Annotated in this window: 56 protein-coding genes, 3 tRNA genes and 1 pseudogene (1 of these 60 only partly in view); 27 read left to right on the top strand and 33 right to left on the bottom strand. The window is 67.6% G+C overall.

The window, feature by feature from the left end; genetic code table 11:
* Positions 1–530, bottom strand: the start of a protein-coding gene (locus tag SK803_RS18180; RefSeq protein WP_319967196.1) for a gamma-glutamyltransferase family protein. The gene continues 1,252 nt to the left of window position 1, outside the view; the window shows 530 of its 1,782 coding nt (coding positions 1–530); it begins with the start codon at positions 528–530; its stop codon lies off the left edge, out of view.
* Positions 531–912: 382 nt separating this feature from the next.
* Here SK803_RS18180 and SK803_RS18175 point away from each other — a divergent pair, with 382 nt between their 5' ends.
* A complete protein-coding gene (locus tag SK803_RS18175; protein ID WP_319967195.1) occupies positions 913–1,671 on the top strand; it encodes an SDR family NAD(P)-dependent oxidoreductase in 759 nt (252 codons plus the stop codon).
* On the opposite strand, the gene SK803_RS18170 is transcribed toward SK803_RS18175, so the two are convergent.
* The gene (locus SK803_RS18170) at positions 1,668–3,311 is read right to left on the bottom strand and encodes a TM0106 family RecB-like putative nuclease (protein WP_319967194.1); all 1,644 of its coding nucleotides are present in this window, start codon (positions 3,309–3,311) and stop codon (positions 1,668–1,670) included. The genes SK803_RS18175 and SK803_RS18170 overlap by 4 nt on opposite strands.
* 82 nt (positions 3,312–3,393) lie before the next feature.
* On the opposite strand from SK803_RS18170, the gene SK803_RS18165 reads away from it, so the two are divergent.
* Positions 3,394–3,828 (top strand): DUF6474 family protein, encoded by a 435-nt coding sequence (locus tag SK803_RS18165; RefSeq protein ID WP_319967193.1) that lies wholly within the window; start codon positions 3,394–3,396, stop codon positions 3,826–3,828.
* Here SK803_RS18165 and SK803_RS18160 read toward each other — a convergent pair.
* On the bottom strand, positions 3,806–5,455 hold the full coding sequence (locus SK803_RS18160; RefSeq protein WP_319967192.1) for a BCCT family transporter: 1,650 nt from the start codon (positions 5,453–5,455) through the stop codon (positions 3,806–3,808). The two genes, SK803_RS18165 and SK803_RS18160, sit on opposite strands and share 23 nt — an antisense overlap.
* A gap of 58 nt (positions 5,456–5,513) precedes the next feature.
* Between SK803_RS18160 and SK803_RS18155 the strand changes: the two genes are divergently transcribed.
* The 4 genes from SK803_RS18155 to SK803_RS18140 are packed head-to-tail and all read left to right on the top strand — an operon-like array spanning position 5,514 to position 8,355.
* A complete protein-coding gene (locus tag SK803_RS18155; protein ID WP_319967191.1) occupies positions 5,514–6,029 on the top strand; it encodes a hypothetical protein in 516 nt (171 codons plus the stop codon).
* A 45-nt stretch (positions 6,030–6,074) separates the two neighbouring features.
* Positions 6,075–6,809, top strand: coding sequence for a YcnI family copper-binding membrane protein (locus SK803_RS18150; RefSeq protein ID WP_319967190.1), 735 nt, complete (start codon positions 6,075–6,077; stop codon positions 6,807–6,809).
* Positions 6,806–7,339, top strand: coding sequence for a copper resistance CopC family protein (locus tag SK803_RS18145; protein ID WP_319967189.1), 534 nt, complete (start codon positions 6,806–6,808; stop codon positions 7,337–7,339). Before SK803_RS18150 ends, SK803_RS18145 begins: the two co-directional genes overlap by 4 nt.
* On the top strand, positions 7,336–8,355 hold the full coding sequence (locus SK803_RS18140; RefSeq protein WP_319967188.1) for a copper resistance D family protein: 1,020 nt from the start codon (positions 7,336–7,338) through the stop codon (positions 8,353–8,355). Before SK803_RS18145 ends, SK803_RS18140 begins: the two co-directional genes overlap by 4 nt.
* Here SK803_RS18140 and SK803_RS18135 read toward each other — a convergent pair.
* Positions 8,348–9,175, bottom strand: a complete 828-nt coding sequence (locus SK803_RS18135; protein WP_319967187.1) for a LysR family transcriptional regulator — start codon at positions 9,173–9,175, stop codon at positions 8,348–8,350. The two genes, SK803_RS18140 and SK803_RS18135, sit on opposite strands and share 8 nt — an antisense overlap.
* 87 nt (positions 9,176–9,262) lie before the next feature.
* Between SK803_RS18135 and SK803_RS18130 the strand changes: the two genes are divergently transcribed.
* The gene (locus SK803_RS18130) at positions 9,263–9,982 is read left to right on the top strand and encodes an SDR family oxidoreductase (RefSeq protein WP_319967186.1); all 720 of its coding nucleotides are present in this window, start codon (positions 9,263–9,265) and stop codon (positions 9,980–9,982) included.
* Between the two features lie 91 nt (positions 9,983–10,073).
* Here the strand turns inward: SK803_RS18130 and SK803_RS18125 are convergent, their stop codons facing one another.
* Together SK803_RS18125 and SK803_RS18120 are read right to left on the bottom strand one after the other, a co-directional pair.
* Positions 10,074–10,355: a hypothetical protein gene (locus tag SK803_RS18125; RefSeq protein WP_093596166.1), complete on the bottom strand. Its 282-nt coding sequence runs from the start codon at positions 10,353–10,355 to the stop codon at positions 10,074–10,076.
* Positions 10,356–10,510: 155 nt separating this feature from the next.
* Entirely contained in the window at positions 10,511–11,893 is a 1,383-nt protein-coding gene (locus SK803_RS18120) for a helix-turn-helix transcriptional regulator (protein ID WP_319967185.1), read from the bottom strand.
* A 493-nt stretch (positions 11,894–12,386) separates the two neighbouring features.
* Between SK803_RS18120 and SK803_RS18110 the strand changes: the two genes are divergently transcribed.
* Entirely contained in the window at positions 12,387–12,746 is a 360-nt protein-coding gene (locus SK803_RS18110) for a hypothetical protein (protein WP_035909125.1), read from the top strand.
* 247 nt (positions 12,747–12,993) lie between these two features.
* On the opposite strand, the gene SK803_RS18105 is transcribed toward SK803_RS18110, so the two are convergent.
* Genes SK803_RS18105 through SK803_RS18090 form a run of 4 tightly spaced genes read right to left on the bottom strand, consistent with a single transcriptional unit; the run spans position 12,994 to position 16,507 of the window.
* Positions 12,994–13,239 carry a three-helix bundle dimerization domain-containing protein gene (locus SK803_RS18105; RefSeq protein WP_319967184.1) on the bottom strand — a complete coding sequence of 82 codons (246 nt, stop codon included), beginning with the start codon at positions 13,237–13,239 and terminating at the stop codon, positions 12,994–12,996.
* A 40-nt stretch (positions 13,240–13,279) separates the two neighbouring features.
* A complete protein-coding gene (locus SK803_RS18100; protein ID WP_319967183.1) occupies positions 13,280–14,059 on the bottom strand; it encodes an SDR family NAD(P)-dependent oxidoreductase in 780 nt (259 codons plus the stop codon).
* On the bottom strand, positions 14,059–15,219 hold the full coding sequence (locus SK803_RS18095) for an MFS transporter (RefSeq protein WP_319967370.1): 1,161 nt from the start codon (positions 15,217–15,219) through the stop codon (positions 14,059–14,061). The genes SK803_RS18100 and SK803_RS18095 overlap by 1 nt, the downstream gene beginning before the upstream one ends.
* 40 nt (positions 15,220–15,259) lie before the next feature.
* Entirely contained in the window at positions 15,260–16,507 is a 1,248-nt protein-coding gene (locus SK803_RS18090) for a GH1 family beta-glucosidase (protein ID WP_319967182.1), read from the bottom strand.
* Between the two features lie 112 nt (positions 16,508–16,619).
* Here SK803_RS18090 and SK803_RS18085 point away from each other — a divergent pair, with 112 nt between their 5' ends.
* Positions 16,620–17,234, top strand: a complete 615-nt coding sequence (locus SK803_RS18085; protein ID WP_319967181.1) for a TetR/AcrR family transcriptional regulator — start codon at positions 16,620–16,622, stop codon at positions 17,232–17,234.
* On the opposite strand, the gene SK803_RS18080 is transcribed toward SK803_RS18085, so the two are convergent.
* A complete protein-coding gene (locus tag SK803_RS18080) occupies positions 17,231–18,412 on the bottom strand; it encodes an amino acid deaminase/aldolase (RefSeq protein WP_319967180.1) in 1,182 nt (393 codons plus the stop codon). The genes SK803_RS18085 and SK803_RS18080 overlap by 4 nt on opposite strands.
* Before the next feature lie 86 nt (positions 18,413–18,498).
* Between SK803_RS18080 and SK803_RS18075 the strand changes: the two genes are divergently transcribed.
* Positions 18,499–19,779 carry a D-arabinono-1,4-lactone oxidase gene (locus SK803_RS18075; protein ID WP_319967179.1) on the top strand — a complete coding sequence of 427 codons (1,281 nt, stop codon included), beginning with the start codon at positions 18,499–18,501 and terminating at the stop codon, positions 19,777–19,779.
* Positions 19,780–19,834: 55 nt separating this feature from the next.
* On the opposite strand, the gene SK803_RS18070 is transcribed toward SK803_RS18075, so the two are convergent.
* The 4 genes from SK803_RS18070 to SK803_RS18055 form a co-directional block, all read right to left on the bottom strand.
* Positions 19,835–20,491, bottom strand: coding sequence for an NAD(P)H-binding protein (locus SK803_RS18070; protein ID WP_319967178.1), 657 nt, complete (start codon positions 20,489–20,491; stop codon positions 19,835–19,837).
* Positions 20,492–20,505: 14 nt separating this feature from the next.
* Positions 20,506–21,123: a hypothetical protein gene (locus tag SK803_RS18065; protein ID WP_319967177.1), complete on the bottom strand. Its 618-nt coding sequence runs from the start codon at positions 21,121–21,123 to the stop codon at positions 20,506–20,508.
* A gap of 315 nt (positions 21,124–21,438) precedes the next feature.
* Positions 21,439–22,251: an NADP-dependent oxidoreductase gene (locus tag SK803_RS18060; RefSeq protein WP_319967176.1), complete on the bottom strand. Its 813-nt coding sequence runs from the start codon at positions 22,249–22,251 to the stop codon at positions 21,439–21,441.
* Positions 22,252–22,342: 91 nt separating this feature from the next.
* A tRNA-Leu gene (locus SK803_RS18055) sits at positions 22,343–22,425 on the bottom strand.
* Positions 22,426–22,542: 117 nt separating this feature from the next.
* Here SK803_RS18055 and SK803_RS18050 point away from each other — a divergent pair.
* From SK803_RS18050 to pknB, 7 genes are read left to right on the top strand one after another with little or no spacing between them, the layout of a single operon-like run.
* On the top strand, positions 22,543–23,793 hold the full coding sequence (locus tag SK803_RS18050; RefSeq protein ID WP_319967175.1) for a DUF3662 and FHA domain-containing protein: 1,251 nt from the start codon (positions 22,543–22,545) through the stop codon (positions 23,791–23,793).
* Between the two features lie 51 nt (positions 23,794–23,844).
* The gene (locus tag SK803_RS18045) at positions 23,845–24,306 is read left to right on the top strand and encodes an FHA domain-containing protein FhaB/FipA (protein WP_030465595.1); all 462 of its coding nucleotides are present in this window, start codon (positions 23,845–23,847) and stop codon (positions 24,304–24,306) included.
* On the top strand, positions 24,303–25,724 hold the full coding sequence (locus tag SK803_RS18040) for a PP2C family protein-serine/threonine phosphatase (RefSeq protein WP_319967174.1): 1,422 nt from the start codon (positions 24,303–24,305) through the stop codon (positions 25,722–25,724). Before SK803_RS18045 ends, SK803_RS18040 begins: the two co-directional genes overlap by 4 nt.
* A 3-nt stretch (positions 25,725–25,727) precedes the next feature.
* Positions 25,728–27,200, top strand: coding sequence for an FtsW/RodA/SpoVE family cell cycle protein (locus tag SK803_RS18035; RefSeq protein ID WP_319967173.1), 1,473 nt, complete (start codon positions 25,728–25,730; stop codon positions 27,198–27,200).
* Complete coding sequence (locus SK803_RS18030) at positions 27,197–28,675, top strand: peptidoglycan D,D-transpeptidase FtsI family protein (RefSeq protein ID WP_319967172.1); 1,479 nt, start codon at positions 27,197–27,199, stop codon at positions 28,673–28,675. The genes SK803_RS18035 and SK803_RS18030 overlap by 4 nt, the downstream gene beginning before the upstream one ends.
* Positions 28,675–30,192: a serine/threonine-protein kinase gene (locus SK803_RS18025; RefSeq protein ID WP_319967171.1), complete on the top strand. Its 1,518-nt coding sequence runs from the start codon at positions 28,675–28,677 to the stop codon at positions 30,190–30,192. Before SK803_RS18030 ends, SK803_RS18025 begins: the two co-directional genes overlap by 1 nt.
* Positions 30,193–30,247: 55 nt before the next feature.
* A complete protein-coding gene (gene pknB, locus SK803_RS18020; protein ID WP_319967170.1) occupies positions 30,248–32,248 on the top strand; it encodes a Stk1 family PASTA domain-containing Ser/Thr kinase in 2,001 nt (666 codons plus the stop codon).
* Positions 32,249–32,309: 61 nt separating this feature from the next.
* Here pknB and SK803_RS18015 read toward each other — a convergent pair whose 3' ends face one another.
* A complete protein-coding gene (locus SK803_RS18015; RefSeq protein ID WP_319967169.1) occupies positions 32,310–32,951 on the bottom strand; it encodes an aminodeoxychorismate/anthranilate synthase component II in 642 nt (213 codons plus the stop codon).
* A gap of 77 nt (positions 32,952–33,028) precedes the next feature.
* On the opposite strand from SK803_RS18015, the gene SK803_RS18010 reads away from it, so the two are divergent.
* The gene (locus SK803_RS18010) at positions 33,029–34,372 is read left to right on the top strand and encodes an FAD-dependent oxidoreductase (RefSeq protein WP_319967168.1); all 1,344 of its coding nucleotides are present in this window, start codon (positions 33,029–33,031) and stop codon (positions 34,370–34,372) included.
* A gap of 94 nt (positions 34,373–34,466) precedes the next feature.
* On the opposite strand, the gene SK803_RS18005 is transcribed toward SK803_RS18010, so the two are convergent.
* The 3 genes from SK803_RS18005 to SK803_RS17995 all read right to left on the bottom strand — a co-directional run bounded on the left by SK803_RS18005 (position 34,467) and on the right by SK803_RS17995 (position 36,665).
* Positions 34,467–34,721: a hypothetical protein gene (locus SK803_RS18005; RefSeq protein WP_319967167.1), complete on the bottom strand. Its 255-nt coding sequence runs from the start codon at positions 34,719–34,721 to the stop codon at positions 34,467–34,469.
* A gap of 565 nt (positions 34,722–35,286) precedes the next feature.
* The gene (locus tag SK803_RS18000) at positions 35,287–35,442 is read right to left on the bottom strand and encodes a hypothetical protein (protein ID WP_169774241.1); all 156 of its coding nucleotides are present in this window, start codon (positions 35,440–35,442) and stop codon (positions 35,287–35,289) included.
* Complete coding sequence (locus SK803_RS17995) at positions 35,442–36,665, bottom strand: class E sortase (protein ID WP_319967166.1); 1,224 nt, start codon at positions 36,663–36,665, stop codon at positions 35,442–35,444. Before SK803_RS17995 ends, SK803_RS18000 begins: the two co-directional genes overlap by 1 nt.
* 211 nt (positions 36,666–36,876) lie before the next feature.
* Between SK803_RS17995 and crgA the strand changes: the two genes are divergently transcribed.
* Both crgA and SK803_RS17985 read left to right on the top strand, forming a co-directional pair.
* A complete protein-coding gene (gene crgA / locus SK803_RS17990) occupies positions 36,877–37,143 on the top strand; it encodes a cell division protein CrgA (RefSeq protein ID WP_030465604.1) in 267 nt (88 codons plus the stop codon).
* A gap of 246 nt (positions 37,144–37,389) precedes the next feature.
* Positions 37,390–37,785 (top strand): PH domain-containing protein, encoded by a 396-nt coding sequence (locus tag SK803_RS17985; RefSeq protein WP_319967165.1) that lies wholly within the window; start codon positions 37,390–37,392, stop codon positions 37,783–37,785.
* Between the two features lie 8 nt (positions 37,786–37,793).
* Here the strand turns inward: SK803_RS17985 and SK803_RS17980 are convergent, their stop codons facing one another.
* Positions 37,794–38,711, bottom strand: a complete 918-nt coding sequence (locus tag SK803_RS17980) for a rhomboid family intramembrane serine protease (RefSeq protein ID WP_319967164.1) — start codon at positions 38,709–38,711, stop codon at positions 37,794–37,796.
* On the bottom strand, positions 38,708–39,256 hold the full coding sequence (locus SK803_RS17975) for a peptidylprolyl isomerase (RefSeq protein WP_319967163.1): 549 nt from the start codon (positions 39,254–39,256) through the stop codon (positions 38,708–38,710). Before SK803_RS17975 ends, SK803_RS17980 begins: the two co-directional genes overlap by 4 nt.
* A gap of 95 nt (positions 39,257–39,351) precedes the next feature.
* Between SK803_RS17975 and SK803_RS17970 the strand changes: the two genes are divergently transcribed.
* Positions 39,352–39,918, top strand: coding sequence for a hypothetical protein (locus tag SK803_RS17970; RefSeq protein WP_319967162.1), 567 nt, complete (start codon positions 39,352–39,354; stop codon positions 39,916–39,918).
* Positions 39,919–39,974: 56 nt separating this feature from the next.
* Here SK803_RS17970 and SK803_RS17965 read toward each other — a convergent pair whose 3' ends face one another.
* Positions 39,975–40,508 carry a DUF2020 domain-containing protein gene (locus tag SK803_RS17965; protein ID WP_319967161.1) on the bottom strand — a complete coding sequence of 178 codons (534 nt, stop codon included), beginning with the start codon at positions 40,506–40,508 and terminating at the stop codon, positions 39,975–39,977.
* A gap of 109 nt (positions 40,509–40,617) precedes the next feature.
* Here SK803_RS17965 and SK803_RS17960 point away from each other — a divergent pair, with 109 nt between their 5' ends.
* Positions 40,618–41,013: a DoxX family protein gene (locus SK803_RS17960; RefSeq protein ID WP_319967160.1), complete on the top strand. Its 396-nt coding sequence runs from the start codon at positions 40,618–40,620 to the stop codon at positions 41,011–41,013.
* Between the two features lie 54 nt (positions 41,014–41,067).
* On the opposite strand, the gene SK803_RS17955 is transcribed toward SK803_RS17960, so the two are convergent.
* From SK803_RS17955 to dnaA, 11 genes and pseudogenes are all read right to left on the bottom strand, one after another.
* Positions 41,068–41,140: transfer RNA gene (locus SK803_RS17955), tRNA-Ala, on the bottom strand.
* Between the two features lie 34 nt (positions 41,141–41,174).
* Positions 41,175–41,294: pseudogene (locus tag SK803_RS17950) on the bottom strand (DLW-39 family protein); the annotation flags it as partial.
* 185 nt (positions 41,295–41,479) lie between these two features.
* Positions 41,480–41,553 (bottom strand) — tRNA-Ile (locus SK803_RS17945).
* Positions 41,554–41,623: 70 nt separating this feature from the next.
* The gene (locus SK803_RS17940; RefSeq protein ID WP_406601551.1) at positions 41,624–42,376 is read right to left on the bottom strand and encodes a DUF3566 domain-containing protein; all 753 of its coding nucleotides are present in this window, start codon (positions 42,374–42,376) and stop codon (positions 41,624–41,626) included.
* A 372-nt stretch (positions 42,377–42,748) separates the two neighbouring features.
* Entirely contained in the window at positions 42,749–45,292 is a 2,544-nt protein-coding gene (gene gyrA, locus SK803_RS17935) for a DNA gyrase subunit A (RefSeq protein WP_319967159.1), read from the bottom strand.
* A gap of 49 nt (positions 45,293–45,341) precedes the next feature.
* On the bottom strand, positions 45,342–47,312 hold the full coding sequence (gene gyrB, locus SK803_RS17930) for a DNA topoisomerase (ATP-hydrolyzing) subunit B (protein ID WP_319967158.1): 1,971 nt from the start codon (positions 47,310–47,312) through the stop codon (positions 45,342–45,344).
* A 228-nt stretch (positions 47,313–47,540) separates the two neighbouring features.
* Entirely contained in the window at positions 47,541–48,074 is a 534-nt protein-coding gene (locus SK803_RS17925) for a DciA family protein (protein ID WP_319967157.1), read from the bottom strand.
* Between the two features lie 106 nt (positions 48,075–48,180).
* Positions 48,181–49,287, bottom strand: a complete 1,107-nt coding sequence (gene recF / locus SK803_RS17920; RefSeq protein WP_319967156.1) for a DNA replication/repair protein RecF — start codon at positions 49,285–49,287, stop codon at positions 48,181–48,183.
* Between the two features lie 4 nt (positions 49,288–49,291).
* On the bottom strand, positions 49,292–50,206 hold the full coding sequence (gene gnd / locus SK803_RS17915; protein ID WP_319967155.1) for a phosphogluconate dehydrogenase (NAD(+)-dependent, decarboxylating): 915 nt from the start codon (positions 50,204–50,206) through the stop codon (positions 49,292–49,294).
* A gap of 42 nt (positions 50,207–50,248) precedes the next feature.
* Entirely contained in the window at positions 50,249–51,373 is a 1,125-nt protein-coding gene (gene dnaN, locus SK803_RS17910; protein WP_319967154.1) for a DNA polymerase III subunit beta, read from the bottom strand.
* Between the two features lie 724 nt (positions 51,374–52,097).
* Positions 52,098–53,669, bottom strand: coding sequence for a chromosomal replication initiator protein DnaA (gene dnaA, locus SK803_RS17905; protein ID WP_319967153.1), 1,572 nt, complete (start codon positions 53,667–53,669; stop codon positions 52,098–52,100).
* Between the two features lie 350 nt (positions 53,670–54,019).
* Here dnaA and rpmH point away from each other — a divergent pair, with 350 nt between their 5' ends.
* The 5 genes from rpmH to SK803_RS17880 are packed head-to-tail and all read left to right on the top strand — an operon-like array spanning position 54,020 to position 56,428.
* Positions 54,020–54,163, top strand: coding sequence for a 50S ribosomal protein L34 (gene rpmH / locus SK803_RS17900; protein ID WP_030465619.1), 144 nt, complete (start codon positions 54,020–54,022; stop codon positions 54,161–54,163).
* Between the two features lie 26 nt (positions 54,164–54,189).
* Complete coding sequence (gene rnpA, locus SK803_RS17895) at positions 54,190–54,531, top strand: ribonuclease P protein component (protein ID WP_319967152.1); 342 nt, start codon at positions 54,190–54,192, stop codon at positions 54,529–54,531.
* Complete coding sequence (gene yidD, locus SK803_RS17890) at positions 54,528–54,785, top strand: membrane protein insertion efficiency factor YidD (RefSeq protein ID WP_030465621.1); 258 nt, start codon at positions 54,528–54,530, stop codon at positions 54,783–54,785. The genes rnpA and yidD overlap by 4 nt, the downstream gene beginning before the upstream one ends.
* 4 nt (positions 54,786–54,789) lie before the next feature.
* The gene (gene yidC / locus SK803_RS17885; protein WP_319967151.1) at positions 54,790–55,839 is read left to right on the top strand and encodes a membrane protein insertase YidC; all 1,050 of its coding nucleotides are present in this window, start codon (positions 54,790–54,792) and stop codon (positions 55,837–55,839) included.
* Positions 55,840–55,870: 31 nt separating this feature from the next.
* Entirely contained in the window at positions 55,871–56,428 is a 558-nt protein-coding gene (locus SK803_RS17880) for a Jag family protein (RefSeq protein WP_086664882.1), read from the top strand.
* Positions 56,429–56,559: the final 131 nt, after the last annotated feature.

Here is a 56,559-nt window from a genome sequence, read left to right as displayed (position 1 = left end):
GGCAGCGACCCGCCGGGCATCCACTGCGCGGCGGAGGTCTGCCAGTGATCGCGGAACAGGTCGGAGACCATCTCGATGGTGTCGACGACGCGGGAGATCAGCGGGAAGCCGTCACGGGCGTAGCCGATCGCCTTGTCCAACACGTCGCGCAACGACTTGGTGCCGTGGTCACGCAGGAGAGTGAGCCAACCGTCCCACGCACCCGGCACCGTCGCGGCCAGCAGCCCGCTGCCGGGCACCAGCTCGAGGCCCAACGACGTGTAGTGCTCGATCGACGCACCGGCCGGCGCCACACCCTGACCGGAGAGCACGCGCGGCGCGGACCCAGCCGCCGCGAAGATGATCGGAACCTCGCCACCGGGGCCGTTGAGGTGCGGTTCCACGACCTGCAACACGAATCCGGCGGTCACTGCGGCGTCGAAGGCGTTACCGCCGTCCTCCAGCACGGACATGGCCGCAGAGGAGGCCAGCCAGTGGGTCGAAGCGACCATGCCGAAGGTGCCGACGAGTTCGGGGCGCGTGGTGAACACCCCATAAAGGTATGCGACGCTAACTAAATTGCGTGACTCCGAGTGACGCACGCCCCACACCCAAATGGAGCAGTGCACAGCTGGCAAGCGCGAACCGGGCAGCATCGCCCGGTTGGCCGCCCCTAGAAGGCCGTACGACTTTCGTTGTAGCTGACCGTGACAGATCTCCTACTAGAGGTCTACCGGCGCGGAGGATGTTTCGAACACGGTCGAACGGCACAGTTCTCAGCATGGGAATTCTGACGATCGCGACGATCTTCATCGGCCTCGCGCTGCTGGCGGCGGTGCCTCTGGTGGCGCTGCTGCACTGGACCGACCGTTGATGTTCAGGTAACGAGCGTTAACCTCCTCGCGAGCAGTTCTTCTCGAGGAGGATGAAGGCATGGAGATCTCGGGTACCGCGGCCATCGTCACGGGTGGCGCGTCCGGTCTCGGCGGCGCGACCGCACGTGCGCTGGCGGCGCGTGGAGCGCAGGTGTTCGCGCTCGACCTGCCCGGCGCCATCGAGAAGGCCGACGTGATCGAGAACGTCACGTACCTGTCGGCCGACGTGACCTCCGGCGAGCAGGTCGCCGCCGCCGTGGACACCGCCGCCGGCTCCGGCAACCCGCTGCGCATCACGGTCAACTGCGCGGGCATCGGCCCGTCGACCAGGACCGTCGGCAAGACCGGCCCGCACGACCTCGACCTCTACCGCAAGGTCATCGAGATCAACCTGATCGGCACGTTCAACGTGCTGCGCCTGGCCGCCGCCGCGATGGGCAAGACCGAGGAGCTCGAGCACGGCGCCCGCGGCGTCATCATCAACACCGCCTCGATCGCCGCGTTCGACGGCCAGATCGGCCAGGTCGCCTACTCGTCGTCCAAGGGCGGCGTCGTCGGCATGACCCTCCCGGCCGCACGCGACCTGAGCAACGTGGGCATCCGCGTGCTGACCATCGCACCCGGCATCGTCGACACCCCGATGCTCGCCACGGTCTCCGACGAGTTCCGCGCGGGCCTCGCCGCCGGCATCCCGTTCCCGAAGCGCCTGGCCCAGCCGTCCGAGTACGCGCAGCTCGCGCTCTCGATCATCGAGCACGACTACCTGAACGGCGAGGTCATCCGCATGGACGGCGCTCTCCGGATGGCTCCCCGCTAGAGATCTCCCGCGTACGGCAGACGGGACATGGCGTCCGAGGTCATCCACTCGCGCAGGCGGTGGGTGGCCCGGACGTCGTCCTCGTTGTACTCGAGCAGCCGCTGCCGCTGGGCGACGTCCAGCTCGTCACCGTTCAGCCCGACCGCGGACCGGTACCAGCGCATGGAGTTCTCGCCACCGGCCTCGGGATCGCGCCACGTGAAGCCCGCTACCGGCGCGATGATCTTCAGGCCCTTGCCGTGGGCGCACAGGAACTGCTCGCGGACGATGCCGAACAGGTCCACCCACGAGTCCGACCCGATGAACTCCTTGATCTGCGCCACCGTCGGGATGCCGGGCTTGCCGGCGAACCGTTCCGCCGACGCCAGCAGCCAGCGGTTCTCGGCCAGCTCGTTGTAGCAGTAGGCGCGGAACGACAGGCCGCGTGCCTTGGCGCGCAGCCGGATTCCGGTGAGCCAGGTCCAGAACTCGGCGAACGAGCGGGCCTCGTCGTCGCACGGCAGCGCGTCCCAGGTGACGAACGCGCGGTAGCCGTGTTCCTCGTCGATGTCCTTTCCGGACAGCAGGCAGCCCCACATGTACGCGCCGAGATCGCCGAAGCTCTCCATGTCGACGTCGACCTCGACGTCCGCGCGCGGCACGTTCATCTCGGGCACGCGGCGCACCAGGGACAGATCCCGCAGCCAGGCGCGGGCGAGCACCACGGCGTCGCCGAACGGCATGCCCACCAGCTGGATCGGGCCGTCACCGGCCGGGTCGAACTCCGCCAGCTTGTCCACAGTGGACAGGCCGATCTTGCGCAGCGCCGCCGCGTCCTCGCCGCGCACGACGAGGCTGACGTCCCGGCCCTGCTTGAGATCGTTGTCGCACGTAGGCCACCACGGGCAGGTCTTGCAGTCGACGATCCGCGACGGGCGGGCGAGCGCGTCCTTCTGGTTCGCGGCAGCCATGGCCACCGACAACCGGTCGCTGAACCGGGCGTCGTACTCCGCCAGCGCGTTGCGGCCGCCGGGCCACGTCGGCGCCTCCAGGTCGTGCCACAGCACGACATCCGCGTCCATGCCGATCACGCCGCCGGTGGCGCGCCCGTTCCGGGCATATCCGGCGGCCTGCAGCTGCCGTTGCGCGTGGGCAAGCCTGAGCTGGTCACGCGGCTGCGGACGGACCTTGCGATGAGGGTCCGTGCGGCTGCCGTCGGGCAACGGCATCGTCAACGGGCTCGTGCGCGCGCCCTGACCGGGATCGGTGATCTTGTGCCGGACCACGAGCACCGGCACGTAACCGGTGGAGTCCTTGACCAACAGGTCGATGCCGCCGCGCCGGCCGCCACGCGGATCACGCGGCAGTGCGGCGCCCCAGATGTACTGCGCGCCCATCTCCATCGCGGCGAGCGTCACTCGTTCCCGGTCCGCGCTGCGCACGTCCGGTCCGCTCGGCACTTCGAAGAGATTGGAGCCGACGATTCTTCCGAGCGCGTCCGCCACCGCACGACGGTGGTTCGTCGCGTCCGCTTTCCGTTGTTCCGAAGCCGGATCCGGCGCCGCCTTGGGAGCGTCGCGCATCTCCGGATCGTTTTCGAGGTGCACCCGCCGCCGACAACGAGTGACCACGCCGGCGTCTAGCTGCACCTGGGAAGTCACGGATGCAGCGTATGTCGCGCGTCGAGGAGATGTGTCGGCAACCTGGGCAGTAAGTTTCTCCTGACGGAGGAGGTGTACCCGAATGGCGCGCAAAGCGAAGGCCGGCTTCACGCCCAGCAGGGCGAAGAACCTGGTCGGTGTCGCGAAGGTGGTGGCGCCCGCGCTCATTCCGGTGCTGGCCCCGGTGATCGCTCGCGGAGCTGGGCTTTTGAGCGAGCAGTACGACCGGTACCGCGCGCGCCGGCTCGGCATCGACGTCGCGGACATCGGGAAGTACTCCGGCTACGGCGCCCGGCTGCACGCGCGGATTGTCGGCTTTTCGGAGTCCTTGGAGACATTGCGGGCTTCTGATTCCGATTGGGTTTCGAAGACCGAGGCACGGCTCGCCCAACTCCTCGCCGCGGTGCGCGCAGCCGAACGCATGCCGACGGCCCGGCGCAAAGCAGCGCACCGGGCCGTCGGAACCGATCTGGAGATGCTGGAGCAGGAACTGCTCAGGCGCCTGAACGTGCGCTGACGTTCGGGGCCTTCCCGGTCACCTCGGCCACGGCCCTCACCGCCGCGTCCTCGACCACCTGTCCTGGATCGAGGTGCGCGGTGACCTCCTCCATCACCTCGGCGACCCGTTCCTCACGCCTGATCATCGGGTCGGAACGCAGGTCCTTCGCGAGCGACACGCACAGCCCGACCATCACGACCATGAACGGCAGGGCCGCGATGATCGTCAGGTTCTGCAGCCCTGTCAGCGCGTTGGACCCGCCGACCAGCAACATCACCGCGGCGACGGCACCGGTCAGCACACCCCAGAAGATCACCACGGGTTTCGCCGGCCGGATCGTGCCCTGTTGCGAGAGCGTTCCCATCACGATCGAGGCGGCGTCCGCACCGGACACGAAGAAGATCGCCACCAGCAACATGACGATGACACCGGCGATGGCCGCGAGCGGGAACTGGTCGAGCAGCGAGAAGAGCTGCGACTCCGGTGTGGACTGACCGGCCAGGTCGACACCGTTGCGCTGTTCGAAGATCGCCGTCCCGCCCAGGATCGCGAACCACACGAGCGACACCGCGGACGGCACCAGGATCACGCCTGCCACGAACTGCTTGATCGTGCGGCCACGCGAGATCCGCGCGATGAACATGCCGACGAACGGCGTCCACGAGATCCACCACGCCCAGTAGAAGATCGTCCAGCCGGACATCCAGGTCTGGGTCGCGTCACCACCGGACGCCGCGGTGCGGCCGGCCATGTTCGCCAGCTCGCGGAAGTAGTCGCCCAGCGCGGTCGGCAGCAGGTTCAGGATGAAGATCGTCGGGCCGACCACGAACAGGAACAGCGCCAGCACCACGGCCAGCACCATGTTGATGTTCGACAGCCACTGGATGCCCTTCGCGACACCCGACACGGCGGAAGCGACGAACGCCACGGTGAGGATCGCGATGATCGCGACCAGCACGCCCTTGCCGACGTTGCCCGCCCAGCCGGCAGCTTCCAGCCCGCTCCCGATCTGCAGGGCGCCGAGACCGAGGGAGGCGGCCGAGCCGAACAGGGTGGCGAAGATCGCCATCACGTCGATCGCACGACCCCAGCCCGATGCCGCGCGACGTCCCAGCAGCGGCGCGAACGCGGAGCTGATCAGCGAGGACCGGCCGCGGCGGAAGCTGCTGTACGCGATGGCGATGCCGACGATGGCGTAGATCGCCCACGGGTGCAGCGTCCAGTGGAAGAGCGTGGTGGCCATCGCGGTCTCGAGGGGATCGCCCTCGGTGCCGGGTGGCGGCTTCACGTAGTGGGTGAGCGGCTCGTTGACGCCGTAGAACATCAACCCGATGCCCATGCCGGCGCTGAACATCATCGCGACCCACGAGACGGTCTTGAACTCGGGTTTTTCGTCGTCCCGGCCCAGCGGGATCTTGCCGTAGCGGCTGAACGCGAGCCAGAGGGCGAACACCACGAACCCGGAGGCCGTGAGCACGAACGCCCATCCCAGGTTCTGGATGATCCAGGAGAGCGCGCTCTTGGAGGCAGAGGCCAACGAGTCTGTTCCGACAATTCCCCAGGTCACGAACGCGATCGTGAGACCTGCGGCAACGCCGAACACAACCCGGTCGGTACGGCCCGGCCTGTCGCATTGAACGGTCATGCGGCCCTAGATACCCACTCATAGACCGGGACAAACTCCTCCGATTACCCTCACTTGCGTGAGCACCCGGTCGAGTGAGTTGCGCACCCTTCGTGGTGCCGCGCTCGCGCTGACCTCGTCCACGCTCACGATCGCCGCGCACGGACTCGGCGGCGGAGAGCTTTCGGAGTTCATCCACGCGTTGCCGTTGGTGGTGCTGATCGCGTTCGCCGCGTCGTCACTCGCCGACAAGCGCACCGGCAGGCTCTCGGTCATCGCCGGGCTCGGCACGGCCCAGCTCGCGCAGCACCTGCTGCTGACCTGGGTCAACCACGAGCACACGAACACGCTCACCGGGCAGATGTTCGTGGCGCACCTCGTCGCCGCGACCCTCACCGGGTTGCTGCTGTTCCACGCCGAGAACGCCCTGTTCAGGCTGTTCGCCGCCGTCACCCGCCTGATCCCCCGCAGGCTCACGCCGCAGCCGGTCTCGACGCCGGTGCGGACGTTCACCAGCACGCCGTACATGAGGAACGAGCACACGATCCTCTACACGCGCGCGCACGGCAGGCGCGGACCTCCTCGTAGTTCCTGATCACCCAAAACCCAAACCCCTTTGGCAATCAGGAGCTACAACTTCATGTCGACAAATCGATTTGGCGTGCGCGCGCTCGCCGTCTTCGCCGTTGCCGGATTCGCCGTGCTCGGCACCCCGACCATCGCATCGGCGCACGTCAGCGCCCAGCCGTCCGAGTTCACCCAGGGCGGCCGCGCCACCTTCGCGTTCCGCGTGCCGAACGAGCGCGACAACGCAGGCACCACCAAGATCGAGGTGACGCTGCCGCAGGACACCCCGCTCACGTCGGTGCGCACGAAGCCGCTGGCCGGGTGGAAGGCCGAGGTCGTCAAGGGCAAGCTCGACAAGCCCGTGACCGTGGCCGGCAAGGAGATCACCGAGGCTTATCGGACCATCACCTGGACCGCCGAGCCCGGTGTGAAGATCAACGTCAACGAGTACCAGGAGTTCTTCGTCGCGATCGGCACCCTGCCGGAGGGCAAGGACGAGCTGGAGCTCCCGACGAAGCAGACCTACGAGAACGGCGAGGTCGTGGACTGGGCGCAGGCGGCCGGTGCCGACGGCAAGGAGCCGGAGCACCCGGCCCCCGCGCTGAAGCTCGCCGCGAAGAAGGCCGCTGACGACGGCCACGGTGGCCACGGCACGACGCCCGCCGCCAACAGCACCGACACGCACGAGGCGTCGGCTGCCGGCTCCGACAAGACCGCCCGCTACCTCGGTGGCGCCGGTCTGGCCGTCGGCGCGCTCGGCCTGGGCTTCGGCGTCGGCGCGATCCTGCGTTCGCGGCGCAAGGCATGAAGCGCGCACTCATCGCGTTCCTGTTCGCTGGTGCGGCCGTGCTCGTCACGGCCGCCCCCGCGGCGGCGCACAACGCGCTGATCAGCAGCGACCCGAAGGACAAGACGTCGCTGGACGCGGGTCCGGCGAGCGTCACGCTGACGTTCGACCAGGACGTGCAGGGCGGCCAGGGCATCAACACGATCTCGGTCGTGGACGCCAACGGTGGCCACTACGAGGTCGCGGGCGACCCGACGATCAAGGACAACGCGGTCTCCGCGAAGGTCAACGCGCTCGGCAAGGCCGGGCAGTACAAGATCGGCTACCGCATCCTGTCGGCGGACGGCCACCCCGTGTCCGGTGAGCTGACGTTCACGCTGACCAAGGACGGCACGGGCACACCCACCACGCCGGCGAACGCGAACGCCTCGACCGGCGACAGCGGATCGAGCGACGGCCTGCCCATCTGGGTGTGGATCGTCGGCGCCGTGGTGCTGCTCGGCGGCGGCGTGTTCTTCGCGCTGCGCGGTGGCGGAGGCGCGAAGGCATGAGTGACGTCCGGACCACCGCCCCCACCCACTACCGCGTGCTCGCCGGGCTCGTCCTCGGCGCACTCGGAGGCATCGCGCTCGGCCTCGTGCTGGCACCACCTGTCGTGGTCGCCGGGGTCGTCGACGCCGGGGCGGCGGTCCGGTACGGCCTGCCGGTCACCAGGGTGCTGCTGGACGTCTCGGCGACGATCGTCGTCGGGTTGTCGATCCTGCCGAAACTGCTCGGCTTCGACCGTCCGACGCACACCGAACCCGTCATGCGGATCGCCCGGCCGGCCGCGGTCATCGCCGCCGCCGTCTGGGTGATCACCGCGTTGACGGCGATCGTGCTGCAGGCCGCCGAACTGCGGCCGGGCAGCAACGTCAGCATCGGCAACGCGATCGACTACATCGGAGCAGTCGGCGCCGGCAAGGGCCTGCTGTTCAGCGCGGCCTGCGCGTTCGTCTACCTGATCATCGGCGTGATGGCCGTGCGCAGCGGCGAGTCCGTACCCGCTGAGCTGCGGATTCTCATCTCGATGTTCGGTCTGCTGCCGATCCCGGTGACCGGGCACGCTTCCAACTGGAAGTACCACGACTACTCGATGGTCTCCATGGAGCTGCACGTGCTGGGCGCGGCCGCGTGGACCGGCGGGCTCGGTGCGTTGATGGCGCTGGTCGCCTACCGCAAGGGACTGCTCGCGATCGCGTTGCCGAAGTTCTCGAAGGTCGCGACCATCTCGCTGATCGTCGTGTCGGTGACCGGCCTGTTCAACGGCCTGCTGGAGCTGATCCTCAACCCGGTCGTCCCGTTCCCGCAGTCGATGTTCACGACCGGCTACGGGTTGCTGTTCATCGGCAAGGCGGTGTGCGCGGGGCTGATCGCGGTGCTCGGCGCGCACATCCGGTGGCGGCTGCTGCCGAAGATCTCCCAGCACAAGGTCACCGCGATCGTGCAGTGGGCGGTGTTCGAGGTGACCGTCATGGGCGTGGCGTTCGGCCTCGCGGTGGTGCTCAGCCGCGCCCCCGTCAGCTGAATCCCATCGCCACGCGCACCAGGTCGGCGACGGCACGCGACCTGCTGTGCGGCGGCCAGGCGATCACCGTCGTCACCTTCGGCGCGTCCACGACCGGTACCGCGGCCAGGCCTTCGAGCAGACCCGTGCGGACGACTTCCGGCATGACCGCGACGGCGCGGCCCAGCGCGATCATCTGGAACAGCTGCGTCAGGTTGTGCACCTCCACGCCGGGACCGGGAAGGTAGGTGCCGTCGGGCTCCGGCCAGCGCGCGAGCTCCGGCAGGTCGATGACGTCGGCCATCCGCAGCCGCGCCGCACCGGCGAGTGGATGCGAGGTCGGCAGGATCGCGAACTGGCTCTCGGTGCGCAGAGGCTCGACGTCGAGGCCAGCGGTCGAGTCATACGGTTCGTGCAGGATCGCCACGTCGGCCCGGCCGTCGAGCAGCGGTTGCCGGGTGTGGGCCTCGCACAACAGCAGGTCGACGGCTACCGCACCGGGTTCGGCGGCGTAGGCGTCGAGCAGTTTCGCCAGCAGTTCGCTGGAACCTCCGGCCTTGGCGGCCAGCACCAGCGAAGGCCTGTCGACGGTGCGGGTGCGTCTCTCGGCCGCAGCGACCGCACCGAGGATCGCCCTGCCCTCGGCCAGCAGCAGCGCACCCGCCTCGGTGAGCGACACCTTCCGGCTGGTGCGGGTCAGCAGCGCGACGCCGAGGCGGTGCTCGAGCTGGGCGATGGTCCGCGAGAGCGGCGGCTGGGCGATGCCGAGACGGTCGGCAGCGCGGCCGAAGTGCAGCTCCTCGGCGACCGCGACGAAGTACCGAAGCTCTCGGGTCTCCACACGTCCAAGGTATCGATACCGGCGGGGTATCGCTGCCACACCGAAGTGATGTTGGTCTTGAAGCCGCTGCAGACCAACATCAAATGCATGAGCGAACAGACGATCGCGCTGGTCACCGGCGCGAACAAGGGCATCGGTCACGAGATCGCGGCAGGGCTGGGCGCCTTGGGGATGAGCGTCGGAGTCGGCGCGCGGGACCGTCAGCGAGGCGAGGAAGCGACCGCGAAACTGCAGGCGAACGGCGTTGACGCGTTCTTCGTACCGTTGGACGTGACCGACGACGAGAGCGTCACCGAAGCAGGAGCACTGTTCGAGGAACGGTTCGGCCGGCTCGACGTGCTGGTCAACAACGCCGCGATCGCCGGAGGGTGGCCGGATCAGCCGTCGACCGCCACGCCGGAGAGCATCAGGGCGGTGGTGGAGACCAACGTGATCGGCGTCGTCCGGGTCACCAACGCGCTGTTGCCGCTGCTGAACCGCTCAGCCAGGCCGCGAATCGTGAACCTGTCGAGCCACGTCGCGTCGCTGACCCTGCAGAGCACACCGGGCGTCACCCTCGGCGGGGTCAGCGGGACCTACTCGCCGTCGAAGACGTACCTGAACGCGATCACCGTCCAGTACGCCAAGGAACTGGAGAACATCAAGGTCAACGGGGCGTGCCCCGGATATGTGGCGACCGATCTCAACGGCTTCCAGGGGACCGACACACCCGCGGAGGGAGCCAGGGTCGCGATCAAGCTGGCCACCCTGCCCGACGACGGTCCCACCGGCGGCCTGTTCGACGCCGCCGGGCCCGTGCCCTGGTGAGGGAGTGGCAATTGTTCAACGTGAAACATCCGCAGCTTCGAACAGACTCTGCGAGTGGTCCGATCAGCGCGACGAGCTGCGCGCGAACGGACTAGTCGGTGATCAGTCGGGCTGAAGATTCCTCACGCATGCGCGCCAGCCGGTTCATCGTCCGCTGACCGCGGCGGTCCAGCTCGCGGCTGTCGATCCAGCCGTTGGCGTAGTAGCGGTAGTCCTGCGCCAGCGCCACCAGCTCGGCGAGGTAGTCGGCTGACCTGCGCCGTCGTTCCTCGTCGAACCCCGCCAGCAGTGGCAGCTGGGTGTCCACCACCTCGTCGAGCAACTGCGCCGAACGCAGCGCTCTCCTGGAACGCCACCTCCGAGTAAGGCTCACGCGCCGCACCTCGTCCTTCGCCCCGACCTGCCGCACCCTAGGGCGTGGATTGCACGCCCGTCGATGCTGCATTCGTGTGCGAGGGTCCTGGCGTTACCGGTTCGTGTCCCACGCCATCCGATCGTGGTGCTATGGGGCCCAAACGAGACGGAGGATCAGGCGGCCGACTCGGTGCCGGTGAAGCGGGCGACGCGGTCCGCCAGCTCGCGGGCCTCGGGGTTGTTGCGGCGCTTCTCGGCCTCCTGGCGAAGCGGCTCCATGCGCTGCTTCGTGCGCACCGACTTGAGGCTTTCCGACAGGTCGACGGCCTGGCGACCGATCTTGGCGCCGTGGTCGATGTCGCCTTCGAGCAGGTGGTTGATCGCCATCGAGGTGAGGTTGAACGAACGGCTGCGCGCGTACTCGTCACCGAAGTTGTTGATCGCTTTGGACAGCGCCGGGATGGCGGTCCTCGTGTACTTGGCGTCCACCGTCTGTGCCAGCTCCGTGTGCACCGTGCCGATCATGGACGAGAGGTCGATCTCGTTGAAGAACTTGGCCCAGGCAGGGGCTTCGGTGACGTTCGCGCGGGAGAACTCGTCGCGCGCACGGCCGAGCAGCTTGAGCGCCTGCTCGTCGGAACCCATCTTCGCGTAGGCCCAGGCCTCGTTCGCGCACAGGATGCCCACCGCCAGTTCGGAACCGGAGTTCTGCGCGGCCAGCTGACCCAGCTGGAACACCTTCAGCGCGTCGTCCGGGGCGTTCTGGTGCAAGTAGACGCGACCCATGCGGTACAGGATGTTCGCCATCAGCGCCTCGTTCTCGCCCTGCTTGGCGAGGTCGAGGGCCTGACCGAAGTGGTTGCGGGCCGAGTCCATCAGACCCGTGTCGAACGACGTCCAGCCGGCGAGGTTGTGCAGGTCCGCCAGCGCGACGTAGAGGCGCTGTCGAACGATGTCCGTTGAGCTCGCACCGAGCATCTGCTGTCCCCAGGACAGCTGGGCGACCACCGCGTCGCGGCAGGAACCGCCGCCGTACTGGTAGTCCAGGGCACGCAGAGCCCGCGTCGCCGCTTCGACCTGGCGCACATCGGTCATGCCGATGCGTCCCGGAGCCGGAGTCTGTGTGGGGTGTGAAACCCACGACCCGGAGTCCGCTCCGAACACGGCCGCGCCCACTGTCACGGCGGCGGCGTGCGCGAGGAACTTCCGACGCTTCACCGACTCGTCCTCCTCAGGATGGGGTGAGTCCGCGGTTGCGGCCACCCGTACTGCCGTTGTCTCGTCATAGGCGAGACCCATGTATCCACGTGGGACACCCAAGCCGCAGGCGATCCGAGTCAGGACGTCATATGCCATCACCTGGCGTCCCTTGAGGATCTCCGAGACTTCGGACTGCGACTGCCCAGTGAGCGCCGCGATCTGGCGCTGGGACACACCGTGCCTTCGGAGCAGCCGGTAGACCGAGCTGATCTCTCGTCGGGCAAGTGCGTCCCGCATCTCCTGGTGGTCCCACACCTCGGCGGGGATCGGAGAGCCCTGGGAACTCATGGTGTTCATCGCGCACCCTCACAGTCCGTTGGGCGTCATCGGCAGACTAGGGGCAGGTCCCCGAGTCGAGAAGTCCTCTTCGGCGGAGCTGATCGGCTCTGCCGAACACCACTTACCGCTCACCGTAAGACTTCCACCGGTGGGCGCTGTGACGTCCCGTTCCGGCATGAATCATCGCAATCTAGATTCCGGTAAGCGAGTGAGCACGGAGAGGAACGACCGATAGTGGACAGCTCCTCCCCAGGCTCCACCTCCATTGTGGAGACGGGTGACACCGAATCCACATGGCGCGGCATGACCGGGCAACGTCGGACGTGGCAGATCAGCTGCGGCGACGTGGTCGACCGGGACCGCCAGCTCACCGTGAAGGTCGTTCAGGGCCAAGTGGTCCTGGTAGGCCCTCCCGGAGAGACGGCAGTCTTGTCCCACGACCAGCTCGTACAGCTCAGGGCCGCGCTACGCGAAGCCGCCGACCAGGCGGAAAGGTGACGGTGACGTTTCGATGGACGCGATCCTCGGACAGGTTCTTCGCAACGCTGTGTGGGAACGCCTCGACCTGCTCACAGAGCTGGCGAGCCGCGCTGACGCCCCGTCCCTCCTGTCGGTGGCTCGATCCGAGCTCCCTCGGCTGACCGAGGGATGGCGTGCTCTGCTGGCAGCGCACGAGCCGGACGAGAAGGGCAACTGCCCTGAGTGCTCCGGCCGTTGGCGCCAGCAGAAGTCACCTTGCTCGGTGTGGCGCGCCGCGTACGAACACCTGGTTGCGGGCGGACTCGCCCCGCGCCCGGCTCGCCATCTGCGCGAGGCCCCGGTGACCCCTCCTGTCACCCGGACCCGCCGCGCGGTGGCTCGAGCCCACTAACGGGCGTTTGCGACTGACCTGGCGTCCCCCCGACACGTCCAGGTCTGCAAACCGCCTACTGACCGGTGGCTCGCGATGTGCGAACCCCCGACCGCTACATCGCGGGCCCCGGTCAGCTTTTACAACTCCACAGATTCCCGCGGGCCGGTGACGTGCACCTTCCCTCCCCGACCGTTACCGGTCCGCGGTCACCAACCACGGCCCTTGTCTGCACCTCCCGCGCAGACAGGGGCCGTTTTCATCGGCTTCAGCCGCCTGCCGCGAGCTTCTGCTCCGCTGACCTCGCAACGAGAATCGGCAGGAAAGACTCGATGCTCGCGTGGTCGTGGATCTCCTCGTAGGCGTCGCGCACCGCGCGCTGAACAGCCTGTTCGTCGAACGCGTCGCCGACGCGGCGGTGCACCTCCGCCGTTGCTTGACGCAGCTGGTCCTCGGTTTGCGCGTGGAGACCGTGCGGGTCGCGGACGAGGTGGCCGTCGACATTGCGGGTCATGGGTGTCCTCCCTTGGCGTTTGGCCCAGGGATTCCCCGGTTCAGCGGTGCGTACCCGTCTTCCACGTGAGATACGAGGTCAGACCGGGGAAAAGCCGGCCCGAGATCTCGAACGCCTTGAGCTGCCAGGGGAACAGGTGCTCGGCGCGTTCCTTCTCGACGGCGTCGACGATCGCCTTGGCGCACTGCGCCGGCGTGACCGTGGGGATCAGCCTGGCGATCGCCGGGATCCGTTCCTCCGCACCGGGGTTGTTGGCGAAGTACTCGCTCGACACCTTGCCCGGCACCACTTCGCTGATCCCGACGCCGGTTCCGCGCAGGTCAAGGCGCAGGGAAGCGGTCAGGCCGCGAAGAGCCCACCGCGACGACTGGTAGCCCACGCAGCCGGGAATCGGCAGGCGCGACACCGGTGAGTTGACGTTGACGATCCAGCCGGAGCCGCGGGAACGCATGGCGCCCAAGTACTCCCTGGTCAGCAGCAACGCCGCCAGGTACGGCACGGAGGTCATCGTCTGCAGCTCGTCGGCCGTGGTGTCGTCCAGGAACAACCAGCGACCGACGCCGGCGTTGTTGACGAGCACGTCAGGTGCCGGAACCGCTTCGGCGAGCGCGTGAATCTGCGCCGCGTCGGCCAGATCGGCCACGTGAGCGGTCGCCGAGCCGCCGAACTCGATGATCCGTTTAACCTGTAGATCAAGCAGCTCGGCGCTCCGGGCCACAAGGTGGACGTGCGCGCCATGAGCGGCGAACCGGAACGCGGCCTCAGCGCCGATCCCCTGGGACGCGCCCGTGACCAGAACCTTCTTGCCCGACAGCTGCATCAGACCACCGATCGCACTCGACTCATCAAGACCGCCGCCAGCGTCGTCGCCAGCGCCGACACCGCGAACAGACCGCGGTAGCCACCCAGGTTGGCCAAGATCAGGGCGGTCAGCAAGGGGGCGATGACCTGGGGCAACGCGTTGGCGACGTTCAGCACGCCCAGATCCTTGGCCCGATCGGACGCCGCCGGCAGCACCTGCGTCAGCAGCGCGATCGCGACCGCCCAGTAGGTGCCGAAGCCGACGCCGAGCAGCGGTGAGGCGATCAGCACGGCGGTCCAGGTCGGCCAGACCACGAGGATCAACGCCGCGAGCGCCATCACGGCCGCGGCACCGTAGACATACGGCTTGCGACGCCCAGAACGATCACTCCGTGCGCCGAACAGCACCGCTCCTGCGGCGAGCGCCACCCCGTACAGCGCCATGAGCACCAGCAGACCGTCCTCCGGCGACTCGTGGTGGACCACGTCGCCGAGGAAGTACAGGAGGTAGAGCGTGCCGAACGCGTTGCCGAGGTTGATCATGAGGTGACCGCCCCAGGCCCACGCGAAGTCGGGGTGCTGCTTGGGCGAGATCCAGAACGTCGGCCGCACCGGCTTGGTGATGAGCTGTGTGTCCGGCGTGCGCAGGACGAAGAAGATGGCGCCGCCCAGGACGATGACCGCACACGCCAGATAGCCGGCCTGAAGCCCGCTGACCAGCAAGGTCACCACGACCGCGCCCAGCACGGTGCCGAGCATCTGGCTGATCCCGATCAACCCGCCGACCTGCGCGCGTTGCTCGACCGGCACCCGGTCCGGCACGGCGGAGGTCAGCGCGGCGAGCATCCCGCCGATCCCCGCCTGCACCAGACACCAGCCGATGGTCATCACGACCACCGACGGCGCGTTGGCCAGCACGGCGAGACCGACGGCGCCGACGATCGCGCCCGCGAGCGTCCACGGATGGCGACGGCCGAACCTCGACGTCGTGCGGTCGGACAGGAACCCGATCAACGGCACGACCAGCAGCGACACCAGGCCGCCGAAGCCGGTGACGATGCCGAACACCAGCTCCTTGTTCGCCTTGTTCAGCAGCTCGGCCTGTTGCGGCAGCAGCACCTGGATCGGCGCGTAGACCGCCAGCCACAACCCGAGGTTCGCGCAGAACAGCCAGGCCATCCAGCCGCGGCGAACCCTCACCACCGGCTCAGCGAGGGCTTCACTCACCACTGATCACCTTTCTGTACCAGTGGAACGAGTCGCGCGGCGTGCGTCGCTGCGTCTCGTAGTCGACGTGGACCAGGCCGAACCGCTGCGAATATCCGGCCTCCCACTCGAAGTTGTCCAGCAGGGACCACACGAAGTAGCCGTCGACGCCCGCTTCCAGCGCGGCCTTGAGGTGTCCGTCGAGGTAGGCGACGCGCTCGGCGTCGTTGATCTCGTCGGGGAAGCTGCAGCCGCTCTCGGTGACGTGCACCGGCGGCAGGTTCGGGTGCCGCTCGCGGAGTGTCGTGATGATCTCGGTCAGCCCGGACGGCACCACCGGCCAGCCGAAACCGGTGCGCGGGTACTCGTCGATCTCCACCAGTTCGAACGGCAGCGGGTTGCCGTCGGACGGGCTCCTCAGCCGGGTCGGGTTGTAGTAGTTCACGCCGTAGAAGTCGAGCGGCTGGTGGATCGTGGCCAGGTCACCATCGGCGATAGGCAGAAGCTCGGCGACTGCGTCGGGATATCGGCCCGACAGCACGGGGTCCGCGTAGATCCAGTTGTGGATTTCGCTGTACGCCTCGGCAGCTGCTACGTCATTCGGCGTAGCCGGCCAGGCGGGCGTGTGGTTGTTCGCCGTACCGACGGCTTGCGCGTTGAACGATCGGAGCACCTCGACCGCACGGCCGTGAGCGAGGTTCAGGTGGTGAGCGGTCGGCACCGCGTCGAACAGCAGCGTCTTGCCGGGGGCGTGCTCACCGATCGCATAGCCCTGCAACGTCACCATCGCGGGTTCGTTGATCGGGATCCACATCTTCACGCGGTCGGCGAGCCGGTCCGCGACCAGCGAGGTGTAGTCGGCGAACCGGTCGGCGATGTCCCGGTTGAGCCAACCGCCCTCGGCTTCCAGCTCCAGCGGCGTGTCCCAGTGGTACAACGTCACCACGGGGGCGATACCGACGTCGACGAGCGCGTCGACCAGACGGTCGTAGAAGTCGAGGCCCTCGGCGTTGACAGGTCCCTTGCCGGACGGCTGGATGCGCGGCCACGCGATCGAGAACCGATACGCGTTCACGCCGAGCTGCGCCATGAGCGCAACGTCCTCACGCCACCGGTTGTAGTGGTCGCACGCAACGGAAGCGTTCTGGTTCTCGTGTACCGGAGTGAACTCGTCCCACACGGAGGGACCCCGGCCACCGGCAGCGAACGCGCCCTCGATCTGGAACGCGGACGTCGACACTCCCCAGAGGAAGTCGCTCATCGATCCTCCAAATGTGAAACTTGTTCGGATCGTAGGCGTGTTGACAGGTCCAGGGAAGTGAAAAGGCCGTACAACAGGCAAGATGGAAGTACCCGAACTACTGGGAGTCGCCGTGACGAGCACCACCCCGCTTCGCCGTCAGCCCGTTCAGCAGCGCAGCGCCAAGAGGGTCGAGCGCATGCTCGAGGCCTGCGCGACCCTCATCGACGAGGTGGGCTACGACGGCGTGACCACGACGTTGATCGCGGAAAGAGCGGGTGTGGCGGTCGGTTCGCTGTACCAGTTCTTCCCCGACAAGAGAGCCGTCGTGCAGGCACTGACCCTGCGCAACGTCGACAAGTTCTCCCAGGGCATCACCGACCGGCTCGAGCAGGCGACCCTCGAGCACTGGTGGGACGCCGTGGACACGGTGTTCGACGTCTACGTGACGATGCACCGCGAGATCCCCGCGTTCGGGAGGCTGCACTTCGGTGACGTCGTGGACATGCGGCTGCTGGACGACCGCCGCGACAACAACGCCGTCATCTCCGACAAGATCTCCGAGCTGATCTCGGGCAGGTTCGGCATCCCGATGACCGAGGTCCAGCTGCCGATCGCGATCGCGGTCGAGGCCGCCGACGCCGTGATGAAGATGGCGTTCCGCAACAACCCGACGGGCGACATCGCGATCCTGACCGAAGCGCGGGCCCTGGTCAGGGGCTACCTGTCGTCACGTCTCCCGGTCTAACCGAAGTTCCGGCGCTCGCCGCGGTACGTGGGCACGGTCCGCTCGATGCGGTCACCGTGCACCAGGTGCACCTCGTCGAACCGCTCGAACAGCTCGCCGGCCTTGGCGTGCCGCATCCAGACGCGATCGCCGATCTTCAGCTGCTCCGCGGCCTTGCCGGTGACCGGTGTCTGCACCTCGCCCGCACCCTCGAGCCCGAGCGTCTTCAGCCCCTCCGGCAGGTACGGCGACGGCTGACGGTCAGGCGTGGGCGTGCCGGACGCGATGTACCCGCCGGCGAACAGCGTGGCGACGCGCCTGGTCGGCTTGCGCACCACCGACAACGCGAACAGCGCGGCAGGTTCCGGCTTGAAGCCCTGGTACCCGTCGAACAGCGTCGGCCCGAACAACCCGGACCCAGCCGCGAGCTCGGTGACCGACGGGTCGGAGGCGGTGAGCTCAAGACTTCCGGTGCCACCACCGTTGACGAACTCCAGATCGGCAACCTGCCGAACCGCGCTCACCACAGCGGTCCGCCGGTGAATCAACTCAGGCCCGGACTTGGACTGGATGAACCGGATCCCGAGCGCCCGCAACGGCTGACCAGGCGGGTTGTCCCCCAGCCCGGCGATCTGCCCCTCGTAGGCCATGACCCCGACGAGCTTGAACCCCCGCCGTTGCGCGATCTTGGCCGCCAGCACCTTCGCCTGCACCGGCGTGTGGATCGACGACCGCCGCGGTCCGATGTGGACACCGGGCAACGGCCGCCACGAGACGTCCAGCTCCAGGCAGACCCGAATGTCCGAGTGCGGCCCGATCGCCGCGTCGACGAAGTCGAGGTGCTCAGTGGAATCGACCATGATCGTCACGCGCTGACGTGCGGTCTCGTTCGCCGCGAGCTTCTGCAACGACGCCCGGTCGGCCGTCGGATACGCAACGAGCAGGTCCTCGCTGACGTTCTGCTCCGACAACCACAACGCCTCGGCCAGCGAGTAACACATGACCCCGGCATAGCCGGGCCGCTCAAGCGCCCGGCTCACCAGGTCGCGCACCCGGATCGACTTGCTCGCGACCCGGATCGGATGACCGGCAGCGCGACGGGCGAGGTCCGCCGCGTTGTGGTCGAAGGCATCCAGGTCGACGATCGCGAACGGAGGATCCAAATCCTTCGTCGCGGCGTCGAGTCGGTTTCTGCGCATGCCCTGACGGTACGTCCTGAACCCTTGAAACGTGAAGAGCTTTCACCTACGTTGCTGTCTCAGGTCACACTCTCGTGGAGGTTCGCGTGTGGACGAACTGGGCTAAAACGGCTTCGTGCACGCCAACGCGCGTAATCCACCCGTCCAGCACAGACGAGATCGCAGCCGCCGTCATCTCCGGCGGCCGAGTACGCGCGCGAGGCAGCGGCCACTCGTTCAACGACATCGCCGTAGCCCCGGAAGCAGCCCTCGACCTGGACCGCTGGACCGGCATCGTCCGAGCGGACACCGAAACCGGCCTGGTGACAGTCCGCTCCGGCACCCCTCTGCGCAACTTCAACGCAGACCTCCACCGCCTGGGCCTCGCCATGCCCAACCTGGGCGACATCGACGCCCAAACCGTCGCCGGCGCGGTCTCCACCTCAACCCACGGCACCGGCGCGAAACTGGGAGTACTGGCCACCGCCATCGAGTCCCTGGAACTGGTCCTGGCCGACGGCTCGGTGGTCACCTGCTCCAGAACCGAACGCCCAGACCTCTTCAACGCGGCCCGAGTAGGCCTGGGCGCCCTGGGCATCATCAGCACCCTGACGCTGCGCTGCGTCCCGTCCTTCGTCCTGCAGGCCTCAGAATCCCCAGGCCGCCTGGACGCGGTGCTGGAACAGTTCGACGACCTCTGCGCCGTCGAAGACCACGTGGAGTTCCACTGGTTCACCCACTCCGACCGCGTGATCCTCAAGCGCAACAACAGGATCCAGGACCCAGCGCGCCCACTCTCAAAGCTCCGCCAGACCTGGGAGTACGAGGTGATGGAGAACGCCGCCTTCGGCGCGGTCTGCAAGGTGGCCAGGACCTTCCCCCGCTACACCCGCAAACTCAACGAGGTCTGCGGCTCCCTGATCTCGGAGCGCACCTACTCCGACTACTCGCACAACGTCTTCGTGACCCCACGCCGAGTCCGGTTCGTGGAGACCGAGTTCTCGATCCCCCGCGAAACCTTGATGGACGTGATCGGCGAACTCCGCGCCGTGGCCGGCAAACTGGGCGACCGCGACCACCTGATCGTCCCCTGCGAAGTACGCATAGCCCAGGCAGACGACATCTGGCTGTCCACAGCCAACGGCCGCGACACCGCCTACATCTCGATGCACCAGGCACTAGGCATGCAGTACAAGGCTTTCTTCGACGCTTACGCCAGCATCGCCGCCTCCGTGGGCGGCCGCCCGCACTGGGGCAAGATGCACGACCTGACCGCCGACGACCTCCGCCCGCTGTACCCGCACTTCGACGACTTCCTACGGGTACGCAACGAGGTTGATCCCAACAGGACGTTCACCAACGCCTACCTGGACCGCGTGCTCGGCTGACCGCACGCGGGGACGCCGCGCACTCCAGGAGGGTACGAAAGCTCCCCGCGTGCACTTACAGGATCGCGCGAACGGCGTCGGCGACCGGCGTTTCGCCGTTCACCAACTCCAGCGTCTTCCCAACGGTCCCAGGCGCGTTGAGCAACTCCGCCAGCACTGCGGCGACATCCGCCCGAGTGACCGAAGCCCGAGGCAACCGAGGCGCCGCCAACGTGACCAACCCGGTGGGCGCGTCGTTCACCAACGGCCCCGGCCGCAGAATCGTCCAGTCAAGATCGCGCGACTTGAGGTCGTCCTCGGCGAGCTTCTTCGCCTTGAGGTAGACCGCGAACTCCGGATCCACCGAAGGCGAATCAGCAGCCTCGATCCCCACGGTCGACACCTGGACGAACCGCCGCACACCCGCCTCCACCGCGGCGGAAGCGAACAGAGCAGCAGCCCCGTAGTCCACGGTGTCCTTGCGGGCGGCCCCGGAGCCGGCTCCCGCACCAGCGGCGAACACCGCCGCATCAGCACCGTTCAGATAGGCGGCGACCGAGTCCACGTCGGCGGACTCCAGGTCGCACAACACCGGGACAGCCCCGGCGTCCTGCACGTCACCAAAATGATCAGGGTTGCGGACCAGCGCGGTGACCGCGTCTCCACGGGTGGCCAGCAGCTGCTCGAGAAGCAGCGCGATCTGCCCGTGTCCGCCGGCTATGACTACTCGCATTCCCCGACCGTAGATCAGGAAGCGGTGGCGAGCACCTGCTCGTAGACGAGCTCGTTGACCCAACGGGTGATGGCGGTGTCCTCCGCGGGCACGTTCTCCTGGCGGCCGGACACGTCGACCGAGAGGTCCTTCTCGTCGTCGGCCAGCAGCACCGAGACGCCGTAGCGGCGGACGCGCGGCAGGCAGTTCGCCAGGTAGTCGTGCGAGAACGCGACCGACTCCGGCAGGACCACCGCTGCGTTGCCGTAGCGGGCGAAGGGAACCGAAGAGGCCAGTGCGGTCCGCCAGTGACGGGCCACAGCCAGGACGCCGACGATGCGCACGGCGGCCGGCGGGACGCGGCCTTCCATCTCCGGCCACACCCACGTGGAGACGGTGGTCTTGTCGGCCTCGGGGCCCGCACCCACGCACACGCGCTCGGCGTGGGCGTCGGCCAGGAGTTCGGCCACGACGACGACCTTGCGGCCCATCAGAACCATTTCGGGGAGAACCACTCCGTGCCAGCCGAGGCGAATAGCCGCGGCGGCTGCCAACTCCTCGACGGACGCGGGCAGTTCCGGAACCGGGACTGCGGTCGTCGACAAACCGTTCGAGCTGTCGAGGGCCGCGATCCTTGCTGGGGTGCTGCTCACGCCAGTGCCTCCTCGTCACCCGCGGCGGGCGATCCGCCGCGTTTCGACTCGTGCTCTGCATAAGAATTAGCAGGAAGCGCACGGCCCGCCCCCAGGTCACAGGACCCCCTGCGATCGACGGCGTCGACCGGTCGGTGACCGGTCGAGGAGTGGTGTGGGGAGTTCGGTCCTACGGTGCTGCCGTCTGGGTGACGTTAATCCGGATGGACGCACCAAAAGACCTGCTCAGAGTGGGTGCGTCAGGCGTGAGGGCAAAATGGCGGTGAGCGGCACCGGTCACCGTCCGTCGACCGTTCACCGCGCCAGAACGACCACCTACATGATGATCACGGTCTTGCCAGGCCCGTGACCTGCGAAAACGTCGGTCGCTTCGCGCAACGGCACGCGCCGGGCGATCGGCACGTCCAGGTCTCCCGCCTGCACCATCGACGCGAGCCGCACCAACGTTTCCCGCGACCCCTTCATGCCGAAGTTCTGCGCGGAGTCGCTGGAGACGTAGTTGGTGTTGAAGGCCAACGGCGCGTAGCGCGCGTTCGCCTCGAACGACGAACGGTCGTTGCTCACGAGGTCGATGAGCGCGTCCGCCTCGACGAGCGAATCGCCGCGGCCCACCGGGATGACCCGCTTGCCCGCGGCACGGGCGATCTGGACCGCGAACGATCCGACACCGCCGTTGGGCCCGATGATCAGGACGGATTGCGCGGAACCGAGCGACTCGACCAACTGCAACGCGGTCATGCCCGCGGTCGGCAATGCGGCGGCAACGGCGGGATCGAGATCTTCCGGCAACGGAGCCAACGCGTTCCCGGCCGGAACTGTGACGTACTCGGCGTATGTACCAAGGCCCACGGGATGGTGGAAGAAGGTGCCGAAAATCCTCTCTCCGGAACCGACGACCTCACCAGCCCCATCAGTTCCAGGAACCAACGGGAACCGATGCTCACCGGAACCGCGAAGCATCCCGTTCACGACTTTCCGGTCGAACGGGTTCACACTCGCGGCGAACAGCCGGACCTTGAGCTGACCGGGCGCGGCCGTGGGCTCGGGAAGCTCCACGAGTTCGAGCTCCGCACCGAAATCCGCCGCCGCTATCGCCCACATGCCGACCCCCGAACGAGTGACAGACATCACCTGTTGGATCAAGGAATCCGATACTGCCGATCAACGAAAGAACCCCTCTCGCGGATTCCGCGAGAGGGGTTCCATCTGTCTTTCTTGATGGGCAAGGGGGGAGTTGAACCCCCACGTCCTTTCGGACACACGGACCTGAACCGTGCGCGTCTGCCATTCCGCCACTTGCCCCTGGAGACGTTGGAAACACTAGCACGCGCCGAAACCAGGTTCCTAATCGCCCCCTGTAGGCCGGGTCGTACCCGGATACGATCGGTACAGGAGCCCGTCCGAGCGGAAGGAGTCGATGTGGGCCTGCAACGCTTCGAGCGCAAGCTCGAGGGCCTGGTCGGCAACACCTTCGCGCGGGTGTTCGGCGGCAACGTCGTGCCCCAAGAGGTGGCACAGGCGCTGCAACGAGAGGGTGACAGCAACATCCGCGAGCTCGCGGGTGGCAGACTGCTAGCCCCCAACCACTACAAAGTGTTGCTCGGAGCCCAGGACCACGAGCGTCTTGCGGGCGACGAGCAGGATGAACTACGCATCACCCAGCTTCTCGCAGAGGGCCTGCGAGAGCACCTGGCCGAGTCCGGATGGGATACCTATGGTGACGTCGTAGTCTCCCTGGAGCGCTCCGAGGCGCTGCACACCGGACAGTTCCGAACCAGCTCGTCCGTCGACCCCGACGTGAAAGCGGCCAGCCGACGGTCAGCACAACCTCGCACCGCAGGAGACCGACCCATGAGCCAGCCACCCGGCTACGGACAAGGACAGGGCCAGCCCGGCCAGGACCCTTATGGTCAGGGCGGCTACGGCCAGCAGGGCTACGACCAGCAGCAGCAGGGCTATGACCAGCAGGGCTACGGCCAGCAGCAGGGCTATGGCCAGCAGGGCTACGACCAGGGCCAGCAGCAGGGCTATGACCAGGGTTATGGCCAGCAGCAGGGCTACGGCGGCGCTCAGCAGCCGGGCTACGACCAGCAGCCCGGCTACGGCCAGCAGCAGGGCTACGACCAGGGCTACGGCGGCGGCCAGCAAGGCGGCGCCGGCTACGACCAGGGTTACGGCCAGCAGCAGGGCTACGGCCAGCAGGGCTACGACCAGGGTTACGGCCAGCAGCAGCAGGGCGGCTACGACCAGGGTTACGGCCAGCAAGGCGGGTATGACCAGGGTTACGGCCAGCAGCCCGGCTACGGCCAGCAAGGCGGCTACGACCAGGGCTACAACCAGGGCGGATACGCCCCGCCGGCCACCCAGGGCGCGAACCGTCAGCTCAACGCGACGCTGCACCTCGACGACGGATCCAACCGGACGTACAACCTGAAGCAGGGTGGAAACGTCGTAGGTCGTGGGCAGGAAGCCGACTTCCGCCTCCCGGACACTGGGGTCTCCAGGCGCCACCTGGAAATCTCCTGGGACGGGCAGAATGCGATGCTCGCTGATCTCGGTTCGACAAACGGGACCACGGTGAACGGCACGCCAGTGCAGACTTGGCAGCTCGCGGAGGGCGACGTCGTCCGCATCGGCCACTCGTCACTGGTTTTCCGCACCGCTGGCTAGAGGTCGATTCGGGCGTCGGTAAGCAACTCAAGGCAGGAGCGGTTACAACCGGTGCCAGAGCTGGTGATGCAGCTGACCAGAGCGGGCTTTCTCGTGCTCCTCTGGCTCTTTGTGCTGGCCGCCCTACGTGTGGTCCGCTCTGATCTCTACGCAGCCTCAGGGCTCCGGGCGTCAGGTCTGCCCGGATTCCGGAGGTCCGAGAAGTCGGCGAGGGGAAGCAAGGCGCCTCGGCAACTCGTGGTCACCCACGGGGCGCTGACCGGCACCCGCATCTCGCTCGACGGCAGGCCGATCCTGATCGGCCGCGCTGACGACTCCACTCTCGTGCTGGACGACGACTTCGCGTCGACCAGGCACGCGAGGCTGTCCATGCGCGGAACCGACTGGTACGTGGAGGACCTCGGCTCCACGAACGGCACCTACCTAGACCGAGCCAAGGTCACCGCACCCCTGCGCGTACCTCTCGGCACCCCGATCCGCATTGGCAAAACGGTGATCGAGCTGCGCTCATGACCTTGGTTCTTCGATACGCGGCCCGCAGCGACAGGGGCCTGGTTCGCGCCAACAACCAGGACTCCGTGTACGCGGGCCCCCGCCTGCTCGCAGTCGCCGACGGCATGGGTGGCCACGCCGCCGGTGAGGTCGCGAGCAAGGTGGTCATCGCCTCGCTGGCCCACGTCGACGACGACGAGCCCGGCGACGACCTCCTCGGCAAGCTCCGCGACGCGGTCGCGAGTGGCAACGGCGCCATCTCCGAGCTCGTGACGAGCGACCCGGACCTGGAAGGCATGGGCACCACGCTCACGGCCATCCTGTTCGCGGGCAACCGTCTCGGGCTCGTGCACATCGGCGACTCGCGTGCGTACCTCCTGAGAGAGGGCACCTTCGCGCAGATCACGCACGACGACACGTTCGTCCAGTCGTTGATCGACGAGGGCCGGATCACGCCGGACGAGGCCGCCACGCACCCGCAACGCTCGTTGCTGCTGCGTGCGCTCACCGGCCACGACTTCGAGCCCAGCCTCACCGTGCGCGAAGCCCGCTCCGGCGACCGGTTCCTGCTCTGCTCGGACGGTCTGTCCGGCGTCGTGAGCCTGGAGACGCTGGACGAGGCGATCCGCATCCCGGATCCGCAGGCCTGCGCGGACCGCATGATCGAGCTCGCCCTCAAGGGCGGCGGCCCCGACAACGTCACGGTGATCGTGGCGGACGTCGAGGACGTCGACTTCGGCGACAACTACCCGATCGTCGGTGGCGCGGCCGGTGACGGCAGCGAGGAGCACAACACTCCGCCGGACTCCGCGGCCTCACGGGCGAGCGCGCTCACGCAGCAGCGCCCGCCGATGCCGCAGCGGATGGACGCTCCGCCGCCACCGCCGCAGGACCCGAAGCGCAAGAAGCGGACCGCCATCAAGGCGTTCGTGATCGTCTTCGTGCTGCTCCTGCTGACCGGTGTCGTGGCGGTCGGCGGCAAGCTGTGGCTCAACACCCAGTTCTACGTGGGTGCCACCGAGGACGGCCAGGTCGCGATCTTCCGCGGGCTGAACGGCACGGTGCTGGGCTTCAAGCTGTCGTCCAAGGTCGAGGACTCGTGCCCGCCCGGATCCACGGGCTGCACCCCGATCACGCTGAAGGACCTGCAGGAAGCCGGCCGCAAGACGATCACCGCGGGCATCCGCAGCGACAACGGCCTGGACGGCGCCCGCGCCGCGGTCAGGTTGCTGCGCACCGAGCACATGCTGCCGTTGTGCAAGGACACCTCGTCGACGCCGAGCACCTCCACGACGCCGACGAGCCCTCCGCCGACCAGCACCTCCGGCTCCAGCACCCCTCCCGCGAACGGTTCGCCGAACCCGGAGACCGGTGCCAGCGAGCCTTCGCTCACGCCCTCGCAGCAGAAGCCGGGTGTGGAATGCCGGGAGGGTCCGTAGTTGATGGGCTCGCCCGTCCCCGTCGGGGAAGGCTCACCAGTCGCGTCGGTGGCGACCAACACGTCGCCTGGTCTGCGGCCGCCGACGCGGCGCGGTACCGAACTGGTGATGCTCGCGTTCGCGGCCGGTCTCGTGACGCTGGCGCTGATCCTGGTGGAACTCAACCAGGAGCGGTCGCTGAGCCTGAGGATCCTCTACCTCGGTCTCGCATATCTCGGACTCTTCGCTTGTGCCCACCTCGCCGTGCGCAGGTGGGCGCCGTACGCCGACCCGGCGATCCTGCCGTGCGTCGCGCTGCTCAACGGGCTCGGCCTGGTGACGATCCACCGGATCGACCTCGCGCTCGAGGGCACCGTCTTCCCGGACGGCTCGACGTGGGATCCGGTGGCGTTCAAGCAGGTCATCTGGACCGGCATCGGGTTGTTGCTGTTCGCCGCCACGCTGAAGTTCCTGCCCGACCACCGCACGCTGGCGCGGTTCGGCTACACCTTCGGCCTCGTCGGCCTGGTCGCCCTGATGCTGCCCGGTGTGCTGCCCGGCTTCATCGCGCCGGAGATCAACGGCGCGAAGATCTGGCTGCGCGTCGGACCGCTCTCCATCCAGCCGGGTGAGTTCGCCAAGATCCTGCTGATGGTCTTCTTCGCCGCGTTCCTGGTGTCGAAGCGGGACCTCTTCACGACCGCGGGCCGCCGGTTCCTCGGCATGGACCTGCCGCGCGCCCGCGACCTCGGCCCGCTGTTCGCGGCATGGGGCGTCGCGGTCGCGGTCATGGTGCTGCAGAAGGACCTCGGCTCCTCGCTGCTGTTCTTCGGCATCGTGCTGGTGCTGCTCTACGTCGCCACCGAACGAGCGGCGTGGGTCGTGCTCGGCCTGGGTCTGTTCGCCGGCGGCGCGATCATCGCGTGGAAGCTCTTCAACCACGTCCAGCAGCGCGTGGCCAACTGGCAGGACCCGATCGGCCGCTACGACCAGATCGGTGGCGGCTACCAGATCTCGCAGTCGCTGTTCGGGCTCGCGACCGGCGGCATCGGTGGTGCCGGGCTCGGCGCCGGCCGTCCGGAGATGATCCCCGAGGCGAACACCGACTTCATCACCGCCGTGATCGGCGAGGAGCTCGGGTTCGTCGGGTTCGCGGCGCTGCTGCTGATCTACATGGTCTTCGCGCTGCGCGGCCTGCGCGGTGCCATCTCGGTGCGCGACAGCTTCGGCAAGCTGCTCGGCGGTGGCCTCGCGTTCGCGGTCTGCTTCCAGGTGTTCATCGTCGTCGGCGGTGTCACCAAGCTGATCCCGATGACTGGTATCACCGCGCCGTTCCTGTCCTACGGCGGTTCGTCACTTCTCGCGAACTACATCCTGGTCGCGTTGCTACTGCGAATTTCTGCGGCGGCGAGGGCTCCCCAGCGGGCTCCGAAGCCGAAACCGCAACAACCGGCTATCGCCGACCAGCACACTGTGATGGTGGAGCGTCCCAAATGAACACACCGCTCCGCCGCGTCGGCATGGCCATGATGGTGATGATCGTCCTGCTCCTGGGCAACGCGACCTGGGTCCAGGTGATCAACGCCGACGAGTGGCGCAAGAACGCGTACAACCGCCGGGTGCTGCTCGACGAGTACGCCCGCAAGCGCGGTCTGATCACGGTCGCCGACGGCACGGTGATCGCGGACGTCAAGGAGACGACTGACCGTCTCCGGTTCCTGCGCACCTACAACGCGGGCCCCGCGTACGCCCCCGTGACCGGGTACCTCTCGGTCACCTACGGCACGTCCGGCATGGAGCGCGCGGAGAACGACCTGCTCAACGGCTCGGACGACAGGCTGTTCGCGCGCAGGGTCTCCGCGCTGATCACGGGTCGCGACCCGGTCGGCGGCAACGTGCAGCTCACCCTGAACTCCAAGGTGCAGCAGGTCGCGTACGACCAGTTGACCAACAAGGGCTTCACCGGCTCGGTCGTGGCGATCAAGCCGGACACCGGCGAGATCCTCGCGATGGCGAGCACGCCGTCCTACGACCCGAACCGCCTCGCGAGCCACGACGCCCAGGAGCAGCAGGCGGCGTGGAAAGAGCTCACCGCCAAGGACAACGGCAACCCGTTGATCAACCGCGCGACGCAGGGGCTCTACCCGCCCGGCTCGACGTACAAGGTCGTCGTGGCGGCCGCGGCGCTGGCCGACGGCAAGACCAAGGACGCCCAGTACACCGCCAAGGGCACGATCAACCTGCCCGGCACGGCGAACGCGCCCTTCCCGAACTTCAACGGCCAGGCCTGCGGTCCCGGCGAGACGGTGTCGATGGAGACCGCGCTCGCCAAGTCGTGCAACACGGCGTTCGGCGAGATGGCGGCGCAGGTCGGCAAGTCCAAGCTGACAACGCAGTCGAACAAGTTCGGCTTCAACGACGACGACCTTCAGGTGCCGTTGTCGGTCGAGACGTCGACCCTGGGCGCGATCCAGGACGAGGCGGCGCTGTACCAGAGCGGTATCGGCCAGCGTGACGTGCGCGTGACGCCGCTGGAGAACGCGATGGTCGCCGCGACGATCGCCAACGGCGGCAAGCGGATGAAGCCGTACCTGGTGTCGAAGGTCCTCGGCCCGGACCTGAAGCAGATCGACGAGACCGAACCCGACCAGCTCGACACCGCCATGAGCACGGCGAACGCGAACGTGCTGCGCGACATGATGATCCAGTCGGAGATCAACACCGGTGGCGAGGGTCGTCTGTCGAACATCCAGGTGGCGTCGAAGACGGGTACCGCCGAGATCGGCGGCAGCCAGCAGCAGACCCAGCCGCCGCACGCCTGGTACATCGCGTTCGCGCCGGCGCAGAAGCCGGAGATCGCGATCGCGGTGATCGTGGAGAACGGTGGCGACCGTGGTCTTGGTGCCACCGGCGGCAAGGTCGCCGCGCCGATCGGGCGCGCCGTGATGAACGCGTATCTGGCGGGTCGCTGATGCTGACCACGGGCCAGCTCCTCGCCGACCGCTACCGCCTCACCAGGCGGATCGCGGTCGGTGGCATGGGCGAGGTCTGGGAAGGCGCCGACGAACGGCTCGACCGCCGGGTGGCCGTGAAGGTGCTGAAGGCGGAGCTCTCGGGTGATCCCGAGTTCCTGCACCGCTTCCGCGTCGAGGCGCGGATGACCGCGTCGCTCAACCACCCCGGCATCGCGTCGGTGCACGACTACGGCGAGACCGCGTCCATCCCCGACGGACCGGAGGACACCGCGTACCTCGTGATGGAGCTCGTCGAGGGCGAACCGCTCGCGACGATCATCTCGCGGGGCCGGCTCACCGCAGAGGTGACGCTGGATCTGCTGGAGCAGACCGGAAACGCGTTGCAGGCGGCCCACGAACGCGGGCTCGTGCACCGGGACGTCAAGCCGGGCAACATCATGGTCACCCCGTCGGGGAAGGTGAAGATCACCGACTTCGGCATCGCGAAGGCAGTGGACGCGGCACCCGTGACGCGGTCGGGGATGGTCATGGGGACCGCGCACTACATCGCTCCAGAGCAGGCACTTGGTGGCGAGGCCGAACCGGCGAGCGACGTTTACTCGTTGGCAGTGTGTGGCTACGAATGCCTTGCCGGGCACCGGCCCTTCCTCTCGGACAACGCGGTGACCGTCGCGATGATGCACATCCGCGACATCGCGCCGCCGTTGCCGCCGGACGTTCCGCCGGGCGCGCGGACGTTGATCGAGGCCACCCTGGTGAAGGACCCGCGGCAGCGCTACCGGACCGGTGGCGAGTTCGCCGCCGCCGTCAGCGCGGTGCGGGTGGGCCAGCCGTTGCCGACGCCGTCCGGGTTCACGATGCCGCCGGTCATCCCGCAGCACGTGCCGCAGATGGGGCCGCAACAGGTTGTGCCACAGCAGGTTCAGCAGGTGCAGCAGCAGGGGCCACCGCCTCCGCCGCCACCGCAGGCCTCGCAGCCACTTCCGATTCCACCGCAGATGGCGCACCGCCCGGGAGGGCATGGCCGGCCCGGTACCCACCCGACCATGCAGCCGGCGCACCAAACCGGCACGTTCGCGCCCATGCCGACCGCACCGGGGAGAAACCGGACCGTCGTCTGGGTTATGGTCGCTGTCCTGGTGGCCGTGCTTCTCGTGGTCGGCGTGGTCGTGGTGTGGAAGTTGACCGTGAAGTCCAACGACGGCACCGGGCAAGGCGGCGGGCCGACGACCTCGAGCTCGGCGAACCTGAACCCGCCGGCGAACGGGCAGGCCAAGCCCGACTCCGCCGACCGGATACCGGGCGACGCGCTGAAACAAATCGACGAGGACGACTACATCGGTCGTTCCGGCGAAGAGGTCAAGACCGACCTGATCGACCACGGCTTGGAGCCCAGGGTGCAGACCCCGCAGGGCACGTCGCCGGGCGACCTGAAGAAGTGCAGGGTCACCGCCATCGCGCCGACAGGCGGGGTGCCGGCTGGCTCGCAGGTGAAGGTGACGTGCGCGCCATGAGCAAGACCAGAACCGAGTTGGGAACACCGTCGACGAGGAGCGGGACGAAGCACCGATGAGCACTCCACGACTGCTCTCAAACCGCTACGAACTGGGTGAGACCCTCGGCTACGGCGGCATGTCCGAGGTCCACAAGGGGCGGGACGTCCGCCTCGGCAGAGACGTGGCGATCAAGGTGCTGCGTGCCGACCTCGCCCGCGACACCCAGTTCCAGGAACGGTTCCGGCGCGAGGCGCAGAACTCCGCCGCCCTGAACCACCCGGCGATCGTCGCGGTCTACGACACCGGCGAGACCCAGACCGAATACGGCCCGCTGCCGTACATCGTCATGGAGTTCGTCGACGGACGAACTCTGCGCGACATAGTGAAGACGCAGGGCCCGCTGTCCGGGAAGCGCGCCATGGAGGTCATGGCGGACGTCTCGGCCGCGCTCGACTTCAGCCACCGGCACGGAATCGTCCACCGCGACGTGAAGCCGGCGAACGTGATGATCACCAAGTCCGGCGCCGTGAAGGTGATGGACTTCGGCATCGCCCGTGCCCTGCACGACGGCCAGGCCGCGGTCACCCAGACCGCCGCGGTGATCGGCACGGCCCAGTACCTGTCACCGGAGCAGGCGCGCGGCGAGTCCGTCGACGCCCGTTCCGACGTCTACGCCGCCGGCTGTGTGCTGTTCGAACTGCTGACCGGCGAGCCCCCGTTCACCGGTGACTCCCCCGTCGCGGTCGCGTACCAGCACGTGCGGGAAGACCCGAAGGCCCCGTCGCAGCTGAACCCGAAGGTGTCGCCGCAGCTCGACGCGATCGTGCTGAAGGCGATGTCGAAGGGTCCGGCGAACCGCTACCAGTCGGCCGCGGAGATGCGCGCCGACCTGGTGCGCGTGCTCTCGGGCCAGCGCCCGTCCGCGCCCGCCGTGATGACGGCCGAGGACCGCACCGCCGTGATGAACGAGCAGGCGACGCGCGCTCCTCGCACGCAGGTCGTCTCCGGAGGCCGGCATCGCCCGGCGGCGTTGAAGTCGGAGCCCGAGGACGACTACGACCCGATCGCCGACGAGGAAGAAGAGCGTCGCGCGAAGCGCAAGAAGGCCATCATGGTCACGCTCGTGGTGATCCTGTGCGTGGCCGTGCTCGGCCTCGCCGCGTGGATCACCGCGAACATCATGAACTCCGGCGGCCAGGCGACGGAGAAGGCCTCGGTCCCGTCGCTCGTGGGCCTGAGTCCGTTGGAGGCCAAGGAGAAGATCACCAAGGCCGGCCTCGTGCCCGCCCAGGAGGACGTCGCCTGCGAGCCCGGCCCGAACGGCGCCGCGGCCAAGTGCACCGCCGACCAGATCAACAAGGTGATCGGCACGAACCCGCCGGAGGGCACCCAGCTGACGAAGGGTGGCCAGGTCACGATCTCCGTCGGTGCGCCTCCTGGTGAGGGCACGGTGCCGGACCTCGTGGGCAAGACCCCGCAGGAAGCACAGGCGATCCTGGACAAGGACCCGAACGGCTTCAAGCTGCAGCAGGCCGCCGACGCCATCGAGGTCGACGACGCGACCAAGGCCGGCAAGGTCGCGGCCCAGAACCCGGCGACCGGCCTGAAGCTCAAAAAGGGCGGGACGATCAACATCCAGCTCGGCAAGGCACCGGACAAGCAGAACGTGCCGGGTGTCGTGGGCCAGGATCAGAACGACGCCCGTCAGACGCTCGAGGGCTCCGGCTTCAAGGTCGCGGTCGAGCCGGTCGACAGCGCGAAGCCCGAGGGTCAGGTCATCTCGCAGACCCCGGTCGGCAACAGCAAGGCCACCAAGGACTCGACGGTCACCATCCGCGTCTCGAAGGGCAACCAGATCGAGATGCCGGACCTGACCGGCCTGACCGAGAAGGAAGCCGAGAACAAGCTGAAGTCGTTGGGCTGGAACGGCAACCTCAACGTCCAGGACACGCCGGTCAACAGCCCGGCTCAGGACAAGAAGGTGCAGACGCAGAGCCCGGCGAAGGGCACTGCGATCACCAAGGGTGCCGCCGTGACGATCAACGTCGGCAAGTTCGGGATCGTGACGACCTAGGTTTCCGGTTGTGGAAAGGGGCGGCTTCCCTTGGGAGGCCGCCCCTTCGTCGTTCCGGGCGTTACTGGCGAGCGGCCGCGGCGAGCGTGCGCATGCCGTTCTCGAGCTGCGCGACCGTGGCCTCCGGCACCTCGAACCCGCAGACCTTGAGCCAGTTGGCGAGCATCCGGTGGCCGCCGTCGGTGAGCACCGACTCGGGGTGGAACTGCACACCCTCGACCGGAAGTTCCTTGTGCCGCATGGCCATCACGATGCCGGTCTCGGTCTTGCCGGTGACCTCGAACTCCGCGGGCACCGTCTCCGGCAGCACCGTCAGCGAGTGGTAGCGGGTCGCGATGAACGGCTGCGGCACGCCGTCGAGCACACCCTTGCCCTCGTGGAAGACGATGCTCGTCTTGCCGTGCAACAACTCGGGCGCGCGGTCGACCGTTCCGCCCCACACCACGCCGATCGCCTGATGACCGAGGCACACGCCGAAGACCGGCTTGCCGGTGTCGGCGCACTTCTTGATGACGTCGATGCTCGACCCCGCGCGCTCCGGCGTACCGGGGCCGGGGCTGACGAGCACACCGTCGACCTTGTCGATCTCGTCGAGGTCAACCTCGTCGTTGCGCCTCACGACGCACTCCGCACCCAGCTGAGCCAGGTACTGGACGAGGTTGTAAACGAAGCTGTCGTAGTTGTCGACCACGAGCACGCGCATGAAGAGAGCTTAGTGCGTGGCGTCGAGTGAGTTAGCTCTCGTCCGCGTTGAGGTTAGGCTACCCTAAAATAGGTGTCATGAGTCGCCCCTTGCGCGTCGCGATCGTCGGCGCCGGACCGGCCGGTGTCTACGCCGCCGACATCCTGACCAAGTCCGACGTCGACGTGCAGATCGACCTCTTCGAGAAGCTGCCGGCGCCCTACGGCCTGGTCCGCTACGGCGTCGCCCCCGACCACCCCCGCATCAAGGGCATCGTCGGCGCCCTGCAGAAGGTGCTCGACAAGCCGTCGGTCCGCTTCTTCGGCAACGTCGAATACGGCGTCGACCTCAAGCTCGACGACCTGCGCCAGTTCTACGACGCGGTCATCTTCTCCACGGGCGCCTCGTCCGACCGCCAGCTGGACGTCCCCGGCATCGACCTGCCCGGCAGCTACGGCGCAGCAGACTTCGTGTCCTGGTACGACGGCCACCCCGACGTGCCGCGCACCTGGCCGTTGACCGCCAAGTCGGTCGCCGTGCTGGGCGTCGGCAACGTGGCCCTGGACGTGGCCCGGATCCTGGCCAAGACCGCCGACGAACTCCTGGTCACCGAAATCCCGTCGAACGTCTACGAGGGCCTTCGCTCCTCCCCCGTCACCGACGTGCACGTCTTCGGCCGCCGCGGCCCGGCCCAGGCCAAGTTCACGCCACTGGAACTGCGCGAACTCGACCACTCGCCGAACGTCGAGGTGATCGTCCACGCCGAGGGCATCGAGTTCGACGAGGCCTCGATGCACGCGATCAGGACCAACAAGCAGGTCGAGATGATCGTGAAGACTCTCCAGGAGTGGGCGATCCGCGACGTGGGCTCCCGCCCGCGCCGCCTGCACCTGCACTTCCTGGAAGCACCGGTCGAGGTGCTCGGCTCCTCGTGCGTGACCGGCCTGCGCACCGAAACCCAGGAGCTGACCGGCGACGGCAACGTCCGCGGCACCGGCAACTTCACCGACTGGGACGTCCAGGCCGTCTACCGCGCCGTCGGCTACCTCTCGACGCACCTGCCCGACATCCCGTTCGACCACGTGTCCGGCACCATCCCGCACCTCGCCGGCCGCGTGCTGGACCTGGACGAGGTGCCCATGCCCGGCGTCTACGCGACCGGCTGGATCAAGCGCGGCCCGATCGGCCTCATCGGCCACACCAAGGGCGACGCCCTGGAAACCATCACCAGCCTGCTCGAAGACGCCGCGTCACTGCCGCCGGCCGCGTCGCCCGCGCCGTCCGCGATCGTGCAGTTCCTCGAGCAGCGCGGCGTGCCGTTCGTGACCAACGAAGGCTGGCGCAAGCTCGACCTGCACGAGATGGCCCTGGGCGCCGTGGAGGGCCGCGAACGCGTGAAGGTCGTGCCGCGCGAGGACATGACCGCGATCTCGAACGGCTGACCGCCCAGTCTGGACGGCTGACCGCCCCGGCTTGAACGGCCACGCGCCGTTCCTCGATGAAGCCGCCATCGCGGGTACGCGGTGGCGGCTTCAGCTATTTGAACGCGCCCCAGCCCTGATTGGTGAAGACAGGCGCCCTGCCCACCACGAGTGCTGCGCCGAAGACCGCCTCGCGGGCACTCTCGTAGAACGTGGGGTCGTCGACCCTCCCACCGCGCAACAGCCGCAGCGCCACGTCGGCGTGGTCGGACTGATCATCACCTGTGGTCAGGCGCAAGGTCACCTCGCCCGCGGTGATCACCCACCCCTCGCCGTCGGTGGCGACCTCCGCCTCGAACCGCGCCGGCATCGAACCCGGTCCCGCCGTGAGCTGGCCTCGGTCGCGCGCGGGTACGCGGTGGCGGCTTCAGCTGTTTCGGGCGCGCCGATGCGGACGCTTGCTCGCGGCACAGCGCCGACGTCGTTCTGGTCGCCGACCAGCGGACCCAAGCCTGGCTGCCGTGGCCCACGACGGACGGCCGTGACCCACGACTGCCGCGATCCGAGGCTTGGCTGGCGTGACCCGGTCCTGACAGCCCTGACCCTGACAACCCTGACCCTGACAGCCCTGACGGTGACATCTGCAGCCGTCGGCCACTGAGCCTGTGCCCCGCTGCCCCCGCGCGCTTCCTCATGCGCAACGACAACGGCGGGATTTGGGTTCCCGCAGATCCCGTTTTCCTGTGGACAACTCGTTCGCCCACCAGCCACGCTAACGCATCCAACCCGCTGAACTGCGCAAACAGCGGCGCCAAGGCCATGATCGCCACCGCACATCACCCGTCCAGGTGACGCGAATCAGTCGATCATCGAACCCGACCTCGGGCCGTTCCTCAGCTACGTCCGCGAGTACCTGCGGCTCGCCGAGGAGCAGCTCACTGGGTCGTGACGTTGTTGAACGGCAGTTTCGGCTCGGCCCACGGGAACACCACGAACATCAGCAGCGCCACGATGCCGACGACCAGCACGACGGCCTCGACGACCCGCAGGTACAGCGGGCCCGGCAGGTGCCGCCAGATCCAGCCGTACATCAGCCCTCCGTCATCTCGGGTGGCACGAAGCCGTCGGCCACCGGGTAGCTCTTGGTCTCGATGGCGTGCACGATCAGGCGCTGCTTGTCGGAGAAGCGCGGGTGGCAGGTCGTCAGGGTGAGCAGGCGGGCCTGCTTGTCGGCCGGCACGGTGGCGCCCACCTGGTGCGGGATGGGGGCGATGACCTCGCCCTGGGTCGGCGCGACGATCTCCTGGCCGACGGTCTTGGCGTAGGCGTCGCCGAGGGTCGTCGACAACGGGGCCACGCCGGTGCAGGCGGCCTGCTTCGACTTCGGGTTCGCGGCCCAGCCGGCCACCTCGCTGCTCATGGGGAGCACTCGGTAGACGAACCACTGGGTCTGGGTCTGCACCACCACGGCGTTGCAGGATTCGAGCAGGTCGAGGTCGTTGAACGGCGCGCCCTTGCCCACGCGGTGGCCGGCGATGGAGAAGTTGCCGGACTCGCCTGGCTGCGCGGTGTCCTTGTAGTGGCCGGGGCCGATCTCGAGGTGCTTGTCGGTGGTGCCCTCGACGACCGAGAACTTCCAGTCGTTGCCGAAGACCGGGATGTACATCTTCGCGAAGGCCTTGCCCTCGATGAGGTTCAGCTTCGACTGGCGGTTCGGGTCGGCCGGAGGCGGTGTGACGATGTTCGAACTCCATTCGGAGTCGAGAGCCGCGGTGGCGTCCTGCTGCTTTTCCGCGGAGAGCAGGTCGGTCACGTAGACCTCGTAGACGACGAACAGCAACACGACGAGACCCATCGTGATGAGGGCTTCGCCTACGCCGCGCACCGCTTTGCGCGCCATGCTGTCCGGCGGCGGGGCGGCCTTCTTCGGTTCGTCGTCCTTCGGTTCGTCGTCGTAGTACTCGTCATCGTCGTAGTACTCGTCGTCGTAGTCGTCCTCGATTCGCGGGATCACCTCGGTGGGCGGATCGACCGGGCGAGGACGGGGAGGGGCGGGCGGCATTCCCTGCCGGGGCATTCCGCCGGGCGGGGTGCCCTGCCGCGGCATTCCGCCGGGCGGGGTCCCGTGCCGAGGCATTCCCCCTGGCGGCGTGCCCTGGGGCAGGCCACGCGCGGGAGTGCCGGGCGGCGGGCCCTGCGGCGGGCCCGGGCGGCGCGGCGGCGAGCCGGGAGGAGGCAGGCTTCCGGAGAAAGCGCTGGTGAACTGGGTCGCGTCCGGCGGCGGCAACGGGCGCGGCGACGGAGTGGCCCGCACGTGCTGCAGGTCATCACGACGGGGTGCAGGACGCCGTGGAGGCGGCTGCTGCGGTCCCGAGTTCACCTGAGAACCTCCGCACGGACTGTGAACTGAAAACAACTGCGTCTACCAAGTGGTTCGCTGACCACCTTCGCTACGTTAACGTGTCTCCCGAGTAGTGCACGTAAACTCACGTCACTCAGGGATATCCACGTCAGGCGAGGACAGCATGCCCAAGTCCAAGGTCCGGAAGAAGGCGGTCTACACCGCACCCACTGACCGCCGCACGCCGGTCAAGGTCAAGGCAGCGGGACCGTCACACCCGGTCTACGTCGTTGTCATGCTCGGCTTCATGCTGCTGGGCCTCGCGTGGCTGGTCGTCAACTACATCGCGGCCGAGAAGATCCCGTTCATGCTCGAGCTGGGCGCGTGGAACTTCGCCATCGGCTTCGCGCTGATGATCATCGGCCTGCTGATGACGATGCGCTGGCGCTAGCCCGCACGCTCAGAGCTCGGCAAGTCACCGTTCGTAGAGGTCGGCCCGGACGTCACACGTCCGGGCCGACCTTTGTTCGCTCCAGGTTCACCTGGTTCATCCGAGCGTCACCGAAGCACACGGCTGTAAGTCATCCCCATTGGGGACAAGTCCTGTGGACAACTTTGCACCAAAATGCACAAGCGACGGTTTTCCCTCATGCGGACCCGTTCAGTTGTCCACATTTCATGCGGGACACTCGACGGTGTGACTCGCACCTGGTCCACCCCCGCCCCGATGGTCGCCCTCGCGTGGGTGCTCGTCCTCATGCTCGCCATCGCGACGTTCCTCGCTGACGACAACGCGGGCCGTCTCCTCGTCGGACTGGCAACGCTGCTGGTCAGCTACCTCGCGGCGTTCGCGACACTCGCCAGGCCGAGGCTCACCGCGGGCGTGGACGGGCTCTCCGTGCGCGGGTTCGCGAGCACGACGCACCTGCCGTGGCACGAGGTGAAGATCAAGCTGCAGACCACCCGGCGCCTCGGCAGGGAACAGCAGACATTGGAACTCGACGCCGAAGACCGTCTCGTGGTGCTCACGAAACTGGACCTCGGCGCCGATCCGGAAGAAGTCGCCGGCGTCCTGCACGCCCTGCGCCCGTAAAGGACAAATCAGCGGCAGGTCCTGGCGATCTCCATGATGACCTCCGCGTCGGTGTCGAGCTGAGCCGCGCGCAGGGCGAACATGACGCCGAGCAACACGACCGCGGCCACCACGGCACCGATCTGGTAGAGGTTGCGGTTCTGCGCGGGCGCCCTGACCATCGCGAGCGTCAGCAGGCCGCCGATCACGAACCCGCCGAGGTGCCCGAGCAGCGAGGCGTTGGTGAAGAGGTTCGACACCAGGTTGATCCCGACGATCACGACGATCGTCGAGATGTCCCGCTTCTGCCGCTTGAACACGATCAGCAACGCGCCCATCAGGCCGAACACCGCGCCGGACGCGCCGGCGAGCTGCTGGCAGACGGTACCGAAGAAGAACGCCGCCGCACTGCCGCCGAGCAACGACAGGAAGTACACGGCGCTGTACCGCAGCTTGCCCAGCTCCTGCTCGACGATGGTGCCCACCACGTAGAGGGCGGCCATGTTGAGCGCGAGGTGGATCAGCCCGAAGTGCATGAAGCCCGACGTGACGATGCGCCACCACTCACCGTTGGCGGTGAGATCGGGAATCATCGACGTCGCCGTGAACAGGCCCGACCGGGAGTTGTTCATCGGACTGCCGGACTGCGCGACCGTGACCACGTACGCGAGCACGTTGAGCGCGATCATCACCTGCGTGATGATCGGCCGGCTGTTCGAGACCTCCGCACCCGCGAGCGTGCGGGGACGGCGGACCGAACGCTGGCCCTCGTTGACGCAGTCGACGCATTGCATGCCGACCGACGCGTCACGCAGGCACTCCGGGCACATCGGACGGTCGCACCTGGTGCAGCGCAGCCGGGTGGGCCGATCGGTATGACGTGTGCAGACCGGGGTTTCCGGCTGCGCTCCGATCGGCCCTTCCGGTGGCACGAGTGCGTCGTTCACGCGCGTTCGATCGTGACCCGCTCGATCTTGATGTCGTTGACCGGACGGTCGCCCGCACCGGTCGTGGTGTTGCCGATCGCGTCAACGACGTCGCGCGACTCCTGGTCCGCGACCTCACCGAAGATCGTGTGCTTGAAGTTCAGCCACGTCGTCGGCGCCACGGTCACGAAGAACTGGGAGCCGTTGGTGTTGGGCCCGGCGTTCGCCATCGCGAGCAGGTAGGGCTTGTTGAACTGCAGTTCGGAGTTGAACTCGTCGGCGAAGCGGTAGCCGGGGCCACCACGACCGGTGCCGGTCGGGTCACCGGTCTGGAGCATGAAGCCCGCGATGACGCGGTGGAACAGGGTGCCGTCGTAGAACGGTCCCGAGTTCGTGCCGCTGGCGTTCGCCTCGGTGTAGGTCTTCGTGCCCTCGGCGAGCCCGACGAAGTTCGCCACCGTCTTGGGGGCGTGGTCGGGGAACAGGTTGATGCGGATGTCGCCCTGCGTGGTGTGCAGGGTCGCCGTCACCTTGGTCCCGACGAAGGATTCATTGCTGTCAGCCACCACCCCATCGTGCCATCCACAGGCGGAGATGTTCAGAAAGGGGCACGATGGGTACCCCTGAGGCATAACCGGACGACAACGTTGTGGAGCACAGGATGGACGAGGTGGACGTCATGACCCGCGCCGGCGAGTCCGTTGGCAAGGCTGTCGGCACCGGTCTGAAGGCCGCGCGTCAGGGAGTCGTTCGCGCAGGTCACGCCGCCGAGGTGAAGCTGGCGGAGCGTGGCATCACGACCGACCAGGTGCGCGGTGTGCTCGTGGATCGGGCCGACACTCTGATGGGCAAGGCCGAGGACTGGGAGAAGCAGACCCGCCGTTCCCGCAAGCGCCTCGCCAAGAAGGGCGCGAAGACGCGCGCCGACCTCATGAGCAAGGCGGAGGTAGTGCGCAAGGAAGTGAAGAAGGCGGCCAAGCACGCGCGCAAGGACGCCAAGGTGCGCGCCAAGGAGATCCGCAAGGCGGCGGCCCAGCTCGGCGCCGACGCACCGAAGCGGCGCAGGTGGCCGTGGGTGCTCGGAATCCTCATCGCGGCCGCGGCAGCCGGCTACGTCGCGCTGACCCGCAGGCCGGAGGAGGTCCACCTGCAGGACGAGGAGCAGGCTCCGATGGCGGAGCCGGTCCTCAACGGTCAGGTGCCGACCCAGAAGGAACCGATCAAGTAGTTCCTGAGACGCAGAACGGGTGATCTTCCAGCCGGAAGGTCACCCGTTTCGCATGCTCAGATCTTGAGGCCCTTGACCGCTTCCTCAGCGATGCGGCGAGCCTTGATCGACTGCTTCTGGTTGGTCGTCACGACCACGGCCGCGGTGCCCTTCGAGACGGCGTAGACGACACCGCTGTCGTTGCTGACGTACCCTCCGGCCCACCCGGTGGGCGAGCTCGCGGGCTGTGAACCGTCCGGCGCCGCCTCGTTCACGATCGACTTGGCCACCCGCTCGTCACCGACGTACACCCGCACGGTGAGCTGGATCTCGGTCGCCGTGGCGTAGAAGAAGCACGCCGGGTGAGGTTCGTCCGTTGACAGTTTCACCTTCGGCACGCGCTGACCGTTCGCCTCGGCCACGAAACCGGTCGCGAGGTACGGGCAGGCGCCGTCGTTCACGGGCTGGGGCGCGGGCGGCACTGTCGGTGCGGCGCTGGTCGTGGTGGTGACCCGCTGGGGCTGGGTCGTGGGAACCGGCACGTCCTGGGCGACGGGGGTGCCGCACGCGGCGAGTACGCCCAGCAGGGGCAGCAACAGTGCTCGTTTCATAGGGGCAACAGTCAACCAGATACCAAAAGCGCCTTTACCGGCACACTCTAAATTGGTCCATACCTTTTGTGTTCTGCCCCTGCCCCGCACCCACGGAAGGACCTTGTTCATGGAGTTCCTGGAGCAACGACGAGAGCACGCCCTGGCGCTCTTCCGCATCGTCATCGGACTGTTCTTCTTGATCCACGGGGTGCAGAGGATCATGAAGGGAGCCAACCTGGTGTCCTGGCCGGGTGGCCCCATGACCGTCATCGAACTGGTCGGCGGCGGCCTCATCCTGATCGGCCTGTGGACGCGCTGGGCCGCGTTCATCGCGTCCGGTGCGATGGCCTACGCCTACTTCGTGGTGCACCAGCCGAAGGCCCTGCTGCCGATCGCCAACGGCGGCGAGCTGGCTGCCGTCTACTCGTGGGCGTTCCTGATGCTGGTGTTCACGGGAGCCGGCGCGTGGAGCGTCGACCAACTCCTCAACAAGTCGTCCAAGAAGTCGCTCACCAACGCTTAAACGCACTGAAGCCCTGTTCGCTGCGGCGCGAACAGGGCTTCAGTGAAAGCGATATGGAGACGAGGGGAATCGAACCCCTAACCCCCGCCTTGCAAAGGCGGTGCTCTGCCAATTGAGCTACGTCCCCATGGATCCGGGGCGGCAGACCGCCCGCGGGATCAGTCCGTGGGAGCGGTGGCCTCGCGCCACAGGTCCGCGTCGGCCTTGGCCGAACGGCTGCGCTTGACGAAGAACAGAACCGCACCGGCGACCACGACGAGTGCGATGATCTTCTTAGCCACTTCGAATCCCTCCCAAGACTGCGGACGCACGACCCCACTACGCTACAGGATTCCGAGCGATCATGATGGGGGTCCGGGGGCTTGCCCCCGGCAGGGGGCCTGGGGGCTTGGCCCCCAGTGTAAAAGACGAAGATTCGAGAAATGGTTGGCGCTTTCTGCCAACAGAGTTACGGCCTCGAATCGAGTGGGCCTAGGAGGACTTGAACCTCCGACCTCTTCATTATCAGTGAAGCGCTCTAACCGCCTGAGCTATAGGCCCTCGATCATCACCCCTTGGGGCAACGAGGAAGACCTTACAGGATCGTCCTTCGCTGCCCCAAATCCGGGGGTCACTCACGCTCGGAGAGCGTCAACTCCAAGCCACCGGCCAAGTCCGCGGACACGTTGTAGACGAACGCGCCAACGGTTGCGAGGGCCGTGAACAGCACGATGTTGACCGCGCCGATGATCGCCGAAACGCCGAACACGCGGCCGGCGCTGATCAACGGTTCACCTGGCTCGTTGGCCTGGAGCAGGTCGTTCGCGGTGCTGTTGATCTTGTCCCAGACACCCATGCCGTGCAGCACGCCGTAGAGCACGCCGACCGCCACGAGCCAGACGAAGAACAACGCGACGCCGAGCACCAGGGCGAGCTTGAGCACCGACCACGGGTCGACGCGCTTCACCTGGAGCGAGGCGCGCCGCGGACCGCGACCGGGGCGACGGGCCGACGGGGTCGCCGCGGCGGGGCGGGCACCACTGGTGCCCATGTTCACCGACGTGCGGCTGCTGCCCAGGCCGACCGGCACGGCCGAGCCCGTGACCACGGGCTTCTGCACCTTGACGGTGTCCGGGTCGGTCGACGGGAACGCAGGCTCGGGAGTCGGACTGGCGGACGGAACGGGCGGCGCGCCCGGAACCACGTACGCCTCGGTCGCGTCCTGGTGGGACGCTTCCGTGTCGTTCGTCACGCGCTGCCAGGGCGGCGGCGCGGAGACGACGACCGGCTCCTCGGCGGCCGGAGCAGCCGGAGCAGCCGGAGCAGCAGGCTTTGCGGCCGGAGCCGGAGTCGCCGACGCGGCGGCAGGAGCCGGCGTGTCGATCGAGACCGTCTTCTGCTCGGCCGGAGCGGCTGCGGGTTTGGCGGCCTCGGCCGGAGCCGGAGTGTCCGGCTTGGCCGCTGCGGGCTTGGCCGGCGTCGCAGCGGCGGCCGGAGCAGCCGCCGCTGCGGGAGTCTCGGGAGCAGCAGCGGGCTTGACGGCCTCGGCCGCCTTCTCCGCGGACACAGGCTTGGTCTTGTCCTGCGCGTTTCCACCCGAGGAACCGGAGGCCGCCGACGCGGCCGAGTCCGACTTCTTCTCCGCAGCGTTCTGGGGAGTCGGCTTGGTGATCACCGCGGTCTTGTCCGCGTCCCGACCTTCGCGGTTCTCGGGTGGAGTCACGAGCTGTCCTTAGCCTCTCGCTAGCAATTCCGACTACTCAGCCGAGTCGGTGGGGCTGACTGCCTGGTCGTCGGCAGAGTCCTCCGCGACAGACGCCTCACCGTTAGTGACGTCGCTGGGCTCGTCCGCGTTGCGTGCGACGGCGATCAAAGTGGTGCTCTCGCCGAGGTTCATCAGCCGCACGCCCTTCGTCTGCCGTCCAGCCTTGCGCACCTGCTCGGCACGGGTCCTGATGACCCCGCCGCTCGAGGTGATGGCGTAGAGCTCGTCGTCGACGTCGACGATGAGCGCGCCCACCAGCCTGCCACGTCGGCGGTCGTGCTGAATCGTCAGCACACCCTTGCCACCGCGACCCTGGACCGGGTAGTCCTCGATCGGCGTTCGCTTCGAGTACCCACCGTCCGTCGCGACCAAAACGAACAGGCCTTCCTGCACGACGCCGACCGACAACAGCTCGTCCTCGGCGTTGAAGCGCATGCCCTGCACGCCTGACGTGGCACGACCCATCGGGCGCAGCACGTCGTCCGTCGCGTGGAAGCGGATCGACTGGCCGTCGGCGGACACCATGAGCAGGTCGTCGTCGGCCGAACAGAGCACCGCGCCGACCAGTTCGTCGTCCTCGCGCAGGTTGATGCCGATAAGACCACCCGATCGGTTGGAATCGAAGTCCGTGAGCTTCGACTTCTTCACCAGACCCTTGCGGGTGGCGAGCACGAGGTACGGCGACACCTCGTAGTTCTTGATCTGGATGACCTGCGCGATCTCCTCCTCCGGCTGGAACGCGAGGAGGTTCGCGACGTGCTGACCGCGGGCGTTGCGGTTCGCCTCGGGCAGCTCGTACGCCTTCGTGCGGTACACGCGGCCCTTGTTCGTGAAGAACAGGATCCAGTCGTGCGTCGAGCACACGAAGAAGTGCGCGACGATGTCGTCCTGCTTGAGCTGAGCGCCCTGCACGCCCTTGCCGCCGCGCTTCTGCGCCCGGTAGAGGTCGGTCTTGGTGCGCTTCGCGTAGCCGGTGCGGGTGATCGTGACCACCACGTCCTCGACCGCGATCAGGTCCTCCATGGACACGTCGCCGTCGAACGGGATGATCTCCGTGCGGCGGTCGTCGCCGTACTTGTCCACGATGGCCATGAGCTCGTCGCGCACGATGGCGCGCTGCCGCTCCGGCTTCTCGAGGATGTCCTTGAGGTCCGCGATCTCGACCTCGATCTCGGCCAGCTGGTCGATGATCTTCTGGCGCTCCAGGGCGGCCAGGCGGCGGAGCTGCATCTCCAGGATCGCGTTGGCCTGGATCTCGTCGACGTCGAGAAGCTCCATCAGGCCCGTGCGCGCGATGTCCGGCGTCTGGGACCGGCGGATCAACGCGATGACCTCGTCGAGGTGATCGAGCGCCTTGACCAGGCCGCGCAAGATGTGCGCGCGCTCCTCGGCCTTGCGCAGACGGAACCTGGTCCGCCTGACGATGACCTCGATCTGGTGCTTCACGTAGTGACGGATCATCTGGTCGAGCCGCAGGGTGCGCGGCACGCCGTCGACCAGCGCCAGCATGTTCACGCCGAACGAGTACTGCAGCTGGGTGTGCTTGTAGAGGTTGTTCAGCACGACCTTCGCCACCGCGTCGCGCTTGAGCGTGACCACGATGCGCATGCCGCGGCGGCTGTTCGACTCGTCCGCGATGTTCGAGATGCCGGTGAGCTTCGCGTCGCGCACGAGCGCGGCGATGTTCTCGACGAGGTTGTCCGGGTTGACCTGGTACGGCAACTCGGTGACGACCAGGATCGTGCGGCCCTTGGCGTCCTCGTCGACCTCGATGACCGCGCGCATCTTCACCGAGCCGCGGCCGGTGCGGTACGCGTCCTGGATGCCCGAGTTGCCGAGGATCTGGCCGTGGGTCGGGAAGTCCGGGCCCTTGATCCGCTCGATGACGGCCTCGAGGGTCTCCTCGTCGGAGGCCTCCCAGTTGTCCAGCGCCCACACCACGCCGGACGCGACCTCGCGGAGGTTGTGCGGCGGGATGTTGGTCGCCATGCCGACCGCGATGCCCGAACTGCCGTTGATCAGCAGGTTCGGAATGCGGGACGGCAGGACCGTCGGCTCCTGGATGCGACCGTCGTAGTTGTCGCGGAAGTCGACGGTCTCTTCCTCGATGTCCGCGAGCATCTGCATGGCCAGCGGGGTGAGGCGGCACTCGGTGTAGCGCATGGCGGCGGCCGGGTCGTTGCCAGGAGACCCGAAGTTGCCCTGACCGTCGATCAGCGGGTACCGCATCGCCCACGGCTGAGCGAGCCGCACGAGCGCGTCGTAGATCGACGAGTCGCCGTGCGGGTGGTAGTTGCCCATCACGTCGCCGACGACGCGGGCGCACTTGTTGTAGCCGCGGTCCGGCCGGAACCCCGAGTCGAACATCGAGTAGAGCACGCGGATGTGGACGGGCTTGAGTCCGTCGCGCACGTCCGGCAGTGCTCGGCCGACGATGACGCTCATCGCGTAGGCGATGTAGGAGTTCTGCATCTCCTGCTGGATGTCGACCGGCTCGGTGCGGTCGTGCTCCGGCGGAAGGGTCGTCTCAGTCACGGTTCTTCTTTCCTCTTCGCCAGCCGTGGATGTCTAGAAGGGGCCGGACTCAGACGTCCAGGAACTTCACGTCCTTGGCATTACGCGTGATGAACGAGCGGCGTGCCTCGACGTCCTCACCCATGAGCACGCTGAAGAGCTCGTCGGCGGTGGCGGCGTCGTCCATGGTGACCTGGAGGAGCACCCGGTTCGCCGGGTCCATCGTGGTCTCCCACAGCTCCGCGGCGTTCATCTCGCCGAGACCCTTGTAGCGCTGGATGTTGTCGTCCTTGCCGAGCTTCTTGCCCGCGGCCAGGCCTTCCTTGATCAGGCCGTCGCGCTCGCGGTCGGAGTACGCGTACTCCGGCTCGATGCGCTGCCACTTGATCTTGTAGAGCGGTGGCTGGGCGAGGTAGACGTGGCCGTGTTCGAGCAGCGGCTGCATGAAGCGGAACAACAGCGTGAGCAGCAGCGTGCGGATGTGCTGGCCGTCGACGTCGGCGTCCGCCATCAGGATGATCTTGTGATATCGCAGCTTCGACAGGTCGAACTCGTCGTGGATGCTCGTGCCCAGAGCGGTGATCATGCTCTGGACCTCGTTGTTCTTCAGCACGCGGTCGATGCGCGCCTTCTCCACGTTGATGATCTTGCCGCGGATCGGCAGGATGGCCTGGTACATGGAGTCCCGGCCTTCCTTGGCCGAGCCGCCGGCGGAGTCGCCCTCTACGACGTAGAGCTCGCACTCCTCCGGGTTGGTGGAGCGGCAGTCCTTCAGCTTGCCCGGCAGGCCGCCGATGTCCAGCGCGCCCTTGCGGCGGACCAGTTCCCGGGCCTTGCGCGCGGCCATGCGGGCCTGCGCCGACGACACCGCCTTGCTGACGATCGTCTTCGCCTCGTTGGGGTGACGCTCGAACCAGTCGGCCAGGTGCTCGTTCGTCGACTTCTGCACGAACGACTTCGCCTCGCTGTTGCCCAGCTTGGTCTTCGTCTGGCCCTCGAACTGGGGCTCCTTCAACTTCACCGAGATGATCGCGGCGAGACCCTCGCGGATGTCGTCACCGGTGAGGTTGGTGTCCTTCTCCTTGAGCAGCTTCTTCTCGCGCGCGTACTCGTTGACGACACGCGTCAACGCGGCGCGGAAGCCCTCCTCGTGCGTGCCGCCCTCGTGCGTGTTGATCGTGTTCGCGAACGTGTAGACCGACGCCGTGTAGCCGGTGTTCCACTGCATCGCGACCTCGACCTCGAGGTCCTCGCCCTTCGCCTCGAACGCGATGACCTTCTGGTGCACCGCTTCGCGGGTGTGGTTGATGTGGCGGACGAAGTCCTCCAGACCACCCGGGTAGTGGTAGACGCGTTCCTTCACCGCGGCCTTGTGGCCCTCGGCGTCGGCGATCTCGTCCTCCTCCGAGACCCGCTCGTCGCGCAGGACGATGGTGATCCCCTTGTTGAGGAACGCCATCTCCTGCAGGCGGCGTGCGATCGTCTCGACGTTGTACGTCGTGGTCTCGAAGATCTCCGGGTCGGCCCAGAACGTGGTGGTGGTGCCGGTCTCGTCGGTCGCCTCGCCCTGGCGCAGCTCGTGCGCGGGCTTGGAGCTCTCGTAGCGCTGGGTCCAGACGTGACCCTGGCGCCTGATCTCGAGGTCGACGGCGGTGGACAACGCGTTCACCACGGAGATGCCGACGCCGTGCAGACCGCCGGACACCGCGTAGGAGTCGCTGTCGAACTTGCCGCCCGCGTGCAGCTTGGTCATGACGACCTCGACGGTCGGCACTCCCTCGACCGGGTGCATGTCGATCGGGATGCCACGACCGTCGTCGATCACCCGGACGCCGCCGTTGGCCAGCAGCGTGACGTCGACCTTCGTCGCGAAGCCGGCCATCGCCTCGTCGACCGAGTTGTCCACAACCTCCTGGACCAGGTGGTGCAGACCGCGCTCGCCGGTCGAGCCGATGTACATGCCCGGCCTCTTGCGCACTGCCTCCAAGCCTTCGAGGACAGTGATCGAGGACGCGCCGTACTCATTCTTCTTTGCTGACACGGGCCTGGAGTCTCCTCGCTGATGCGGGCCGGGCCCGCACGTGGATTGGTGACGCTCCCCGTGATTCTACCGGGCCACCCCGACAGAACGGGGGCAAGGACACCTTTGATTCGGTCACAGAGGCCCTCAAGTGACCACAGGTGGGTGCGGACCGCTGAAACGGGGGTTCAAATCCGCTGGTGAACGCTCATTGAGCCACAGAACGGCCGCTGAGCCCTTGACAGGACCTCACCCGTAGGTGTCACGCGGACCGCGCCCAGGCGCGTGCCTGGGGCCGTGTCGCCAGCTCGGAGCGTCCGGTCCCTTGATCTTGAGCCTTTTGACGACGCCGTTGCCGACACCCGCGGCGATCCGCTTGAGCAGATCGCGCTGCAGAAGGCGCAGCTGAGTGGCCCACGCCGTCGACGACGCCTGGACCGTCAGTTCCCCGTCACTGAGAGCGATCGGTTTCGCGTGCTCAGCGACTTCCTCACCTACCAATTTTGCCCAACGACCGAAGACCTGGCCACCCTGAAGTTGCTCGACCCAGCCGCGGTCGGCCGCGATCCGGGAGGCGATCCGGCCGAGCGGCTGCGGGTCGCGGTCGTCCGGCCCAGGACCCGACCAGCGACGGCGCCGGCGGTTGACCGGACGGCCCTTCGACTTGCTGCCGGGCACCCTGCCGCGGGCCTTCGCACTGGCCTTCGCGGCCTCCAGTGCGGCCCGCGCGAGGTCAGAACCCTTCAGGGGCTCACCCTCAGGTGTGAATGAACCTGTGGACAAGTCCGGATTTGTGACGGAGTTATCCACACCATCCACAGACTTGTCCCCAGATGTGTGGGCGGACACACCCGATCGAGCTACACGTTGGGGGTCTGAACCCGCTGAGTCAGACATGTCGTACCTCCCCGCCCTGAACCTCGAACCGAGCCCCGCTGAGCTCGTCCGGAACGTCCTCCGCCACCGCCGCGGTGATCAGCACCTGCTCCGCGGCGGCCGCGACCTTGGCCAGCTGCCGGCGCCGGCCGCGGTCGAGTTCGGCAAAGACATCGTCCAGCACGAGCACCGGTTCGATGCCGTCGACACGCATCAGTTCGTACCCGCCGAGTCTCAGCGCGAGCGCGAAAGACCATGACTCTCCGTGACTGGCATAACCCTTCGCGGGGAGCTCACCGAGGGTGAGGTCGAGGTCGTCGCGGTGCGGGCCCACGAGGCACACGCCGCGTTCGATCTCCTGCCGCCGGACCCGGTCGAGCTCGGCCAGCAGCAGGTCCTCGATGCTCTCCTTGTCCTCCGGAAGGTCGCCGACGCTCGACCTGTACGAGATCAGCGCCGGACGTGACTCCGGTGCGACCTCCGCATAGGCCGTGGTCACGTGGTCCGCCATGTCGCGGACCAGCTTCATCCGCGCGGCCAGCAGCTCCGCGCCGTGCTGGGCGAGGTGCCCGTCCCAGACGTCGAGCGTCGACAGGTCCGCCGATCGTGAATGCTTCACCGTCTTCAACAACGCGCTGCGCTGCTTGAGGACACGGTCGTAGTCGCTGCGAACGCCGGCGAACCGCGGCGCGCGCAACACCAGCATCTCGTCGAGGAACCGCCGCCGGTCGCTCGGATCGCCTCGCACAAGAGAGAGGTCCTCCGGTGCGAACAACACAGTGCGCAGGATCCCGAGCACGTCACGCGGGCGCGGCACCGGACCGCGGTTGATCCGCGCCCGGTTCGCCTTGCCCGCCGTGATCTCGAGTTCCACGAGCAGCTCGCGGTCGTCGTTGACCACGGCCGCCCGCACAACGGCGCGTTGAGCACCGTGCCGGATCAACGGCGCGTCGGTGGCGACGCGATGCGAACCCAGCGTCGCCACGTACCCGATCGCCTCGACCAGGTTCGTCTTGCCCTGGCCGTTGCGCCCGACGAGCACCGAGACGCCGGGCTCGAGCTCCAGGTCAGCGAGTTCCCACGAGCGGAAGTCGCTGACCTGGAGATGTCTGACGTGCACTTCGCTAGCTCTGGGTGCTGCCGGAGCCGGACGACGGTCCGGCCATGTGCACCGCGTGGCCACCGAACTGGTTGCGCAGTGCCGCCACGGCGCGCATCGCGGGCGAGTCCTCCTGCCGCGACTGGAACCTCGCGAAGAGCGCGGCGGAGATCACCGGGAGCGGCACCGCGTTGTTGATGCCTTCCTCGACGGTCCACCGGCCCTCGCCGGAGTCCTCGACGTAACCGCGGAGGTCGTCGAGCTCCGGGTCCGACTCGAGCGCGCGCACCAGCAGGTCGAGAAGCCAGGACCGCACAACGGTTCCGCGCTGCCAGGCCGAGATCACCGCGGGCACGTTGTCCACGACGTCGGTCTTGTCGAGCAGCTCGAAGCCCTCGGCGTACGCCTGCATCAGGCCGTACTCGATGCCGTTGTGCACCATCTTCGAGTAGTGGCCGGCGCCGACCTTGCCCGCGTGCGCGAAGCCTTCCTCGCGCGGGCCCTCCGGACGCAGCGCGTCGAAGATCGGCATCGCCTGCTCGACGTGCGCGACGTCGCCGCCGACCATCAGCGCGTAGCCGTTGTCGAGGCCCCACACACCGCCGGACACACCGCAGTCGAGGTAGCCGATCTCCTTCTCCGCCAGCAGGTCCGCGTGGATCCTGTCGTCGGTGAACTTGGAGTTGCCACCGTCGATCACGAGGTCGCCGGGCTGCAGCAGTTCGGACAGCTCGTTCACCGTGTTACGGGTGATCTCGCCCGCGGGCACCATCACCCACACGACGCGCGGCGCTTCGAGCTTGGACACCATGTCCGCCAACGACTCCGAGTCGCTGACCTCCGGGTTGCGGTCGTAGCCGACCACCTCGTGACCGGCACGACGCACCCGCTCGCGCATGTTGAAACCCATCTTGCCGAGGCCGACGAGTCCGAGCTGCACGGTGTTCTCCCCTAAACGTTTCTGTTACCCGGTAAGGGTTCTTTAGCCGGGCAGGCGAACGGGCATCAGGAGGTACAGGTAGCCCGGCGCCACGTTCCCATCCTCGTCCACCGGCTTGAGCAGTGCCGGTCGGCTGGGTGTGGTGAAGGACAAGTGGACTTTCTGGGTGCGAACGGCGCCGAGTCCGTCGAGCAGGTACCCGGGGTTGAACGCGATCGTGACCGCGTCGCCGGTGTACTCGACCGGCAGCTCTTCCTCGGCCGAACCCTCGTCGTCGCCACCGGCGGACAGGCGCAGACCGCCGTCCACGAACTCGAGGCGCACCTGCGTGCCGCGTTCGGCGACGAGCGACACGCGCTTGATCGCCTGCTGCAGCGCGTCGATGTCGATGATCGCGGCGGCTGAGTGCTCGCTCGGGAGCAGCTGGCGGTACTTCGGGAAGTCCGCGTCGAGCAGGCGGGTCGTCGTGCGCTTGCCGGAACCCGCGAGACCGAGCAGACCATCGTTCGCCGCGAGGGACATCTCGACCTTGCCGCCGGACGAGCCCAGCGTCTTGGCCGCGTCGCCGAGCGTCTTGGCGGGGACGAGCACCGCGACCTCGCCGAGCGCCTCGTCCGGCTCCCACGGGAACTCGCGCATAGCCAGCCGGAACCGGTCGGTGGCGACGAGGGTCAGCTTGCCCTCGCCGATCTCGACGCGGACGCCGGTGAGCATCGGGAGCGTGTCGTCCTTGCCGGCCGCGACGGCGACCTGGCCGACCGCCTCGCCGAAAACCTCGCCGGGAAGCTCACCGATGAGCTGCGGCATCGACGGCAGCGCGGGGTAGTCCTCGACCGGCATCGTCGGCAGGCTGAACCTGGCGCTGCCACAGCTGATCATCATCCGGGCGCCGTCGACCGCGATCTCGACCGGGTGGTTCGGCAGCGCCTTGGTGATGTCGGCGAGCAGACGGCCGGAGACGAGCGCGCGACCGGCGTCGGCGATCTGCGCCGGGACACCGACCTGGGCCGAGACCTCGTAGTCGAATCCGGAAACCGTCAGCGACTCCTCCGACTCCGCGTCGAGCAGCACGCCGCCCAGCACGGGAACCGGCGGACGGGACGGAAGGCTGCGAGCGACCCAGGCGACAGCGTCGGCGAGGCCGTCGCGTTCGACGCGGATCTTCATGAGGCGTCCTTTCCTCGACAGTCGACAAGCCCAACCACGACAACGTGCCAGTGGGGGTTAGGGAGCCTCGACCTCGGCAACCCGAGGTGCGGAGCAACCACGTTAGAGCGTCCTGGCCCTTCCCGTCACTTCGGGGTTCGGGCACCGATCCCCGGGAGCTGTCCACGCTGTTTTGCTTTTGAGTTCTTTCTAGAAGAGATCAAACAGCAGTAACAGTAAGGGTTGTGGATTGTGGGGACAGCCCTTGAACCTGCAGGTCAGGGTGTCACCCACCATGTGGACTAAGGGGGGATGGCACCCGGGGACAGATCGGCGCACCCGGGGACAGCCAGTTGTGCACACCTCTCGATCCACAGATCGTCCACAGTTGTCCCCGGGTGCGTCCCCGGGTGCGGGGCAGTTGTACCCGGGTGTTCAACAGGCTTCCGTGGCCAGATCGTGGCCTGGGTCTCAGACTTTTCCAGTTGTCCCCACCCCTTCGAGTGGGACGGGCGAACAATAAGCCCCGTTCCGAGGCCGATCACCCCTCGACTCCACCCGGGTTCGAGCGCGCGCGTACGGCTCGTGTGCTGGTCTCTCGCCGTTGGATGTCGTTGTGTCCCGCGGTGCTTCCTGGGTGCGGCCTCCGATGCAGCTTCGGCTCCGGCCGGTTGCGTCCCGTTGCGGGCGAACGAAAAAGGGGCCCTCCGTGTCAGAGGACCCCTCGGTTGCCACCCAGGTCGGATCAGGGAGCGTGGCGAGCGCGCTGCTTGATCCGGGACGTCAGTTCCTGCACCTGGTCGTAGATCCGCCGGCGCTCTGCCATCTCCTTGCGGATCTTCTTGTCCGCGTGCATCACCGTCGTGTGGTCGCGGCCGCCGAACGTCTGACCGATCTTCGGCAGCGACAGGTCCGTCAGTTCGCGGCACAGGTACATCGAGATCTGCCGCGCCTGCGCGAGCGCCTTCGTCTTACCGGGGCCGCAGAGGTCGTCGATCGACACTCCGAAGAACTCCGCGGTGACCGCCATGATCGTCGGGGCGGTGATCTCCGGCGCGTGCGAGTCGGGGATCAGGTCGCGCAGCACGATCTCGGCGAGCTGGATGTCGACGGGCTGGCGGTTGAGCGACGCGAACGCCGTCACGCGGATGAGCGCGCCTTCGAGTTCGCGGATGTTGCGTTCGATGCGGGAGGCGATGAACTCCAGCACGTCGGCCGGGGCCGCGAGCCGGTCCTGCGCCGCCTTCTTGCGGAGGATCGCGATCCGGGTCTCGAGCTCGGGCGGCTGGATGTCCGTGATCAGACCCCACTCGAACCGCGTGCGCAGGCGGTCTTCCAGCGTCTCCAGCCGCTTGGGCGGCCGGTCGCTCGACACCACGATCTGCTTGTTCGTGTTGTGGAGCGTGTTGAACGTGTGGAAGAACTCCTCCTGCGTACCTTCCTTGCCCTCCAGGAACTGGATGTCGTCGACGAGAAGAACGTCGATGTCCCGGTAGCGGCGCTGGAAGGCGACCTTGCGGTCGTCACGCAGCGAGTTGATGAAGTCGTTGGTGAACTCCTCGGTCGACACGTACCGCACGCGCATGCCGGGGAACAGGCGCTGCGCGTAGTGCCCGACGGCGTGCAGCAGGTGCGTCTTGCCGAGGCCGCTCTCACCCCAGATGAAGAGCGGGTTGTACGCACGGGCGGGAGCCTCGGCCACCGCGACGGCGGCGGCGTGCGCGAACCGGTTCGAGGCGCCGATGACGAACGTGTCGAAGTTGTACTTCTCGTTCAGCCGCGTCTGCGACGGCGACGGGTTCGCGGGCCGGGTGTACGGCATGTTCCCGTTGGGGGTCGCGCCACCCTGCGTGTTGAACGTCGGCCAGATCTCGGTGACGGCGGCGAGCGCGTCGCCGGCTTCGTCTACCTCGTCCGAGTCCGAACCGTCGGCGTCGGGGTTCGGGCTGACGTTTGTGATGGTCGCCTCGTCCGCGAGGACGGGCGTGTCGCCGTTGGGAATGCCGGGGACGACGGCCTGCACCGGGATCGGCGTGGTCGGCGGGCTCACCGGTTCCGGCGAGTCGACCTTCACCGCCAGGGAGACCGTGCGGCCGAGCCTGCGGGAGAGAGCCGCGGTGATCGGGTCGCGCAGTGCGCGTTCGATCGCCTCTTTCGCGAAGTCGCTCGGCGCCGCGAGCAGGGCCGTTCCGTCCAGCAAACCGATCGGACGGGTGACCCTCATCCACGCGCGCTGCTGAGGGGACAGGTGGCTGGTTGCTAGCTCCTGCACCACCTCGGCCCATACGAGACCAAGGTCGACCTGCTGGTTCGACACCTCCGCGCTCCCCTCCCCTCCGCCGGAGTCGCGAGACTCCACATGTGGACACGGAGAATAGAGGCATCCACAGAGTTATCCACAACTGTGCACTAAACGGTGCGTTGTGTTGCCGGATCGGTGGCGGCTCCCACGCCAGCTCCGGCATGCGCGAGGCAAGCACGGTAACAAGGCCCGCCACGCCTCACAAGACGTGGCATCCGCCACCCCGATTTGGTCGTGGCACCCGGGCGTGCGTACTCTCGTATGAGTCTCCCGCTTGCGACGGGCGCCTTTGTCGCGCCTACGTCCACTGCTCGTTGGGGACACCAACCAGGCTTGTACGCAGTGAAGCACCGGGAGAACCAGCCGTGAGCAAGGGTAAGCGCACCTTCCAGCCCAACAACCGCCGCCGCGCGAAGACGCACGGCTTCCGGCTGCGCATGCGGACCCGCGCCGGCCGCGCCATTCTGGCCGCGCGCCGCAGCAAGGGCCGTGCCACGCTGTCCGCCTGACAGCGGCTGGTAAGCGCAGCGTCGTCGTGCTCCCACCGGCCGCCCGGCTCACCCGCAGCCAGGACTTCGGCCTGGTGGTCCGCAGGGGCCGCCGCGCCGGACGGCCCCGGTTGGTCGTCCACGCCTTGATGCCAGACGTGCCCACCTTGGATTCGTCCAAGGTGGGCTTCGTCGTGAGCAAAACAGTTGGCAACTCGGTGGTCCGCCACCGGGTCTACCGGCGTCTTCGCCACGTGGTCCGCCCGATCTTGGCCGATCTGCCACCGGGAACTCTCGTCGTCGTGCGAGCGTTGGCCCCGGCAGCGGAAGCTTCGAGCTCCGAGCTGTCCGCCGACTTCTCGTCCGCCCTGCGCAAGGTGCTGCGATGACCACGTTGCCCGCCAAGGTCGCGCTCCTGCCGGTGCACTTCTACCGGCGATTCATCTCGCCACTGCTGCCGCCGACATGCCGCTTCTACCCGAGCTGCAGTGCGTACGCGGTGGAGGCGTTGACCGTCCACGGTGCGCTGCGCGGAACCTGGCTGACGATCCGCCGGTTGCTGCGCTGCGGACCCTGGCACCCTGGAGGCCTGGACCCCGTTCCGCCGAGGCGGCAGGTCCCCGACGTATCCACCGAGGAGTAGCTCCGTGCTCAACTTCATCTACTACCCGGTGTCCTTCATCTTGTGGTGTTGGCACTGGGTCTTCGGCAAGGTCTTCGGTGAGTCGAGCGGCTTCGCCTGGGCACTGGCCGTGATCTTCCTGGTCTTCACCCTCCGCGCCATCCTCTTCAAGCCGTTCGTCGGCCAGGTGCGCTCCATGCGAAAGATGCAGGAGTTCGCGCCGGAGATGCAGAAGATCAAGAAGAAGTTCCCGAACGACAAGCAGCGCCAAGCACAGGAGATGCAGAAGCTGCAGTCCGAGCACGGCGTCAACCCGCTCGGCGGCTGCCTGCCGATGCTGGTGCAGATCCCGGTGTTCATCGGTCTGTTCCACGTGCTGCGGTCGTTCAAGCCCGGCTGGGGCGAGGTCTACTTCTTCGACAAGCAGGGCGTCGACTCGTTCGTCAACGCCAAGCTCTTCGGCACCAACCTCTCGACGTTCATCACGATGCCCTCGGACCAGCTGGCCCAGTACGGCACCGAGCGCCTGAACGTCATCCTGCTGTCCGTGCCGCTGATGATCGTGGCGTCCATCGCGACCCACTTCACGGCCCGCCACTCGGTGCAGCGCCAGAACCAGGCCGCGCTGGACAACCCGCAGACGGCCATCATGAACAAGCTGACGCTCTGGATCTTCCCCCTGGGCGTCCTCGCCGGCGGCTTCTTCTTCCCCGTCGCGATCCTGCTGTACTGGCTGTCCAACAACGCCTGGACCCTCGGCCAGCAGCACATCGTCTACAAGCGGATCGACTCCGAAGAAGAAGAGAAGAAGACCGCCGCGGTCGAAACCCGCCAGGCCCTCGCCCCCAAGCCAGGCGCCAAGCCGGTCAACCCGAAGAAGCCCGCACCGGGAGCCAAGCCAGCACCCGGCGCCAAGCCCGCGAACGGTGCCAAGCGGATGCCGACCGCAGGCCCCAGTGGAGCGCCGAAGCCTTCTGCCGACAACGCGAACGGCACGTCGCCCAACACCGAGATCCCCGGCCTGACCCCAGGCCGATCCACCAGCAAGAAGCCGGGCAGCAAGAAGCGCCGCTAGTTTCGGGCGTTTGCCCCGGAGAGGAGACATCGTGTCGGAGACCTTGCAGGCGACCGACGACGTGGAGGCGTCGTCGCCGGCTGAGGCCGAAGCCGAGGCCGAGCCGCAGTCGCAGAGCAAGACCGAAGACCTGCTCGTCCAGGAAGGCGACATCGCAGGCGACTACCTGGAGCGCCTGCTGGACCTGCTCGACTACGACGGCGACATCGACCTGGACGTGGAAAGCGGCCGCGCCATCGTCAGCATCGACGGCGGCGAAGACCTGTCGAAGCTGGTGGGCCCCCGAGGCAACGTCCTCGAATCCCTCCAGGAACTCACCCGCCTGGCCGTCCAGCAGGAAACGGGAGTTCGCTCCCGCCTGATGCTGGACATCGCCCAGTGGCGAGCAGGCCGCCGAGCCGAACTGGCCGAAATGGGCCGCACCACCGCCGAAAAGGTCCTCGCCTCCGGCGAACGCGCCCGCCTGCACCCCATGACGCCCTTCGAGCGCAAGGTCGTCCACGACGCCGTGGCCGCGGTCGCGGGCGTGCACAGCGAGAGCGAGGGCGAGGAACCACAGCGCCGGGTAATCATCTTCCCCAAGCCCTGACGGCAACCGCACCACTCACGGCCCCTGGCTCCCACGGGAACCAGGGGCCGTTTGCTGTCCAAGGCGAGCCAGGGCTGCACGGCGCGGCGAGGCGCGGGGCGAGGCGGCGCGGGGCGAGGCGGCGCGGGGCG

This window comes from Lentzea miocenica (genome assembly GCF_033949945.1).
GTDB lineage: Bacteria > Actinomycetota > Actinomycetes > Mycobacteriales > Pseudonocardiaceae > Lentzea > Lentzea miocenica.
The sequence above is the reverse complement of the archived record's forward strand: the minus strand, read 5'-3'. Positions and strand labels throughout refer to the sequence as shown.

Excerpts from the sequence above, each read along its gene's own strand:
- SK803_RS18175 (WP_319967195.1), top strand. The coding sequence starts at position 913 with ATGGAGATCTCGGGTACCGCGGCCATCGTCACGGGTGGCGCGTCCGGT.
- SK803_RS18165 (WP_319967193.1), top strand. The coding sequence starts at position 3,394 with ATGGCGCGCAAAGCGAAGGCCGGCTTCACGCCCAGCAGGGCGAAGAAC.
- SK803_RS18160 (WP_319967192.1), bottom strand. The coding sequence starts at position 5,455 with ATGACCGTTCAATGCGACAGGCCGGGCCGTACCGACCGGGTTGTGTTC.
- SK803_RS18150 (WP_319967190.1), top strand. The coding sequence starts at position 6,075 with ATGTCGACAAATCGATTTGGCGTGCGCGCGCTCGCCGTCTTCGCCGTT.
- SK803_RS18145 (WP_319967189.1), top strand. The coding sequence starts at position 6,806 with ATGAAGCGCGCACTCATCGCGTTCCTGTTCGCTGGTGCGGCCGTGCTC.
- SK803_RS18140 (WP_319967188.1), top strand. The coding sequence starts at position 7,336 with ATGAGTGACGTCCGGACCACCGCCCCCACCCACTACCGCGTGCTCGCC.
- SK803_RS18130 (WP_319967186.1), top strand. The coding sequence starts at position 9,263 with ATGAGCGAACAGACGATCGCGCTGGTCACCGGCGCGAACAAGGGCATC.
- SK803_RS18120 (WP_319967185.1), bottom strand. The coding sequence starts at position 11,893 with ATGAACACCATGAGTTCCCAGGGCTCTCCGATCCCCGCCGAGGTGTGG.
- SK803_RS18110 (WP_035909125.1), top strand. The coding sequence starts at position 12,387 with ATGGACGCGATCCTCGGACAGGTTCTTCGCAACGCTGTGTGGGAACGC.
- SK803_RS18105 (WP_319967184.1), bottom strand. The coding sequence starts at position 13,239 with ATGACCCGCAATGTCGACGGCCACCTCGTCCGCGACCCGCACGGTCTC.
- SK803_RS18100 (WP_319967183.1), bottom strand. The coding sequence starts at position 14,059 with ATGCAGCTGTCGGGCAAGAAGGTTCTGGTCACGGGCGCGTCCCAGGGG.
- SK803_RS18095 (WP_319967370.1), bottom strand. The coding sequence starts at position 15,219 with ATGGCCTGGCTGTTCTGCGCGAACCTCGGGTTGTGGCTGGCGGTCTAC.
- SK803_RS18090 (WP_319967182.1), bottom strand. The coding sequence starts at position 16,507 with ATGAGCGACTTCCTCTGGGGAGTGTCGACGTCCGCGTTCCAGATCGAG.
- SK803_RS18080 (WP_319967180.1), bottom strand. The coding sequence starts at position 18,412 with ATGCGCAGAAACCGACTCGACGCCGCGACGAAGGATTTGGATCCTCCG.
- SK803_RS18070 (WP_319967178.1), bottom strand. The coding sequence starts at position 20,491 with ATGCGAGTAGTCATAGCCGGCGGACACGGGCAGATCGCGCTGCTTCTC.
- SK803_RS18060 (WP_319967176.1), bottom strand. The coding sequence starts at position 22,251 with ATGTCTGTCACTCGTTCGGGGGTCGGCATGTGGGCGATAGCGGCGGCG.
- SK803_RS18040 (WP_319967174.1), top strand. The coding sequence starts at position 24,303 with ATGACCTTGGTTCTTCGATACGCGGCCCGCAGCGACAGGGGCCTGGTT.
- SK803_RS18035 (WP_319967173.1), top strand. The coding sequence starts at position 25,728 with ATGGGCTCGCCCGTCCCCGTCGGGGAAGGCTCACCAGTCGCGTCGGTG.
- SK803_RS18030 (WP_319967172.1), top strand. The coding sequence starts at position 27,197 with ATGAACACACCGCTCCGCCGCGTCGGCATGGCCATGATGGTGATGATC.
- SK803_RS18025 (WP_319967171.1), top strand. The coding sequence starts at position 28,675 with ATGCTGACCACGGGCCAGCTCCTCGCCGACCGCTACCGCCTCACCAGG.
- pknB (WP_319967170.1), top strand. The coding sequence starts at position 30,248 with ATGAGCACTCCACGACTGCTCTCAAACCGCTACGAACTGGGTGAGACC.
- SK803_RS18015 (WP_319967169.1), bottom strand. The coding sequence starts at position 32,951 with ATGCGCGTGCTCGTGGTCGACAACTACGACAGCTTCGTTTACAACCTC.
- SK803_RS18010 (WP_319967168.1), top strand. The coding sequence starts at position 33,029 with ATGAGTCGCCCCTTGCGCGTCGCGATCGTCGGCGCCGGACCGGCCGGT.
- SK803_RS18005 (WP_319967167.1), bottom strand. The coding sequence starts at position 34,721 with ATGCCGGCGCGGTTCGAGGCGGAGGTCGCCACCGACGGCGAGGGGTGG.
- SK803_RS18000 (WP_169774241.1), bottom strand. The coding sequence starts at position 35,442 with ATGTACGGCTGGATCTGGCGGCACCTGCCGGGCCCGCTGTACCTGCGG.
- crgA (WP_030465604.1), top strand. The coding sequence starts at position 36,877 with ATGCCCAAGTCCAAGGTCCGGAAGAAGGCGGTCTACACCGCACCCACT.
- SK803_RS17970 (WP_319967162.1), top strand. The coding sequence starts at position 39,352 with ATGGACGAGGTGGACGTCATGACCCGCGCCGGCGAGTCCGTTGGCAAG.
- SK803_RS17965 (WP_319967161.1), bottom strand. The coding sequence starts at position 40,508 with ATGAAACGAGCACTGTTGCTGCCCCTGCTGGGCGTACTCGCCGCGTGC.
- SK803_RS17960 (WP_319967160.1), top strand. The coding sequence starts at position 40,618 with ATGGAGTTCCTGGAGCAACGACGAGAGCACGCCCTGGCGCTCTTCCGC.
- dnaN (WP_319967154.1), bottom strand. The coding sequence starts at position 51,373 with ATGAAGATCCGCGTCGAACGCGACGGCCTCGCCGACGCTGTCGCCTGG.
- yidD (WP_030465621.1), top strand. The coding sequence starts at position 54,528 with ATGACCACGTTGCCCGCCAAGGTCGCGCTCCTGCCGGTGCACTTCTAC.